The organism is Tessaracoccus lubricantis, from assembly GCF_039544535.1.
Taxonomy (GTDB): Bacteria; Actinomycetota; Actinomycetes; order Propionibacteriales; family Propionibacteriaceae; genus Arachnia; species Arachnia lubricantis.
Window position 1 is genome coordinate 1 of record NZ_BAABLV010000027.1, and the last position, 56,469, is coordinate 56,469.

Genomic DNA, 56,469 nt, shown 5'->3' on the forward strand with positions numbered 1-56,469 from the left:
GCTCCGCAACGGGACCTACTACCAGCCAAGACCAGCCGTCGCAGCTTGACAGACACCATAGGGACACCCCCCAGCGCCCCCAACCCCAGGCCCGTGACGGCGGCGAGCACCGCGGACAGCACCACGACGAGGGCCCGGGTCTGGCTGAGCGACATGACGGCAGGCTAGCCAAACCGGGTCCCGTCGGGAAGGGACACCTGTCCCGCGCGGGGCCAAGCACCCGATCGTGACCCTGCGGGACGCTTGCCGGTGGATCCGGGGACCGGCGCCACGCGACGGTAGTGGGGTCAGAGTCCACCCACGTCCCAGGAGGAGACATGGACACCGCCACCTCGCCCACCACTACCGCAACGGCCGCCCACCCCCGGCGCGGCGCGCATCTCACGGCCGCCGTCGCCGGCCTGGTCTGGCTGGCCGCCGCCTTCGGCTCCTTCACGCCGGAGGCGCCCGATGCCGCAACCGCGACCGCCGACCTGGTGCGTGCATACGCCGCCGACAGTCAGGCGGCGCTCGGCATCAACGCCCTGAGCAGCATCGTCAGCGCGGTCGCGCTGCTCGCGCTCACCGCCGCGCTCGGCCAGATCGTCGAGCGCGCGTCGCACCCCACCGCCAGCCGGTTCGTCGGGGCCGTGGGCGCGGTGGCAGCGGTGCAGCTGCTCCTGTTCGCCGGGCTGTACTCGGTATGGGTGCTGGCAGACGCCTCCCGGATGAGCGACGAGGCGGTGCTGGCGCTGCACCACATCACCCCGATCGGTGCCGCCACGCACGCGTTCGTCCTGCCGGTGACGCTGTCGATGGTGGCGGTGGTCTCGTGGCTGGCCCTCAGGGCGCGCTTCCTCAGCCGTCCCGTCGCGCTGTTGGGGCTCGCCATCGCCGCGGCGGAAGGCGTGTCCATGGCGAGCGTCGTGATCAGCAGCCCCGTCACGGACACCGCGATGTACGTGGCGATCTTCGGGTGGCTCCTGTGGCCGGTGCTGGTGGCGGCCGACCTCGCCATCAAGCTGGCCCGCCGCCGCGTCGACTGAGCAGGCTCACACCACCTGGTGCAGCCAGCGCACCGGCGAGTCCTCAGCGGCGTAGCGGAAGACGTCGAGTTCCTCGTCCCACGGCACGCCCAGCAGCCTGTCCAGTGCGTGGTTCAGGGGCTCGCCACCCAGGGCGTCGTTGGCGATGGCGTGACGCAGCCTGTCCTCGGGGACGAGGATGTCGCCGTGCACGCCCACCTGCGCGGTGAAGGCACCCAGCGACGGCGTGTAGCAGTAGCGCTGCCCGTCCGAACCCGCCGTCGGCTCCTCGGTGACCTCGAAGCGCAGGTGGCCGATCTGGGAGAGTGCCGACGACAGCACGGCGCCGGTGCCGACGTTGCCGGCCCAGGAGTGCTCGGCGCGACGGGCGCCAGGTTCCGCGGACTGCTGCGTCCAGGACAGTTCGATGCGGCGGCCGAGCGCCGATCCGAGGGCCCACTCGATGTGCGGGCACAGCGCTGCTGACGCGGAGTGGATGACGACCATCCCCTGCGCCTGGCCACTCGTGTGACGAGCGTTCATCTCGGTTGTACCTCCTGGTTGGGCTGGATTGCCTTCCCCTGCGATCAAGCCCAGCCAGGCGGTGTGAGCCCATTGTGCCCAGGTTTCCAACCGACACGCAATGCGATAGACAAGTCCCATGCGCGCGAGCCTCGATTCCGTACTGAACTACCCTGACGCCATCTCCCAGGTGCAGGTGTCCAGGAGCGGTGTGCTCTGGCTCGCCACGATCGCGGCCGAGGACGGCAGGGTCACGGTGCGGCACCGCACGTGGGACGGCGAACTCACCGATCTGACCCCCGACGCGAACGTGCGCTCACGCGCCATGGAGTACGGCGGCGGCGCCTACTCGGCCAATCGCGAGCAACTGGTCTACTGCGACGACCGCACCCGCCGGGTCTGGCTGCTCGACGAGGACGGCACCCGTCGTCCGCTGACGCCGGCGGAGTCGCCGTACGTCTACGGCGGGCTCCACCTCAGCGTCGCCAACGAATTCGTCCTGGCCGTCCGCGAGGACCACTCGGCGAAGCCCGAGCCGCGCACCGAACTCGTCACGTTGAGCCTGGAGGGCGAGCCGTCCCCCGGACGGGTCATCGCCACGGGGGCCGACTTCTACGCAGGGCCCACCGTCGTCGGCAGCCACGTCGCGTGGTACCAGTGGAACCACCCCGACATGAGCTGGGACACCGCCGAGGTGTGGCGCGCGGCGATCGGCGACTGGTGGGACGCGGAACGCCTCTACGGTGCCGACGGAGTCTCGGCCCAGTACCCCGTGGCCCTGCGCGACCTGGAGGCCTGCGCCTACGTCACCGATGAGTCGGGGTTCTGGAACTGGCGCGTCCACCACGGCAACCAGTGGACGGTCGACAGCGACTGCGCCGGGCCGACCTGGGTGCTGACCCCGCCGGTGGCCGCCGTCGTGGGCGACACCTTGCTGGCCACCGTCGAGTACGTCGACGGCAAGGGGATGCTGTCACTGTGGGATGTCGAGAGCGGCGAGGTCACGCACCCGTTGGCGGGCACCACGGACGTCGAGTCGATCGCGGCCTACCGCGACTGTCTGTACGTGGTGGCCGAGTGGGCAGACCGGCCCGCCACCCTCGTCGAGCTGCGCGCCGACGGCGGCAACCAGATCCTCGCCGGCCCGTCTGGTGTCGCCGACGAGTTCGTCGCCGCCCCCGCTGCGGTCTGGGCCGATGGGCCGGCCGGGCGTGTCCACTCCTGGCTGTACCGCCCGGAGGTGACCAACCCGCCGATGATCGTGCTGACCCACGGCGGTCCCACGGCCATGGCCAACGCGTCCTACAACGCGGCCACGCAGTTCTGGGTCTCGCGTGGGTTCGCGGTGCTCGACGTGAACTACTCGGGCTCCACGGGCTTCGGCAGACAGTACCGGGACCGCCTCCGCGGCCGCTGGGGCGAACTCGACGTGGCTGATGTCGCCGCCGCAGTCCGCGAGGTCACCGGCCAGGGGCTGGCAGACCCCGCCCGGGTCGCGATCACCGGCGGCAGCGCCGGCGGGTACACGACGCTGCGCTCGCTGACCACCACCGACGTCTACGCCGCCGGGGTCAGCCGGTACGGCATCGGCTACCTACCCACGCTCGCCACCGACACCCACAAGGCCGAATCCCGCTACCTCGACGGGCTCGTCGCCCCATGGCCCGATGGCCGTGACGTCTACGAGGAGCGCTCCCCCATCAACCACCTCGACAACCTCAGCACCCCCATGCTGGTGCTGCAGGGCCGCGACGACAAGGTCGTGCCGCCGGCGCAGGCCGAACAACTCGCCGAGGCGGTGCGGGCCAAGGGCCTCCCCCTGGCGCTGGTGATGTTCGACGGCGAGGGCCACGGCTTCCGCGGCATGGCAGCCCGCCGTCAGGCCCTGGAGGCCCAGGTGTCGTTCCTGGAGCAGGTCTTCGAGATGCGCCACAGCAGCGACGTGCCGGTACTGGAGATCGAGAACCTGGCCGTCGACGCAGGCTGATCCCGCCGGAGCCCTCGCCGGCCGAGTTCGGCCAGCCCTTCACTTCCCTGTGCCGACGCGTGGATAATCCACTCAAGGGGCAGGGGGGATCATGCTGCGACGACCGGAGGAACCACGCCGTCTGGCGGAGGTCAGGGAGAAGCGCGCCGGCGCGCGGAAGGCGGAAGGCGGCACGCCACCGGGCGCTGCGCCCGAACTGCACGCGGTGCTGCGGGACCCGGAGGTCCTGGCCACGCTGCTGGCGATGACCAGGGGCAACTGCGCCTACTGCGAACGCCCGCTCGAGGCACTCGGCACCGACGCGGCGGCAGTCACGCACCACCGGCCGCCGTGGGGCGCCATGGGCCTGGACGGCAAGGCCGACCTCGCTGCCTACGGGTGGCTCACCTATTCGTGGGAGAACCTCTTCGCCGCCTGCGCCGACTGCATCCGTACGCGCGGCACCCGCTTCCCCGTGGCAGGGCCGCGTGCCACGTCGCCCGACACGCTGGCCGACGAGGAGGCCCTGCTCCTCGACCCGCTCCTCGACGACCCGGCCGCGCACCTGCGCCACGACCCCGACGGCGCCGTGCGCCCCCTGACCGAGCGCGGACGCGTCACCATCGAACTGTTCGCGCTCAACCGGGAGGCCCTCGTCCGAGCCCGCGCCACGCACGTCGAACGCGGATGGGACGGCGACGACGACTCGTTTCCCACCCTGCGCCGCCAGGTGTCGCCGGGAGCCGACCGGTTCGCGATGGCCGCACCCCCTGCCGCCGGGCCCGAGCTGCCACCGTCCCCCAGCCAGGGCTACGACCTCAGCGCCGCCGTCGGGGCCGAGCAGGAGCAGTACTTCAGGACGGCCCAGTGGATCGAGCGCGTGGTCATCCGGAACTTCCGGCCGATCCGCGAGGTGGACATCGACTTCTCGCGGTCGACCAGCGGCCGGGGCCCCTGGACCGTCCTGCTCGGGGAGAACGGGTCGGGCAAGAGCTCGGTGCTGCACGCGCTGGCCCTCACGTTGATGGGCGGCGACCAGCGCCGCGCCCTGCGCATCGACGCCCGCAACTACCTGCGCCACGGCGCGCGCAACGGCCTGGTGCAGGTGTTCCTGTCCGGGCGCACGGAGCCGCTCGAACTGGTCTGGAGGAAGGGGGACGCCGAGTTCACCGGGCCGGAACCCGTCCCCGCCCTGCTGCTGGGGTACGGCGCCACCAGGCTCCTGCCGAGGGAGGCCCCGTCCGGCCCGGACGACCGCGTCGTGCGCGTCGACAACCTCTTCGACCCCCTGCTCCCGCTGACCGATCCCACCGCCTGGCTGCTGACGCTCGACGACACGACCTTCGACGACGTGGCGCGCGGCATCCACGCGATGCTCGCGCTCGACGCCACGTCTGGCCTGGAACGTCGCCGTGGACGGGTCGTCCTGCGGCAGGGCAGGTCGATCTCCGACCTCGCCTCGCTGAGCGACGGCTACCAATCCATGGTGGTGATGGCCTGCGACATCCTGCGCAGCGTCCTGCGGCTCTGGAGCCACAGCTCGCTGGCCGAGGGCATCGTGCTGCTCGACGAGATCGGCGCACACCTGCACCCCCGCTGGCGCCTGCGGATCGTCGGAGCCCTGCGCGACCTGCTGCCCCGCGTCCAGTTCGTCGTGACCACGCACGACCCGCTGTGCCTGCGCGGCATCGTCGACGGCGAGGTGGTGGTGGTCCGCCGCAACAACGACGGCGACGTCGTCACCCTGTCCGACCTGCCGCCCGTGACGGGGATGAGCATCGAGCAACTGCTCACGTCGGAGCACTTCGGGCTGGGCAGCACCGACGACCCGGAGGTGGCCGAGTTGTGGGAGCTGTACTACCGGCTCAAGGCCGTGCCGAAGCCCACGCCGGAGGAGGCGAAGGAACTCGAGCGGGTCCGCTCCCGGCTCGACGTCCTGGAGCAGTTGGGCACCACCGAACGGGAACGGCTGCTCCTGGCCTCCGCGGATGAGTACATCGCCGCCCGTCGACAACGGGGCGACGCCGAGGCCCCCACGACGGCCGAGGTCACCGCCCGCCTGACCGCGCTGTGGGACGAACACCTGCCCCGGAGCTGGCGATGAGGCGGGTCAGGCGCCCCAAGGCGCCACCCAGCTCGTCGGAGAAGGCCACCCTGGACGAGCGGGAGACGATCCTGCGTTACTACGAGCACTGGGACGGCAGGACGCCGTACCCCAGCGACAAGTACAAGGCCTACCGCGCCAAGGACGTCAGGCCGGCGCTCACCGAGGCCTTCTTCGGCAAGTGCGCCTACTGCGAGACCTACTACGCCTCCACCCAGCAGATGGCCATCGAGCACTACCGCCCGAAGGGCGCGGTGAAGATCGACGGCGCCCTGGTGCCGCCCGGCTACTACTGGCTGGCCAGCGAGTGGACCAACCTCCTCCCCTCGTGCACCGACTGCAACAGCGCGCGCGGGCAGGAACTCCCCGGTTCCGTGGAGCGCACCGTCGGCAAGGCCAACGCGTTCCCCCTCGCCTCGGAGGCCAGCCGCGCCAAGGCCCCGGGCGAGGAGCACCACGAGAAGCGGCTGGTGCTGCACCCGTACCTCGACTTCCCCGAAAGGCACCTGACGTTCACCTGGGGTACCGGCACCATCGAGGACGGCTGGATCTCGCCGCGACGGCGCAGCAGGAAGGGAGCCGCGACCATCGAGGTCTGCGGACTCCAGCGCCGCGGCCTGCGGCGCGCCCGGCGCGAGCGGCTGGACCTCCTGCAGGCACACCTGCGCAGCGCCCTGGACGCCCAGCGCAACGTGCAACGGCATCCGGACGACGACGAACTCGTGCAGCAACTGACGCAGCGGATCGCCGACATCAGGCAGTTCACCAACGACGAGGCACCGTATGCGGCCATGTGCCGCGAGGTGGTCGATGACTTCTTCGAGCACCAGCTCGGGATCGGATGACAGGAGAGCCATGACCGACGCCTACTCACACCCCAAGCTGACCTGCGACATCGTGATGAAGGGCGGCATCACCAGTGGGGTGATCTACCCGCGCGCGGTGGCCGAACTCGCGCGCACCTACCGGCTGAGCCAGGTGGGTGGCGCCTCGGCTGGGGCCATCGCCGCCGCGGCCGCTGCGGCCGCCGAGCTGGGGCGGCACGGCGGCGGCTTCGAGGAGCTCGACCGCATGCCAGACGACTTGGCGGCGCCCGCGCCGGGCGGCCGGTCGACCTTGGCGACCTTCTTCCAGCCGACGCGCACGGCCGCGCCGCTGTTCCGCGTCCTGTTCGGCGCGATGGAGGCCGAGGGAAGCAAGCCGGCGGCGCTCGTCGGCGGCCTGCTGCGCCACTTCCCCGTCGCGGCCCTCCTCGGCGCGCTGCCCGGCCTCGTGCTCATCGTGCTGGGATGGCTGGGCGTTGGCGTGGGCGGCGTGGCCGCGATCGTCGGCGGCGTGCTCGTCCTCCTAGTGGGCGTTGCCGTCGCCGTCGCATGGTCGGCGCTGCGCCGGTTCGGCCGGGTCGCCGACGACGGCTACGGGATGTGCACGGGCATGCCGGGGGACGGCGCTGCGCAGGGCACCGCGCTCACCCCGTGGCTGCACGCCAAGATCCAGTCGCTCGCCGGCCGGGCACCCGGGGCGCCGCCGGTGACGTTCGGCGACCTCAAGGGCTCGGGCGTGACGCTGCGCACGATGACGACGAACCTGACCAGACACCAACCCATGGCGATGCCCTGGAGCACCAGGGAGTACTTCTTCGACCCCGAGGAGTTCCGTCGGCTCTTCCCCAGCGACGTCGTCGACTGGATGGTCGAGCACCCTGCGCCAGGCGTGTCCCCCGTCGCGCAGGCCAACCTGCGGCCGTGGCCCGGCGAGGACGACCTCCCGATCATCGTGGCCACCCGGATGTCGCTGAGCTTCCCCGTGCTGATCTCGGCAGTGCGGCTCTGGGCGGTGGACTACACGCAGCCGTCCAACCAGGACGCCCCGCGCGACCAGCGTGTGGCCTCCAGCGTCTGGTTCACCGACGGCGGCCTGTGCGCCAACCTCCCCGTGCACTTCTTCGACACGCCGCTGCCCCGGCACCCGACGTTCGCCTTCAACCTCGGCCCGTTCCCTTTGGGGCGGGGCAAGTCGGCAGACCAAGGGGAGAACAGTTACCTGCCCACGAGCAACCTCGGCGGCCACCAGCGGCCATGGTTCCCACTCCCCTCCGGCGGGCTCGGCGGCTGGCTGTCCTTCGGGGCCCTCATGGTCCACACCGCCCGCGAATGGGTGGACGGGGCCCAGATGGTGATGCCCGGCTACCGCGACCGCATCGTCACGGTCCACCACGACGACTCGGAGGGTGGCATGAACCTGTCGATGCCGCCCGAGGTGGTCACCGCACTTGCCGAACGCGGACGGCTGGGCGCGGCGAAGCTGGTGCGCACGTTCGCCGGGGAACGACCCGGCGTCGTCCCGGCGAAGGGTTGGGACAACCACCGGTGGATCAGGTTCCGGACCGCGGCCGGAGGCCTCGGACGGTGGCTGGTGGCCCTGGAGCGCAACTACCGCGACACCACCTCCGGGGGCACCCCGTACGACGAACTGGCCGGCCCGGGGGCCGACGGGGACCTGCCGTCCTACCGGCCGAGCGCCGCGGACCGCGAGGTCATCAACGAACGGGCAGCGGGGATGGTGGGCCTCGCCCAGAAATGGAAGGACAACGACGCCGGAGCGAAGACCGCCCCGCGACCTGCACCGCAACTGCGGCTGGTGCCCGACGACGGCACGGCGTCCGGCCTCGACCTGGCCGAGGAGGTCACCCAGCAGTGAGCCGCGGCCTCAGGCCACGACGCGCGGGCCGAAGATCGCGGTGCCGATGCGCACGCACGTGGAGCCGTGGGCGACGGCGAGCGTGAAGTCGCCCGACATCCCCATGCTGAGCTCGTCGTAGCCCCCGCCCAGCGCATCGCGGATCCGCGCCTGCGCGTCGGTGAGCCGGGTGAAGCAGGCGGCCACCTCGGCCTCGTCGTCGCTGAACACCGCCATCGTCATCAGCCCGCGCACGTCCAGCGCCTCGAACTGCTGCAGTTGGCGGGCGAAGTCGACGGCGGCCTCCGGCGCGATGCCCGACTTCTGCGGCTCCCCCGACGTGTTGACCTGCACCAGCACAGGCAGCCGCCTGCCGAGCGCGGCGCAGCGCCGGTCGAGGTTCCGGGCCAGGGAGAGCGAGTCCAGCGACTGCAGCTCCGCCGCCAGCTCTGCCACGGGCTTGGCCTTGTTGGACTGCACGTTGCCGATGATGGCGAACCCGATGCCCTCGTCGGCGACCTCGGCGTGCTTGGCAACCATCTCCTGCACCCGGTTCTCACCGAACAGGGCGTAGCCGGCAGCGTGGGCCTCGCGGATCTGGCTGACCGGGTGGTACTTCGACACGGGGATGATCCGCACCGACGACGGGTCGCGCCCGGCGGCACGCGCCGCGTCGTCCACCTCGGCCCTGATCCGGGCGAGGTTGTCGGCGATGCTCACGGCCACCGCGCCCCCAGCGAGATGACGCCCATGGCCGCCAGCACCGCGAAGATGATGGCCAGCCCGGCGTAGCGGTCGGTGACCTCCGCGGGCACGCGTTCGGTGCCCACCGACTGCCGGATGGCGTCGTAGACCTCGTCCAGCTGCCCTGCGGATTCGGCGGCGTACTTCTTGCCGCCCGACAGCCGGGCGATCTCACTGAGTTCCCAGTGGTCCACTGCCACTCGCTGCCGCTGGCCGTCCTGCTCGACGAAGCCGTTGTCGGTGCCGAAGGCGATGGTGTAGACCGGCACGCCCTGCTCCCTCGCCTTCTCCGCCGCGCCGGCGGAGCTGCGGCCGATGTTGGTGGCGCCGTCGGAGAGCAGCACGACGGCGGCGGGGGCCACCGCGTCCGGGTCTGACGGGTCCGGCGGCACGAGCTTGAGCGCGTCGAGGCTCTTGTAGACGCCCTCACCCACGGCGGTCGAGGGCGCCAGCTGCAACGAGTCGATGGCGCGGTGCACCACGCCCCGGTCGATGGTGGGCGGCACGATGAGGTCTGCCGTCCCCGCGAACGACACCAGCGCCACGTTGAACCGCTCCGGCAGCGAGTCGACGAACGCCTTCGCCGACTCCTGCGCCGCCTGGAGGCGGTCGGGCTCAACGTCGCGGGCCTCCATGGACCACGACACGTCGATCGAGACCACGACGGTGGCCCGGTCCCGCGGCTTGTCCACGTAGTCCTTGGGGATGGCCCACGCCACGATCAACGCCGCCAGCGACAGCAGCCCGAGCAGGACGGCGCCATGGCGCTTCCAGGCGGCGTCCTTGGGCACCACGATCCTCAGCCGCGAACTCATGGGCCGGGGCTTCGACGTGCGGCCGGACAGGACCACGTACAGCACGCCGATCAGCGGGATGACCGCCAGCGCCCACAGCCGGTAGGGGGCCATGAACTCGATCATGAGGTGGGTCATCGTGGCCACCTCGCAGCCATGAACACCGCGCCCAGGGCGGCGACGATGGCGAAGCCGAGCGCGACGAACGCGTAGGTGGCGGTGATGGGCTTGGCCACGTCCTCGAAGCCGATGACCGAGCCGACGTCGCGGTAGGCGTCGGCCAGCGAGGCACGGTTGTCGGCGTCGACGGCGCGGGCCCCCGTCACGTCGGCGATCTGCTCGAGCGTCGCGGTGTCCGGGGCGACGTTCTCGCGCTGCCCGTCGACGTCGACGAAGCCGTTCTGGGTGCCGTAGGCGATCGTGAAGATCGGGATCTCCTCGGCCTTGGCCCGGCTCGCGGGCTCGGCGGGCGCGGGGCCCTCGGTGTTGGTGCCGTCCGACAGCATCACGATCATGGCGGGCGCGGGCTCCTCGCCGTCACCACCGGGCGGCGCCATGTCGACGGCGCGCAGCGCAGTGGTGATCGAGTCGCCGATGGCGGTCCCGTCGGCCAGCTCCAGGGACGTGATGGCGCGCTCGGTGGCGCCGCGGTCCGTCGTCGGCGGGATGGCGATGGTGGGGCGCCCCGACATCGCGACCACCGCCACGTTGAAGGAATCCGGCAGCCCACGGACGAACTCGACGGCGGCCTGCTTCGCCGCGTCGAGCCGGTTGGGTTCCACGTCCTCCGCCGACATCGACAGCGACACGTCCACGATCATCACGACGGTGGCCCGCTCGCGCGGCACCTTCTCCGTGCCCAACGGGTTGGCGTAGGCCAGGCCCAGCGCCACGAGCGAACACAGCGACATGGCCACGAAGACGTGCCGCGTCCACCGTCGCTGGGTTCCGACGACCCTGCCCAGCACGCCCGTGTTCGTGAAGCGCAGCGCCACCCGGCCCTTGAGCCGCAGCAGGATCAGGTACGCGATGACCAGGGCAGGGAGCAGGGCCAGGGTCCAGAGCCTCCCGGGGTTGGCGAACTCCGGGATCCAGGACCACAGCCAACTCACTTGCTCACCCCCTGCGGGGGCTGGTGCAGCATGCCGGCCACCTTGCGGTAGTGCAGCACGAAGCGGGCGATGTCGGTGACCCAGTCGCGGTCGGTGCGCAGTTGGATGTGGCCGGCCCCGGCGCGCCGCAGCGAGACCTTGATGCGTTCACGCTGCGCCCGCGTCGCCGCGTCCATGCGGCGCTTGGCCGCGTCGTCGGAGGTGTTGACGTAGCGTGCGAACGACGTCTCCGGGTCCCGGATCAACATCTCGCCGACGTCGGGGAACTCGAGCTCGTGGCGGTCGATCACCTCGATGGCCAACACCTGGTTGCGCACCGCGAGGCGCCGGATGGCGCGCTCCCACGGCGGGGGCACGTTCGGGTCGAGCTCCGCGTCGCCGGGCGTGAGGAAGTCGGAGACCACCACCCGCATGCCGCGCCGCCGCTGTGACCGGGTGAGCTGTTCGATGCCGTCCTCGAGTTCGATGGAGCCCGGCGCGTGGTCGGGCACGATCGGCTCGGTGAGCAGCTTGCGCAACAGCCCGTACAGCGCGGTGCGGCCCGAGCGGGCGGGCAGGCGCTTCACCTGGTCGGGCAGCATCATCATGCCGCCGAACCGGTCGCCCATCTTCTGCGAGAGGAAGCCGATCGTCGCGATGGCCGCGATGCCGAGGTCACGCTTGGTGATGCCCTCGGTGCCCCAGTTCATCGACGGCGTGACGTCGAGCAGGGCCCACACCTCGAGCTCGCGGTCCGCCATGGTGTCACGCACGTGCGGGACGGTGGTGCGGGCGGTCACGGCCCAGTCCATCTTGCGCACGTCGTCCTGGCCGGGGTGGTAGATGCGGGCGTCGTTGGTGTCGGTGCCGGGGCCGGGCAGCAGGCCGAGGTGGTCGCCCTGCAGGAAGCCCTCGAGTCGGCGCACGATCGTCAGCTCGAGCCTGCGCAGTGCAGCCTCGGGGGCGAGCTTGTTGAGCGGCACCGTCGGCCCGGTGGGTGGGCGCAGCACCGAGTACTCGGCCCCTTCGCCCGAGGGTGCGACCATCGGCGGCCCCTTCGGGGGGCCGTCGTAGGTGAATCCCGGCCGTGCCAAGGGATCAGCTCCGGCCGGGCTGGTGGGCGTGCGCCTGGTGGCTGGCCTGGCGCTGCTGCTCGTTCCACACCGGGGTGGGGGCGGGCACCATGGCGAGGATCCGGTCCACGACGTCGGTGGTCAGCACGTTGTCGGCGACGGCGTCGAAGCCCAGCACGATGCGGTGCGCCATCACGTCCTTGGCCACGGCCTGGACGTCGGTGGGCAGGACGTAGTCGCGGCCGTTGATGAGCGCGAGCGCACGGGCGGCGGCCACCAGGCCCAGCGTGGCACGCGGGGAGCAGCCGATCTGGATGACGCCCTCCAGGTCGGGCATGTTGAAGTCCGACGGCGTGCGCGAGGCCAGCACGAGCCGCACGATGTACTCGGCCACGAGGTTGTGGACGAACACGTTGGAGGCCATGTCCTGCAGGTGGCGGACGAGGTCGGGGTTGAGGACGCGCTCCGCGACCGGAGGGGTCACGCTCATGCGCCGCAGGATCTCGAGTTCCTCGTTGCCGCGCGGGTAGGGCACGTCCACCTTGACCAGGAAGCGGTCGCGCTGCGCCTCGGGCAGCGGGTAGACGCCCTCGGACTCGATGGGGTTCTGCGTCGCGATGACGATGAAGGGCTTCGGCGCCGGGTAGGTCACCCCGCCGATCGAGACCTGCTTCTCCGCCATCAACTCGAGCATGGCCGACTGCACCTTGGCAGGCGCGCGGTTGATCTCGTCCGCCAGGACGAAGTTGACGAAGACGGGGCCGAGTTCGATCTCGAAGCTCTCCGCCTTGGCCGAGTAGATGCGGGTGCCGACGATGTCGGAGGGCACCAGGTCGGGCGTGAACTGCACGCGGGCGAAGTCGCCGCCCACCACCGTGGCGAACGAGCGCACGGCCAGCGTCTTGGCGACGCCGGGCACGCCCTCGAGCAGGCAGTGGCCCTTGGCGAGGAGCGCCACCATCAACTGCTGGACCATGTGCTCCTGGCCGACGATGACGCGCTGCACCTGGCTGATCGCCTGCCCCAGCACCTTGGCGGCGTCTGCGACCGTCTCCGGCAGGTGGGTGACTTCGGTCGGCGTAGTGCTCACGCGTGACTCCTTCTGGACGTGGGACCCGCGCTCAACGATAGCGCCCCATGTGAAGCATGACCTGCTTGCTCGGATGTGGTTCGATGGTCCCGATGAGCGAGCACGACGAGACCGGCCCGGTCCAGGGTCCCCCTCCCCCACCTCCCGAGGTGGCGCCGGAGGACGACGTCGTGCTGGCCGCGCACCACCCCCTGCGCGACGAGGATCCGCCCAAGGTCGGCGACTTCTGGCTCGACGCCAGGCTCACCGCCACCCCTGCCGGCACCACGTTCGTCGCGCACGAGGACGGCGGCGACTCCGTCATGCTGATCCTCCTCTCCGAGGGCGCCGCGCGCGATGCCGCGGCCCGCGCCCGCTTCTCCGGTGAGGTCAACGCCATGCACATCGACACCGTCGTGGCGCGTGGCGGCGAGGACCAGGACGACGGCCGCACCGCCGTCCGGTACCGCGCCGAGGACGACGACCCCACCCTCGCGCACCTGTTGCCGCTCGCCCCGTGGGCGGCGTTGGCGTTCGACGGCTCACTCGCCGCCGTCGAGGAGGCCGACCGCGTGCTGCGCGCCATCGACCTGTCGATGGTGCCGCCGCTGAGCCGCCCGTCGGGCCCCGACTACCGCCTGCACTGGATCGACAGGACCGGCCACGGCGCCACGCGCCTGTGGCCGCTGGCGTGGCCCGGCAGGCGCGACCGCGCCTCGTGGATCACGATCCTGGTGTCGTTCCTGATCATGGCGCTGCTGTCGGCGCTGGCGCTGCTGATGGCCATCCTGGCGTTCCAGAACCAGCCCCCCGTCGACGCTCCCCCGCCCATCCCGTCGCCCGCCGAGGGTTCGGGTGAGGGGTCGGGCTCGCCGCAGCCCGCGTCGGCATCGCCGCAGTCGGGCGAGCCGCAGAGCAGCCAGCCGGCCAGCCCGAGCTCACCCGGCAGCGACGGCGGCCCCTACAGCGACTCCCCGTCGATGGACGTGCCGGGCGACGGCGAGTCCGGCCCGGGCGGTCCCAGCATCAACCCGAAGCTCTGACGGGCGGCACCGTGTCCGAGCGGCCACAGTCGGCGTTCTCCCAGGCCCTGGAACACCTCTCGCCCGGGTACTTCGCCCTGGTGATGGGCACGGGCATCGTCTCGATCGGCCTCCACGAGGTCGGCATGGAACCCCTGTCGCTGGTGCTGCTCGGCATTGCCGCCGTTTCCTACGTCGTGCTGTGGGTGCTCTACGTCTGGCGGGCCATCACGCATCGGGCGGCCATGCTGCGCGACCTGCGCGGGCCGGAGATGGCCTTCGCCTACTTCACCGTCGTGGCGGGCACCGACGTGCTGGCCGTCCGCCTGATCGCCGGCGGGTACGCAGCCGTCGCGGTGCCGCTGGTGCTGTTCGCCGCGCTGCTGTGGTTCATCTTCGGGTACGTGCTCCCGTGGCAGGTGCTGATGACGCGCGACGGCAAGCCCATCCTGGCCAGGACGAACGGCACGTGGTTCATCTGGGCGGTGGCCAGCCAGTCGCTGGCGATCGGGATGACGCGCATCATGCCGTACTTCCCGGACGGCCGGGCCCTCGTCGGCATCCTGGCCGTGCTGTCCTGGTCGGTGGGCGTGGCGCTCTACGGCGGCATCGCCATCCTCGTGCTGCTGCGCATCGTGCACTTCGGCATCACGCCGCGCGAGTTCGAGCCGCCCTACTGGGTGGCGATGGGCGCCATGGCCATCGCGGTGGTGGCCGGCAGCAACATCGTGGCGATGGACTCGACGCCGATGGTGGACGCCACGCGCACCCTGATCGCCGGCACGATCGCCATCTTCTGGAGCTTCTGCCTGTGGCTCATCCCGGTGCTGGTGGGCGCGGGCGTGTGGCGCCACTTCGTGCACAAGGTGCCGCTGGTCTATGTCCCGACGTTCTGGTCCATCGTGTTCCCCGTGGGCATGTTCGCCGTTGCGTCGATCAACCTGGGCCGCGTGGACCGGCTCCCGCTCGTCGAGGCGCTGGGCACCGTCTTCCTGTACGTGGCCCTCGGGGTGTGGGCCCTGGTGTTCATCGGCATGATGCGGCGCGTCGTGGCCGTGCTGCGCGCGACTGGCTATCCTTCTTCCGCGAGGGGCGTTAGCTCAGCCGGTTAGAGCAGCGGACTCATAATCCGCCCGTCGCGGGTTCAAGCCCCGCACGCCCCACCATCACCCCAGCGCTGCGGCGAGGTCGCGCAGCCAGGCCGCCACGCCGTCGGGGCCTTCTGCCAGGACGTCGGCCTGCTGGGCCATCAACGGCTGTTCAGCCGAACCGCTGACCACCGCGCACGTCGTGAGCCCGCCGGCGCGGAGTTCGCGGAGCACGTCGAAGGCGGGCAGGTCGCCCAGGTCGTCGCCGCACATCGCAACGACGGTGGCGCCCGTCTCCTCGACGAGCGCCCGCAGCGCGTCGCCCTTGGTCAGTGACGAGGCCCGGAGTTCGAGCACGTTGCGGCCGGGCTCCAGGACGAGCCCGTAGCGCTCGGAGACCCCTGCCAGCAGCGGCTTGAGCTGCCGGAACGCGCCGTCGGGGTCGGCGCTGCGCCGGGTGTGGACGCCCAGCGCGCGACCCTTGTCCTCCAGCACCACGCCGTCGATGGGGCACTCGGCGATGATCCGCTCCACCTCGGGCCGGGCGGCTGCCACGTTCTCCGGCACCGACGGCGGGGTCTCCTCCCCCGTGGACGCGTCCCAGCGTTCCGCGCCGTACTGGCCCAGCACGATGAGGTTGTCGAGGCCTTGGCGTTCAGCGAGCCGACCGAGTCGCCGTACGACGGCCACCCCGCGTCCGGTGATGATGGCGACGTGGCCCAAGGCGTTGCCCAGGTCCGCCAAGGCATCGGCGGCGCCGTCGTGCATCCGGGAGTCCTCGGGATCGTCGACGATGGGCGCCAGCGTGCCGTCGAAGTCGAGCGCGAGCAGCACCCGCGAAGGGTCCGCAGCGGCGGCGGACAGGAAGGTGTGGGCGTGGTCGGTCACGGCGTTCCAGCTCATGCCCCCTACCTTGCCATGTCGGGGTTCTGCCGACGTCTGACCGCGTGTGGCAAGCGCAGTCGCTAGGGTGGGACCCGACCTAGGAGGAAAAATGTCCGAGCGCGCACGCTTTGTCGTGGTCGCCAACCGGCTCCCCGTCGACCGCATCACCGCCGATGACGGCAGTGTGGACTGGCGCACTTCACCAGGTGGTCTCGTCACGGCCCTCGAGCCCGTGATGCGACGCATGGGTGGGGCCTGGGTGGGCTGGCACGGCGCATCGAACGAGACGGTGGAGCCCTTCGAGCACGACGGCTACTCCGTCATCCCCGTGCCCCTGAGCGGCGACGAGTACGAGGAGTACTACGAGGGCTTCTCCAACGCGACGCTGTGGCCGCTGTACCACGACACCGTCGCCTTCCCGGAGTTCCACCGGGAGTGGTGGGACGCCTACGTCACGGTCAACCGCCGCTTCGCCGAGGCCACCGCCGACGTCGCCGACGACGGCGCCACCGTCTGGGTCCAGGACTACCAGCTGCAGCTGGTGCCCAAGCTGCTGCGCGAGATGCGGCCCGACCTGCGGATCGGCTTCTTCCTGCACATCCCGTTCCCGCCCACCGAGCTGTTCCAGCAGCTGCCGTGGCGCAGCGACATCCTCGAGGGGCTGCTCGGCGCCGACCTCGTCGGCTTCCAGGTGCCCGGCGGCGCGCAGAACTTCCTGCGCCTGGTGCGGCAGCGCACCCGTCACCGTGTCGAACGGGACCGCGTGCACGTGTCCGGTTCGCACGTGTGTACGGCGCGCGCCTACCCGATCTCCATCGACACCCATGGCTTCGAGGAGCTCGCCCAGAGCCCCGAGGTGATCGCGGAATCCGAATCGCTGCTGGAGGAGCTCGGCCACCCGAAGCAGATCTTCCTGGGCGTGGACCGGCTGGACTACACCAAGGGCCTGCGCCAGCGCATCCGCGCGATGGGCGAGCTGTTCGAGGAGGGCAAGCTCGACCCGGCGGACACCGTGTTCCTGCAGGTGGCCACGCCGTCGCGTGAGCGGGTGGAGGAGTACAAGCGCCTGCGCGACGACATCGACCTGCTCGTCGGCCGGATCAACTCCGAGGTGGGCGGCGTGGGCCGCCCCGCCATCTCGTACCTCCACGCAGGCTTCCCGCGGGCGACCATGGCCGCGATGTACCGCATCGCCGACGTCATGGTGGTCACTCCCCTGCGCGACGGGATGAACCTCGTGGCCAAGGAGTACGTGGCGTGCCGACCGGACACCAACGGCGCCCTCGTGCTCAGCGAGTTCGCCGGCGCCGCCCAGGAACTGAAGCAGGCCTACCTGGTCAACCCGTATGACCTCAACGGCATGAAGGACGTGCTGATGCAGGCGGCCACGGATTCGCCGCGGGAGCGCCAGCGCCGCATGCGGGCCCTGAAGAAGCAGGTGCGAGGCAGCACCATCGAGCACTGGGCCGACAACTTCCTCGGCGACCTCCAGGGCTGATTTCGCATCGCCGGGCGATTCTTGTGGAAACTATCGCGCGGGCGTTCAGTTTTGTCGGGAGCCCACTTTAGAGTGGGAACCATGACGGAGATGGTGCCCACGAAGCTGGTCGAAGCGCTCGAGGGCGCTCGGCATGCCCGTGCGGCGCGCAGGTCTGCGGAGATAGCGGAGGTCGTCGCCGTCGCACGCGCGGCCGAGGTGTGCGGCGTCTCCCCAGAGGACGTCACCGAGGCGATGACGGACCAGATCATCGGCGAGCGGATGATCCAGGCAGGTGCGGAGGGCACGCCGTACGTCTCCGAGTTCCTCGCGCTGGAGTTGGGTGCGGTGCTGGAGGCGTCCCCGGAGGCCGCGTTCGACCAGCTGGCCACGGTCCTCAACGTGCAGCACCGTCACCCCGTCCTCTGGGAGGCCTTCCTGACCGGCCGCATCCGTTGGGGCCACGCTGCGCGGGTCGCCTCGGAGTGCCGCATGCTCACCGTCGAGGCCGCAGCAGAGGTGGACCGCAAGTGCGCCCACTCGTTGGCCCAATGGCCCATCTCCCGGGTCATGTACCACCTCAAGGCCTGGATCATCGCGGCAGACCCCGCGTTGGCCGCGAAGAAGAAGATCCTGGCCGAGAGCAAGCGGCAGGTGGAGATCTCGCAGTTCACCAACGCCGAGTGCCAGGTGTGGGGGCGGCTCTCGGCGCAGGACGGGGTCGCGCTGGACCATGCGCTCGACCAGATCGCCGCCACCCTTCCGGCCCAGTCGTTGCCGGAAGGGCTGGCCCCGCACGAACTGACGAGCCACGAGCGCGCCAGCTTCGATCGCAACATGCGCCGGTCGAAGGCGCTCGGCATGCTCGCGCGGCGGGCCGTGGGCCAGGAGGAACTGCCGCAGGCCCAGGTCATCGTCCGGATCAACGCCGATGACCCGGCCCTCCACACCCACGACGGAGGAATCAGCGCCTCGGGCGCCGCTCACGTGCAGGGATGGGGCGAGCTGCTCACCTCGGTGCTGCCGGAGTTCCTCGCCGGGTCGAAGGTCACGGTCCGGCCGGTCCTGGTGCCCAGCGAGCTGCCAGCCGCTGATCAGCATGACCCCTCGGCGTTGATGCGGCTCGCGGTCTGCGAGCGCAACCCCGTCGAGGCCTTCCCCTACGGCACCCGACGGTCCAGCGCCTGTCAGCTCGACCACACGGACCGCTTCGTCACCCCCGGGCCACCCGGGCAGACCCATGCCGGCAATCTCGGCCCCTTGGGCGTCGCTGCGCACCGGTCCAAGACCCACGGAGACTTCCACGCCTGCCAGCCGTCCGCCGGCTGGTTCCACTGGTTCACCCGGGCCGGTTACGAGTTCCTGGTGGGGCCCTCCGGCACCCAACTGCTGAGCACGCCGTCGGTGACGCGGCCACCGGGCTGGACGGAGCCCCCGGAAAGGGCGCCCGATCCCCCGCCCGATGACCCGGCGTGGGACATTCCGCCGCGCCCGGAGGCGTTGGCGTGGACGCTGCACGTCCTCACCCTCCCGCCGTTCGCGGCGGCGGGCTGACGGGCGCTAGTTCAGCGTCTCGAACTTGCGCGCCCACGCGGAGCGGATGGGGTTCGCGTCCGCCACGAGGGCGTCGAAGCGCCGGTCGGCGATGTTGGCCACCTCGCCGACGGCCTTGTGGAGCTCTCGCTCCGGCGAGGCCTCGACGCGCACCCAGCTCTGCTCGACGACCGAGTCCAGCGTCGTGGTGGCGTTCAACGCCACCACCAGCGGCAGGCCGAACTTCTCCTGGTAGGCGCGCGAGACCGCCATGAGCCCCTCACGGTCGTGGTCGTCCATCCGGTCCGCGGCCAGCGAGCCGGTCTCGGTGAAGGCGACGACGTCGGCCGGCGTATGGCCCGGGTCCTCGTCGAGGAGCAGGTCGGCGATGTCGCGGTACTGGATGATGAGCTGACGCTGTTGCGCCTCGGTTCCGCTCATCAGGGAGTTCTGGAAGGCGGCCCGCAGTTCGCCCGACGAGGCGAACGGACGCGACTCGTATGCCGCGCGGATCGGCCACGTCTCGCCCGGGTAGAGGCCTGCGAAGGTCTCGACGAAGCGCTCTTCGTCCATCGCGTTGATCCGGTCGAGGCTGAGGGGGTCGCGGCCGGAGGTGGCGACGTCGGGGCCACGACGGCGGCCCACGTGGAAGAACAACAGGTTGAGGATGATCGCGGTGATGGCACCGATCGTCACACCGGAGCCGAAGAAGATCTGAAGCCAGCTCGGCACCGCCTGGGCGATGCCCGGCTGGAGGGTCACGAGCATCGCGAGCGCCAGCGACGTGGAGACGATGACCTGGTTGCGGTTGTCGTGGAGGTCGGCCTTGCCGAGCGTCTGGATGCCGACGAACGCCACGTTGGCGAACATCGCCAGCGACGCGCCGCCGAGGACGGGGCCGGGGATGGCCGCGACGATGGCACCCGCCTTGGGCAGCAGGCCGAGGATGATCATGAAGGCGCCCGCCATGGCCACCACCCAGCGGGACTTCACGCGGGTGAGGCGCACGAGGCCGACGTTCTGCGCGAAGCAGGTGTAGGGGAACGAGTTGAGCACGCCGCCGATGGCGGTGGACAGGCCGTCTGCGCGGAGCGCCCCGGCGATGTGCTGCGGGGTGATGCGCTTGCCCACGACCTCACCGGTGGCGAACACGTCACCGGTGGTCTCGACGGCGGTGATGGCCATGACGATCAGCATCGAGACGATCGCGGCGAACGTGAACTTCGGCCAGCCGAACCAGAACGGCGTGGTCACGCCGACCCAGGAGGCATCCGCCACCTGCGTGAAGGACGCGTCGCCCAGCATGAGCGCCACCGCAGTGCCCAGGACGAGGCCGATCAGGACTGCGATGGTGGCCATGAAGCCCTTGAAGAACCGCTGCATGAGCACGATCACGCCGAGCGTGGCGAGGGCGTAGGCCAGGTTGCGGGCCAGTTCGGTACCTTCTGCGGTCACGCCGGTGGCGCCTCGCACGATGTCGCCGGCGGAGACGCCGATGAGCGTGGTACCCATCACCGTCAGCAGCGTGCCCGTGACCACCGGCGGGAAGAAGCGGATGAGGCGCGAGAAGTACGGCGCGATGAAGAACGTCGCCAGGCCCGCCACGATGATCGAGCCGTAGATCTCCGGCAGGCCCTCACGCCCGCCCCCAGCGGCCAGGCCGATGGCGATGATCGGCGACACCGCCGTGAACGTCACGCCCTGGATGAGCGGCAGGCGCACGCCCACCTTCCAGAATCCGACGGACTGGATGATCGTCGCGATGCCACAGGTGAACAGGTCGGCGTTGATCAGGTGGATGAGGTCCTGCGTCGAGAGGTCGAGGGCACCGGCGATGACGATCGGCACGATGACCGCGCCGGCGTAGAACGCGAGGACGTGCTGCAGGCCCAGGACGGTCAGCTTGGGCACCGGGGGCACCTGGTCGACGGGATGGACGCGGCGCTCGAGCGTGGCGGCGGACATGGGCGGCTCCTGTCACGTGGGTGGGCAGCGCACAAGCTACACCCGTCGCCGCCCGCTTAGCCATCCATGGGCAACCCCTGTCCACCTCGATTCGCCAAGGCGCGCAACCATCTGCTAACGTTCTACCTCGCGTGGTCATCACTGGCCACCGGTCCCTGGTAGCTCAATTGGCAGAGCATCTGACTGTTAATCAGAGGGTTACTGGTTCGAGTCCAGTCCGGGGAGCCACATTGAATGGGCATCTGACAAGCGCAGATGCCCATTCGTCTTGTGCGGAATAGGCGCGGGCGGCCCGAGGTTGTCAAGGGTGACGTCGAGGAGGGCCCATGAACAGCGATCGCGCCGCCACCAACAAGCAGAACGTGCTCGCGTTCTACGACCTCATGTTCAACCAGTCCCGACCTGCTGATGCGATCGCGCGCTACGTCGGCGACGAGTACATCCAGCACAACCCACACGTCGGTGACGGCCCAGGGGCATTCGTCGAGTACTTCGAGCGCATGGCCGCCGAATACCCCGGCAAGAGGGTCGAGTTCATCCGGGCCGTCGCCGAGGACGACTACGTCGTGCTCCACTGCCGTCAGACATGGCCGGGGGATCACACCTACGCCGGCATGGACATCTTCCGTCTGGACCACGACGGCAAGATCGTCGAACATTGGGACGTCCTCCAGATCGTTCCCGACCACTCGGAGAATCCCAACACGATGTTCTGAGCGCCCCCGGTCACGACGACGGCGTCTCATCGTGCGGCATGCCCACCGGCTTCGACTCGGGCGAGCTGCGCTGCCGCAGGAAAACGGCGAAGATGGCCATCGAGCCCACCGCCAGCAACTCGGACTGCCAGTTCTGCAGCGTGCGGTTCCAGAACTCCGGCTGCAGCAGGTAGTCGCCAAGACTGAGCGGGTCCAGCAGGTCACGCATCCGCTCCTCGTTGTACGCGACCCTGCCGGCCACTGCCTGCGCGGCCCAGGACAGGACGAAGATCGTGAACATCACGAGGGTCAGCGACACCGAGTAGACACCGGTGCGCCAGCCGCCGACCTTCGCCGACTCCGGCGAGTCCGGCTGGGCGAACTCCCCCACCATCTCCTTGGCGTCATCCTCGGACCCCGCCTCCTCGGGCGGCTTCGACTCGGACGAGCCCCGCTGCACCAACCAGACGGTGAGCAGGATGTAGAGCGTGAACTGCAGGTACTCCGACTGCCAGTTCTCCGCCACGTCGACGGCGAACGTCGACGATGTCACGTAGCGCCACAGCCCGATCTCGGCCAGGCCGGCCGTGCGGGCCTCCAGGTTGTACTGCGCCACGCCGGCGAACGCCTGGCCGATGAGGGCGAGCAGCAGCAGGACGCCGAAGCCGATCGACAACGAGTTGTCCCGCAAGGCTGAGGGAAGTCTCGGATCCTTCATCGCGACACCGCCCCGATCACGAACACCGCGGCCAACCCGGCCACGATGAACACCATGTAGGTCCAGAAGATCACCTTGGAGACGGTCATGACTCCACCTCACAGTCGTAGGGCTGGGCCGGGTCCTCGTCCTCGCGTTGGCAGCCGGCCGCTGTGACCAACCACCCCTCGGGGAACCGGGCGAGGAAGATCGTCTGGTCCGCCAATCTCACCTGCGCGCTCTCGACGGCGACCTCCGCCCCCTCGACGTCTCCGCCGGCCGGCAGGCCGACCTCCTGGAGGGCGGTGGCGCAGTCCGTGCCGGATTCCTTCTCGAGCTTCTTGCGCGTCTTGGGGGCGAGCAGCGCACATGCCTCGGCCGGTTCGGCGGCGACGAAGGCCCGGCCGGCGTCGGCTGCCTGGGCCTCCCGCGCATCCGCCGAGCAGGCGGTCAGCGCCAGTGCGGCGACGCCCAGCGCCGCGATCAATTTCCATGCCACGGGAGAACCTCCTCGACACGACGGTGGACGCAGGGGTACGTCCGCCTGAGACAACCGACCCTAGTTCCGCTCATCGCCCACGAATAACACCCCTGTGGGCCATCCCTTAGGCTTCGGTGCCATGGCCAAGAAGCAGCACGGCGGCACCGGAACGCCCGCCACCACCGCCCTGGACGGGGCGAAGGTCCCCTACTCGGTCCACGCCTACGACCACGACCCGACGTCGACCTCGTACGGCCTCGAGGCCGCGGAGGCCCTGGGCAGGCCCGTCGAGGAGGTGTTCAAGACGCTGCTCGTGGACACCGGCACCGGGCTCGCCGTCGGCGTCGTCCCCGTCCACCTCCAGCTTGATCTGAAGGCGCTCGCCACGGCCCTCGGCGTCAAGCGCCTCACCATGGCCACCCCCGCCGCGGCCGAACGCTCGAGCGGCATGGTGGTGGGCGGCATCTCACCGCTCGGTCAGCGCAAGGCCCTCCCCACGGTGCTCGACGCCTCCATGCAGGGCAGGCCCACCGTGCTCGTCAGTGGCGGGAGGCGAGGCCTCGACGTCGAGCTCTCCCCCGACGACCTCGCCCGCCTCACCCGCGCCACCTTCGCACCCATCGCGCGCTGACACCCGACCGCTACCCTGCTCCCATGGCCTGGTCAGACATCCTCCCGTTCATGGGCGTCGCCATCCGCTGCGGCGACCTCTCGCTCACCGCGATGACGCCCGACGACATCCCGGGGCTGCTGGCCGCTGCGGGCCGCGGCATCGTGCCCGACGGATCGGGCTACCCGTTCATCACGGACTGGGCTCTGCTGCCCCGGGCCGAACGCGAGGCCAGTTCCACGCAGTTCTACTTCTCCAGTTGGGCAGCGGCCAGCCCCGAGCGACTCGAGCTGATGATGGTGGTCCGCGAGGGCGACACCATCATGGGCGCCCAAGACCTCCGTGTCGCCGACTTCGCCGTGCGCCGCACCGGCTTCACGGGCTCGTGGCTCGCCCGCGACTTCCACGGCCGCGGCATCGGCACCCGGATGCGGCAGCTGGTCTGCGCCTTCGCGTTCGACGAACTGGGCGCCCTGGAGATGCGGACTGAGGCCTACGCCGACAACCCGGCGTCGAACCGCGTCAGCCAGAAGACCGGCTACGTCGAGTTCGACCGCGCCCGGGTCAACCGGCTGGGCGAGCCCGCCGTCGAGGTGCGTTACCGCCTCACCGCAGATCAGCTGACCCGCCCGGCCGAGCCCATCACCTTCGACGGCGGGCCGGCGCTCCGCCGCTACCTCGGCGTCACCGGGGGTCAGAGCGCGATGAGCCGCTCGTAGTCCTCGCGCAGGTCACCGGGGGGAACGGCGTTCCACACCACGGCCATCTTCCGGTCCTCGCCGAAGCCCAGCACGTAGCTGCCGTGGTCGACCTCGTAGCCGCCCGAGGGCAGCTGCTTGCCCTCGGTGATGTCGATGCCGAGGCTCATGGCTGCCGGCTTGATCAGCTCCAGGTCCCCCGTCAGGCCGATGAACGACTCGTCGACGCGGCGGAGGTACTCCTTCAGCGCCTCGGGGGTGTCACGGGCCGGGTCCGTCGTGACGACCACCAGCGTGACGTCGTCGACGAGGTCCTCCGGCAGCCGGCGCTTGGCCGTGGCCATGTCGGCCATGATCCCGGGGCACACGTCGGGGCAGTTGGTGTAGCCGAAGAACAGCGCCACGGCCTTCGTGGTGACATCGCGGGCCAGGTTGAACGGCTTGCCGTCCTGGTCCGTCAACGTCACGTCGGGCAACGCAGCGCCGCCGCCGGAGAGGAACGTGCCGTGCCAGTCACCGGCAGGGGCGACCTCGGCCGCCGGCTCATCGGCCTGCGGCGTGCAGGCCGAGAGCAGGACGACGGCGCCGGCACCCAACAGCGCCCGGCGCCCGATCACAGGCGGGCCCGCTCGACGCCGTCTGCGAGGTCGTCTGCCAGCGCACGCAGCTTCAGCAGGTCTCCGTGCATGTCGAGGCCATCGGACTCCATGCACCTGACCAGCGCCGAGCCGACGATCACCAGGTCTGCGAAGCTGCCGATCTCGGCCGCCTGCTCCCCCGTGCTGACGCCCAGCCCGATGCCCACTGGCAGCGACGGGTCCACGGCGCGGGCCCGCTGGACGATGACCGGGGCAGCGTCGGAGGTCTGGCTCCGCGCACCGGTGACGCCCATCACCGACGAGGCGTAGACCCACCCGCGGCAGGCCTCCATGGTCAGCGCGATGCGCTCGTCGGTCGACGACGGCGCGATCAGGAAGATCCGGTCCACCTGGTGGGCGTCAGAGGCCTCGAACCACTCGGGGCAGTCATCCGGCGGCAGGTCGGGCGTGATCACGCCCGCGCCACCGGCCGACGCCAGGTCTCGGGCAAAGGCGTCGACTCCGTAGGCCTCGATGAGGTTCCAGTACGTCATCACCATGGGCGTGGCGCCGGCGGAGGCCACGGCCTCCACCGCGAGGAACGCGTCCCGGGTGCGGACGCCCCGCGCGCGGGCCTTGGTGGTGGCGTGCTGGATGACCAGGCCGTCCATCAACGGGTCCGAGTACGGGATGCCGATCTCGACGATGTCCGCGCCGCGCCCCTGCGTGCCCTCCACGAGGGCCTTCACCACCGACAACGAATCGGCCACCGTGGGGTAGCCCACCGGGTAGTACGCCACCAGGGCGGGACGGCCGTCGTCGAGGCACCGGGCGACGGTGGCGCCGGACTTGCCCAGGCGCTTCGGGTCTGTGAACTGGGTCATTCGAAGGCTCCCACCGTGACGTCTGGCCGGCCGGACAGGCCGAAGTACTCGAAGGCGGTGGCCACATCCTTGTCGCCGCGCCCGGAGAGGCACACGAGGATCGACGGCGTGGCGCCGGGATCCTTCTCCGCCAACTGCCGGCCCAACCTCAGGGCACCGGCCAGTGCGTGTGCCGATTCGATGGCGGGGATGATGCCCTCGGTGCGCGTCAGCAACTTGAACGCCTCCATGGCCTCGGCGTCGGTCACCGGTTCGTACACCGCGCGGCCCGACTCCGCCAGGTAGGCGTGTTCCGGGCCGACGCCCGGGTAGTCGAGACCGGCCGAGATGGAGTGCGACTCGATGGTCTGGCCCTCGTCGTCCTGCAGGACGAACGTGCGTGCCCCGTGCAACACCCCGGCGCTGCCGGCAGTGATGGTGGCCGCGTGGCGGCCGGTGTCGATCCCGTCGCCCTCGGCCTCGAAGCCGTACAGGCCCACGCCCTCGTCGCCGATGAACTCGTAGAACATGCCGATGGCGTTCGAGCCGCCACCGACGCAGGCAGCCACGTAGTCCGGCAGGCCACCGTGCTCGTCGAGCATCTGCTGGCGTGCCTCGACCGAGATGACCCGCTGCAGCTCACGCACCAGGTAGGGGAAGGGGTGGGGCCCGCCGACGGTGCCGATGAGGTAGTGCGTGCTGTCCACCGTCGTGACCCAGTCGCGCATGGCCTCGTTCATGGCATCCTTCAGCGTGCGCGAGCCCGCGGCCACGGCATGGACCTCCGCCCCGAGCAGCTGCATGCGGGCGACGTTGAGCGCCTGACGCTGCGTGTCGACCTCGCCCATGTAGACGCGGCATTCCAGGCCGAGCAGCGCGGCCGCGGTGGCCGTGGCCACGCCGTGCTGGCCGGCGCCGGTCTCGGCGATGACGCGGGTCTTGCCCATCCGCTTGGTCAGCAGCGCTTGGCCGAGCACGTTGTTGATCTTGTGGGCGCCGGTGTGGTTGAGGTCCTCGCGCTTGAGCAGGATGCGGGCGTTGCCGGCATGCCGGGAGAACTTCTCCGCCACCGTGATGGGGGTGGGGCGGCCCGCGTAGTCGCGCTGCAGCTTGGCGAGTTCCGCGTGGAACTGGGGGTCCGCCCAGGCCTCGTCGAAGGCAGCGACCAGTTCGTTCAGTGCGGCCTGCAGCGCTTCGGGCACGAAGCGGCCACCGAAGCGGCCGAAGTGCCCCCGGGAATCGGGAAGGCTCATGAGTGGGTTGCCCTTTCTGCGGCAGCCATGAAGCTGCCGATGGCGCGGGTGGGGTCGCCGTGCTTGACCAGCGCCTCGCCCACGAGGATGACATCGGCGCCCTCGGCGGCCACCCGCGCGACGTCGTCGGTGGTGAGGATGCCCGATTCGGCCACCTTCACGGCGGAGTCGCCGATGCGTTCCGCGAGGCCACCGAAGGTGGCGAGGTCGACGTCGAGGGTCTTGAGGTTGCGGTTGTTGACGCCGACGAGTTCGGCCCCGACGGCGAGCGCCCGGTCCACCTCCTCGGCGGTGTGGGTCTCGACCAGCGCGGTCATCCCCAGGTCGGCGGTGAGGGCCAGGAACCGGGTGAGTTCGTCGTCGGTCAACGCGGCGACGATCAGCAGCACGAGGTCTGCCCCATGGGCGCGCGCCTCGTGGAACTGGTACTCCTCGACCATGAAGTCCTTGCGCAACAGCGGCACGTCGACCCGGGCGCGCACGGCGTCGAGGTCTGCCAGGGTGCCGTTGAAGCGGTGCTTCTCGGTCAGCACGGAGATGGCGGCGGCGCCGCCCTCGGCGTACGAGGCGGCCAGGGACGCCGGGTCCGTGATGTTTGCGAGTTCACCCTTCGACGGCGACTTGCGCTTGACCTCGGAGATCACCGCGAGTTCCGGCGCACGGAAGCGGGGCATGGGGTCCAGGGCAGGTGCCGCCGCCTGGGCGGCGCGGATGACGTCGTCGATGGGGGTGCGCGCCTTGCGCTCCTCGAGGTCTCGCCGGGCGCCGGCGATGATGTCGTCGAGGACCGTCACGGCTGACCCAGGCCCATTGCCTTCATGATCATGGTGGTCAGTGCCCCGACGAGGATGAAGGCGGCACCGACGATGACCCAGAGCCAAGCCGGACCGAGCATCGCCGCGACGGCCGCGATGGTGAAACCCACGGCGGTGACGACGGACCCGGCCCAGGCGGCGGGGCTCCGCCCGTGGTGGTAGTACTTCGGGGTACGTGCCATGAGCGCGGCCTTTCTGTCACAACGACGGGGTTCAGCCCCCGAGCCTACCCCTTATCCGTCGGGTCGGCACCGTCGTCCATCGCCTTCCACAGGTCCTCCGGCGCCTCCGAGGTGGCCGCCTCCTTCCGGCGCCGCGGCTTCCAGAACCAGAAGAGCAGCGCACCGGAGACCAGCACCCCGATGATCGGCCAGATGACCTCGCTCATGCCGTGGCCATGGCCTCTGCGCGCCCGATGGCGGCGATGACGGCGCGGGCCTTGTGCGAGCACTCGGCGTCCTCCGTCTCCGGCACCGAATCCGCGACCACGCCGGCGCCGGCCTGCACGTGGGCCACGCCGTCGGCCAGCACCGCGGTGCGGATCGCGATGGCGACGTCGGAGTTGCCGGCGAAGTCGAAGTAGCCCACCACTCCCCCGTACAGCCCGCGCCGGGAGACCTCGAGGCGGTCGATGATCTCCATCGCCCGCACCTTGGGGGCGCCGGAGAGGGTGCCGGCCGGGAAGCAGGCCAGGGTGGCGTCGAGGGCGGTGTGGTGGGCGTCGATGCGCCCGGAGACGGCGGCTTCGAGGTGCATGATGTGGCTGTAGCGGCGCACGTTCATGAATTCGTGCACCGTGACCGAGCCCGGCTCGCAGATGCGGCCGAGGTCGTTGCGGCCGAGGTCCACCAGCATGAGGTGCTCGGCCTTCTCCTTGGGGTCGGCGAGCAGTTCCTCGGCCAGGGCGCGGTCCTCGTCGGCCGTCTTCCCGCGCGGGCGGGAGCCCGCGATCGGGCGCGTGGTGGCCACCCCGTCCTGGACGGTGACCAGGGCCTCCGGGCTGGAGCCCACGATGTCGAAGCCGGGCAGCCGCATCAGGTACAGGTACGGGCTGGGGTTGGTGAGCCGCAGCGCGCGGTACACCTCGAACGCGTCGGCCCGGGTCGGGATGTCGAAGCGCTGCGACACGACGATCTGGAACGCCTCGCCTGCGCGGATCTCCTCCTTGACGTCCTCGACCATCTTGCAGAACTCCTCGGAGGTGCGCTGCCGCTGCACCTCGGGCGTGTGGGGCTCCCCCTCCTGGCACACCAGGGCGACACGCGGCTGGCGGAGCTGCTCGGCCATCGCCTCGACGGCGGCCACGGCGTCGTAGTAGGCGCGCTCGGCGCCCTCGGGCGTGCCGTCGTAGTTGATGGCGTTGGCGATCAGCCACAGCTCACCGCGGTGGTGGTCGAGCACCGCCACCTCGGAGCTGAGCATCATCACCAGTTCCGGCACCTGCAGTTCGTCGACGGTGGTGTCGGGCAGGTGCTCGAGCCGCCGCACGACGTCGTAGCCGAGGTAGCCCACCATGCCGGCGTGGAACGGCGGCAGCCCGGGCGTGGCGGGCGTGGCCAGTTCCCTCAGCGTTTCGCGCAGCACGACGAGCGGGTCGCCGTCGGCAGGGATGCCCACCAGCTCGCGGCCGATCCAGGTTGCCTGGCCGCCCCGCTCGGTCAGCGTCGCCGCGGAGCGGACGCCGACGAACGAGTAGCGCGACCACACCCCGGCCTCGGCGGACTCGAACAGGAAGGTGCCCTCCCGCGCGCCGCAGAGGGCCTGGTAGAGGGCGACGGGAGTGAGGTCGTCGGCGAGCAGGCGGGCGTGGACGCTGATGACACGACGCTGGTCGGCGAGTTCGATGAACTCCTCGAGAGTGGGAGAGACGATCACAGCACGTCCTGGGCGGTCAGGGGGGTGAAGAAGCAGGTGCGGTTGCCGGTGTGGCAGGCGGCGCCGGTCTGGCGCACGGTGAGCAGGATGGTGTCGCCGTCGCAGTCGACGGCGACGCTCTCGACGGCCTGGTGGTGGCCGGAGGTCTCCCCCTTGACCCAGTGTTCCTGCCGCGACCTCGACCAGTACGTGGCCTTGCCGGTGGTGAGGGTGCGCCGCAGCGCCTCCTCGTTCATCCAGGCCATCATCAGGACCTCGTGGGTCTCGGCGTCCTGGGCGATCGCGGGCACGAGCCCGTCGGCGTTGTAGGTGACAGTCGGCATGGGCATCATTGTGCCGCACCTGTCCGAAGGCCCTCCTAGACTGCCCACATGAAGTTCGTCCAGCGCCAGCGCGCAGCCCTCGCAGACCTGCTCGAAGAACTCGGCCCCTTCGCGCCCACCAAGTGCGAAGGGTGGCAGACGCAGGACCTCGCCGCGCACCTCTACGTCCGGGAGCGCCGCCTCGACGCGCTGCCCGGCATCGCGTCGGAGTTCTTCTCCGGCCACACCGAGCGGATCCAGAACCTCGAACTGCACCGCCAGGGCTACCTGCCACTGGTGCAGGCCTTCAGGGAGCCGGGCTGGATCATGCGCCCGGTCGACGACCTGGTCAACGCATCGGAGATCTTCATCCACCACGAGGACGTGTTGCGCGCCAACGGCCGCGCCCAGACCCTCACCGCCAAGGAACAGCAACACCTGTGGCCGCTGGTCAAGGTGCTCGCGCGGCGGGCGCAGCTGCGCCACGGCGGCCGCCTGCTGCTGACGCGCACCGACACGGGGGCCGAACACCCCTTCGGGCAGGGCAACCGCACCGTGCACCTGACGGGCCTGCCGTCGGAACTGCTCCTGCATCTCAGCAGGCGCGAGGCCGACGTCGAGATCACGGGCGAGAGGGCCTCAGTCGAGGCCTGGCGCGCCGCGATCACCCCACTGTGAGCCTCAGGCCAGCAGCAGGCGTCTCAGCGTGTCGCGCATGGCGTCCCGGATCTCGTCGCCGCTCCATCCCCGCGCCGTGCCCAGCGCGAGGTAGACCTCGGGGCCGAAGACGGTCAACGTGATGTCGGTGGCCCGCTCCACGCCGAGGCCCTCGCGCAGCGCCCCGAGTTCGCCGAGCCACCGGGCGAAACGCGCGTAGTCGCGGTGCCGCCACTGCTCGTGGAAGGCGTAGACCTCGGCCACCTCGGAATCCACGAGCGCGCCCACCCGGGCGACGTCCATCAGCGGCGCGGCCACCATGAGGATGTCGTGGCCGACGTCGACGAACGCGTCGATCAACTCCTCCCCGCTGGTGACCCCGGGCTCGTCCCGGTCCCAGGCGAGGTGGCCCTGGCGCTCAGCCCCGTGGCGGATCGCCTCGTCGATGGTGGTCACGATCAGTTGGCTGAGCACCTTCGGCTTCGTGCCGAAGAAGTAGGAGACGGTCTGCACCGCGAACCCGGAGCGCTCGGCGATGTCGGCCATGGTGGCGCCGTGGTAGCCGGACTCGATGAACGACGCACGGGCTGCCTCCAGCACCCGGCGGCGCGACGCCTCCGCCTGCTGCTTGCGCGTGAGCCTCGCTTCCCCTGTCATGCGGGGAAACCTACTCCGCGCCCAACCGTTCGAGGATCAGTGCGCGCACCTTGGCCGCATCGGCCTGCCCGCGCATGGCCTTCATGATCTGGCCGATCAGCGCGCCCGCCGCCTGCACCTTGCCGCCGCGGATGCGTTCCGCGACGTCGGGGTTGGCGGCGATGACCTCGTCGACGGCGGCGCCCAGCGCCCCCTCGTCGGAGACGACAGCGAGCCCGCGCCGCTCGACGACCTCCGCAGGCTCACCCTCACCGGCCAGCACGCCGTCGATGACCTGCCGGGCAAGCTGATCGTTGACCTTGCCGTCGTCGACGAGCGCCTGGACGCCGGCGACCTGGGCGGGAGTGATCGCCAGGTCCTCGAGTTCCACGCCCGCCTCGTTCGCGCGCCTGGCCAGGTCTGAGACCCACCACTTGCGCGCCGCCGCAGGCGTGGCGCCGGCCGCCACCGTCTCCTCGACCAGGCCGAGCGCACCCGCGTTGACGATGCCGCCGAAGTCGATGTCGGTGAAGCCCCATTCGCCCTGGAGGCGCCGACGGTGCTCCGCGGGCGGCTCGGGCAGCGTGGCCCGCAGCTCCTCGACCCAGGCGCGTGACGGCGCGATGGGCATCAGGTCGGGCTCCGCGAAGTAGCGGTAGTCCTCCGCGTCCGACTTCACCCTTCCGCCGGAGGTGGTGGCGTCGGCCTCGTGCCAGTGGCGCGTCTCCTGGACCACGGCGGCGCCGGAGTCGAGCACCGCTGCCTGACGGGTCATCTCGTAGCGGACCGCCCGCTCGATGGAGCGCAGCGAGTTCACGTTCTTGGTCTCGGTGCGGGTGCCGAGCGTGCTGCTGCCGACGGGCGCCAGCGACACGTTGGCGTCGCAGCGCAGCGAGCCCTGCTCCATGCGCACGTCGGAGACGCCCAGCGCCTTCAGCAGGTCGCGCAGCTGCGCGACGTAGGCTCGCGCCACCTGCGGCGCCTTCTCCCCCGCCCCGAGGATGGGCCGGGTCACGATCTCGATGAGCGGCACGCCGGCGCGGTTGTAGTCGATGAGGGAGTAGTCGGCGCCGTGGATCCGGCCGGAGGTGCCCACGTGGGTGGCCTTGCCCGCGTCCTCCTCCATGTGCGCGCGCTCGATCTCGACGCGGAACGTCTCGCCGTCGACCTCGACGTCCACCCAGCCGTCGAAGGCGATGGGCTCGTCGTACTGCGAGGTCTGGAAGTTCTTCGTCATGTCCGGGTAGAAGTAGTTCTTCCGGGCCATGCGGCACCACTCGGCGATCTGGCAGTTGAGCGCCAGGCCGATCCGGATGGCGGATTCGACCGCCTTGCCGTTGATCACCGGCAGCGAGCCGGGCAGGCCCAGGCACACGGGGCACACGTGCGTGTTGGGCTCGCCGCCGAACTCGTTGGGGCAGCCGCAGAACATCTTGGTGCGGGTGTTGAGCTCGACGTGGGTCTCGAGGCCCAGCGCCGGCTCGTAGCGGGTCAGCAGGTCACCGTAGTCGGCCACGTCCGTCATCAGAAAACCGCCTTCGATCCCTCGAGCTGAGTCATTTCGCGCCAGATCGGGCCGCCCGTCCTCGCCTCGAGCGCACGTTCCAGGACGGCGCCCACGCGGTAGACCCGCGCGTCCTCCATGGGGGGCGCCATCACCTGAAGACCGGTGGGGAGCCCGTTGCTCAGGCCCGACGGGAACGAGCCCGACGCGTTGCCCGCCATGTTCGACGGGATGGTGCACAGGTCCGCCATGTACATGCTCATCGGGTCCTGCATGCGTTCGCCCACCTTGAACGCCGTGGTGGGCGTCGTGGGCGAGACCAGCACGTCGACGGCCTCGAACGCCCGGTCGAAGTCCGCCTGGATGAGCGTGCGGACCTTCTGGGCCGAGCCGTAGTAGGCGTCGTAGTAACCGGCCGACAGCGCGTAGGTGCCGATGATGATGCGGCGCTTGCCCTCGCGGCCGAACCCTGCCTCCCGGGTGAGGTTCATGACCTCCTCGGCCGAACGGGTGCCGTCGTCGCCCGCACGCAGGCCGTAGCGCATGCCGTCGAAGCGCGCGAGGTTGGAACTCAGCTCGGCCGGCTGGATGAGGTAGTAGGCGGGCAGCGCGTAGCTGAACGCGGGGCACGACACCTCGACGACCTCTGCCCCGGCCTCACGCAGGAGCTCGACGGCCTCCTCGAAGCGGGCCAGCACGCCCTCCTCGTAGCCCTCGCCCCGGAACTCGGCGACGACGCCGACCCGCATGCCGGACAGGTCGGTGGCACGGGCCGCCCCCACCAGGTCGGGCACTGGCCGGTCGATCGACGCCGAATCCCTGGGGTCGTGGCCGGCGATGACCTCGTGCAGCAGCGCCGCGTCCTCCGCGGTGCGGGTACAGGGGCCGGGCTGGTCGAGGCTGGAGGCCATGGCCACCAGCCCGTAACGCGACGAGCCGCCATAGGTGGCCTTGACCCCGACGGTGCCGGTCACCGCGCCAGGCTGGCGGATGGACCCGCCCGTGTCGGAGCCGACGGCCAGCGGCACCATGAACGCCGCCACGGCCGCGGCCGAACCTCCGCCGGACCCGCCGGGCACGCGCTCGGCGTCCCACGGGTTGCGGCTGGGCCCGAAGGCGGAGGTTTCCGTCGAGGAGCCCATCGCGAACTCGTCCATGTTGGTCTTGCCGATGATGACCAGGCCCGCCTCACGCAGGCGCGTCACCACGGTGGCGTCGTACGGGGGCACCCAGCCCTCGAGCATGCGGGAGCCGCAGGTGGTCGGGAAGTCGGTGGTGCAGTAGTTGTCCTTGACGCCGATCGGCACGCCGGCCAAGGGGCCGAGCTCCTCACCGGCGGCGCGTCGGGCGTCGACGGCGCGGGCCTGGGCCAGGGCGTGCTCGGGGTCGACGGCGAGGAAGGCGTTGACGATGGGGTTGAGGGCCTCGATCTGCTCGAGGCAGGCGCGGGTGAGCTCCTCGGAGGTGAGCTCACCGGCGGCCATGAGGCGGCCCAGTTCGGCGGCGGACTTCGTGATCATGCTCAGTCCTCGCTCAGGATCTGGGGGACGCGGAACCGGCCGTCCTCGCGGTCGGGGGCACCGGAGAGCGCCTGGTCCTGCGTCAGGCCGGGGACCACCACGTCGTCGCGGAAGACGTTGGTCATCTCGATCGCGTGGGTCGCGGTCGGCACGTCGGGGCCGGCGACCTCGGACACGCGGCGAACGGATTCCAGGATGACGTCCAGCTCGGGGGCGAGCTCCGCGCACTCCTGCTCACTGAGCTGGATGCGGGCCAGAGCGCCGAGCCGGGCCACGTCGTCGGCGGTGAGACCCACGTCGATACTCCCTCGGTAGTGCGGTGCGCCGCAGTCAGCGGCCTGCCCCATCTTAGGGCCAGCCGCGCGGTGTCACCCGCCGGTGAGGATCAGGTAGAACATGCGGCCCAGGAAGAACAGGCCCACGCCGATCGCCACGGTGATGATCGGCACGATGATGCGCTGGAACTTCTTCCACCGGGTGCCGGGCACGCCGCGCGGGCCCCACGCGCCGCGCGCGGGCTGGACCCGCATGGGCGTGTGGCCGTCGAGGTTCAGGTTGGAGAACATGCGCACCACCCCAGCTTAGGGCGTGGGCCCCGCAGCTCAGCCGCGCGCCAGTTCCTCTTCCACGTGCGAGGCCGCCCGGGACAGCGCCTCCAGCTGCGGCACGACGTCGTCCTGCCGCCATCCAGCCATCCCGCAGGCGGTGCCGAGCACCAGGTGGTCACCGGCTTCCGCCTGGATCGTCCTCAGCACCCTCAGCGCCTCGCGCACGAGTTCGTCGACGCCCTGCCGCCGGGCCGACGACGTGTCGACGACGCCGAGCACCAACGTGCGCCGCTCGTCGGCCCACTGGGCCAACTCATCCAGGTCTGCCAGCCGCGAGTCCACCGCCACCCCGTCGAAGCCGGCGCGCCGGGCCAGGTCGAGCCACGGGCCGGGCGCGCAGTTGTGCAACAGGGCACCGTCGGAGATCGGCCGCAGCGCCTCCACGGCCTCCGCAGCGTCGACCCCCCGGTGCTTGCCGAACCCGCTGGCCGTCGGGATCTCCCCGGCGACGACGGCGAGCAGCGCCGGCTCGTCCACCTGCAGGACGACGGTGGCCCCCGGCAGTCGCCTGGCGAGCTCGGCGCGCAGCCCGGCGATGCCCTCGGCAAGGGCCTGGGCCACCTCGCGGCGAGCACCGTGGTCTGCCAGCAGCCTGTCGCCGGCCGGCCGCTCGACCGACGCGGCAAGCGTCCACGGCCCTGCGACGGCGACCTTCAGCGCACCCTCGAAGCCCTGGAGGAGTTCCTCGGCGTCGTCGAGGTCGTGGCGCCATTGCGCCCGGGCGCGCCGGTGCTCCGCCTCGGAGTGCTGCGTGAGCCGCCAGCCCGCGGGCTGGAGGTCGAAGGCGAGGCCCTCGACGAGGCCGAGCGCGCGACCCACCATCGCGGAGGCGACCCCGCGGGCCGGTAGTTCGGGCAGGGGCAACAGGTCGGGCAGCGCCTCGGCCATCGCGGTGAGGGCGCCGCGGAAGTCGGCACCGGGCAGCGACCCGGCGGCCGTGACGCGCATCAGCGCGCCTCGGCGATGACGGCCGAGCCGACGACGCGGTCGGCGTCGTATACCACCACCGTCTGGCCGGGCGCGACGCCGGAGGCCGGGTCGTCGAGCACCACGCTGAGTTCGCCGTCGGCCAACGCGATGGTCGCATCCTGCGGCACGCCGTGCGCGCGGTACTGTGCCTGCCCGCGCCAGGGCCCCTCGACGGGCGACCCGGTCCACGTCGGCCTGATGCCCCGCAGCGTCCGTACGGCGAGGTCGCCGCGGGCGCCGACCACCACGGTGTTGCTCACCGGCTCGATGCTCAGGACGTAGCGCGGCTCGCCCGTGGGCGGCGGCACGCGCAGGTCCAGGCCCTTGCGCTGGCCGACGGTGTAGCGGTGGTGTCCCCGATGCTCGCCGAGGACCTGGCCGTCGGAGTCGACGATGGGGCCCGGGCGGTCGTCGAGGTACCGCGACAGGAACCCCTGGGTGTCGCCGTCGGCGATGAAGCAGATGTCGTGGCTGTCGGGCTTCTTCGCCACGCCGAACCCCAGCGCCGCCGCTTCCTGCCGCACGACCGGCTTCTCCACGTCGTGCAGCGGGAACAGGCAGCGGCTCAGCTGCCCCTGGTCGAGCATGCCCAGCACGTAGGACTGGTCCTTGGCCGCATCTGCGGCGCGGTGCAGCGACACCGAGCCGTCGTCGTGTCTGCGCAGGTCGGCGTAGTGGCCCGTGGCCACTGCGTCGAAGCCCAGTGCGACGCCCCGGTCCAGGACGGCGGCGAACTTGATCTTCTCGTTGCAGCGCAGGCACGGGTTGGGCGTGCGGCCGGCGCGGTACTCGGCGATGAAGTCCTCCACGACGGCCTCGTGGAACTCCTCTGCGAAGTCCCACACGTAGAACGGGATGTCGAGCTTGTCGGCCACGCGGCGGGCGTCGTGCGAGTCCTCCAGGGAGCAGCAGCCCCGCGCGCCCGACCGGTAGGACGCGGGGTTCTTCGACAGCGCCAGGTGCACCCCGGTGACGTCGTGGCCGTCAGCCACGAGGCGCGCGGCGGCGACGGCGGAGTCCACTCCGCCGGACATGGCTACCAGAACCCGCATGGGCCTCCCCTTCGTGATCGGCCACCAATTCTAGGCGCTGGTGATCGTGGCAAGAAGCAGCGCCGCTGGGCCGGCCGGTTCCGGCCGCCCCAACCAGACGGCGTGCAGCGCGCGCTCGATGCCGCCGCCCGTGATCGGGACGGCGAGCAGGCGGCCCGCCACGAGCCCGCTCAGCACCGCGTGGATCGACAACACGGCGGGGCCGAGACCGGCTGCCACGGCCGCCACCACCGCGCCGTTGCTGGGCAGTTCCACCAGTGGCCGCGCGCGGTCGCCGGGGACCGCCTGGTCGAGGAAGGACCTGGTGCCGGAGCCGGGCTCGCGCTCCACCAGCGGGGTGGCGGCCAGTTCCTCGACGGTGACTCCCCCGCGCCGCTCCGCCCACGGGTGGTCCGGCGCGACCACCACCACCAGGCGGTCGGTGCCGATGCGCTGGCGGTGCATGTCGGGCGGCACCAGGGGCCCCTCGACGAATCCGAGGCCGGCCCTGCCGTGGCGTACGTCGTCGATCACGTCCGCGGAGTTGTGGATCACCATCCGGGCACCGACCTCCGGGTGCTCGCGCCGCAGCGTCGCCAGCCACCCGGGCGCGAGGTACTCGGCGATGGTCATGCTGGCCGCCACCACCAGCTCGCGGTCCTCGCTGCGCAGGGCAGCGACCCCCTGCATCAGCCGGTCCACGCAACGCACCACGTCGCGCGCCCATTCGACGGCGAGTTCGCCGTCGCGGGTCACGCTGGAACCGGCGGCGCTTCGGGCGACCAGCGCCAGGCCCAGGCGTTGTTCCAGCCCTGCGAGGGTACGGCTCGCATTGGACTGTGCCATCCCCACGGCCCGGGCGCCGGCGCCCAGGCCGCCCTCGTCCGCCACGGCCACCAACAGGCGCAGCGCCGCGATGCTCGGTTCCCCGGGTCCACTCATATCGCGATCATATGCCCACATGCCCGAAGCGGGTTACCACCCGGCCGCCCCGGCTCGCGACACTCGACGCGTGAGCAACGTCACCACCGCACCGCCAAGCACCGTCAGCCCGGCCACCATCCGCCGATCCACGATCCCCGGCCTCGTCGCCTCGTTCGCGGCCGCGGGTCTCGCCGTCGCCGTCGGCCAGGTGGTCCACGCCCTGAGCCCGCTCCTCCTGGCGATCATCCTCGGCGCACTGTGGCGCAACCTCGTGGGCCAGCCCGCCTCCTGGGGGCCGGGGGTGGCGGTTGCGGGCAAGCGGGTCCTGCGCCTCGGCATCGTGCTGCTGGGCCTGCAGGTCTCACTCGTCGAGGTGGTGGGGCTGGGCCCCTGGACGCTGTTGCTGGTGGCCGCCGCCGTCGGCGTGACGTTCGCCAGCACTCAGGTGATCGGGCGTTGGTTGGGCGTGCCCGCCGCGCAGCGCACCCTGATCGGCGCCGGATTCTCGATCTGCGGGGCCGCCGCCGTCGTCGGGGTCGAGCCCGTGGTGGACGGCGACGAGAACGACACCGCCACTGCGGTGGCCCTCGTCGTCGTGTTCGGCACGCTCCTGATCCCCCTGCTGCCGCTGCTGGTGGCGGCGCTCGACCTGGGCGCGCAGGCGGGCGGCATGTGGGTGGGCGCCTCGACGCACGAGGTGGCTCAGGTCGTGGCGGCGGCGGGCCTCATCGGTGCCGAGGCGCTGCCCGTCGCGGTCACCGTCAAGCTGGCCCGCGTGCTGTGCCTGGCACCGATGGTGGCCCTGCTGGCGGTGGCCAACCGCCGCCGTGCGGTCGCTGCGGCCGGCGCCGGTCAGCACCCCACGCAGCTCCCCCCGGTGATCCCGTTGTTCATCGCGGGGTTCCTCGCCGCGATGCTCGTGCGCACCGCGGGCATCCTCCCCGACGCCCTGCTGGCCGCGTCCGCCGTGCTGCAGAAGCTGCTGCTCGCCGCCGCGATGTTCGCGCTGGGGCTGGGCGTGCACGTGAAATCCATGCTGAGCGTCGGCGGGAAGCCGTTCGTCCTCGCCGGCGCCGCCACCACCATCATCCTCATGATCGGGCTCGCCGGGGCAGTGCTGCTGGCCTAGGAGGCCCTAGAAGGCGGCGCGCGCCTGCGCCAGCGCCTCCGGGAGCACGCGGCAGAGCTCGTCGACGTCGGCCTCGGTCGTGGACCAGCCGACGGAGAAGCGCAGCGACTGGGTGGCCTCGTCGGGCGTGCGGCCCATCGCGAGCAGCACGTCGCTGGGCTGGTGGACGCCGGCCCTGCAGGCGGACCCGACGGAGGCGTGCACGCCCCGCTGGTCGAGCAGGAAGAGGAGATCGTCGGCCCTGATGCCGTCGAACGTGACGTTGACGATGTGGGGCGCGCCGTCGTCGCGGCTGTTCAACCGGCCACCCGCCGCCACCGCCGCGCCGCCGATGCGGCGGCTCAGGCCACGTAGGCGCTGCGCCTCGAGCTCGAGGGAGTCGACGGCGAGCGTCGCGGCGCGGGCGAACGCCGCGGCCAGCACCACCGGCACCGTCCCCGAGCGCACCTGGCGCTCCTGGCCGCCGCCCAGGCCGGTGGCGCGGGGCACGACCTCGCGCCGTGCCAGCAGCGCCCCCACCCCCACGGGGCCACCGATCTTGTGCGCCGACAGCGACATCATGTCCAGCCCGCTCGCCGCGAAGTCCACCGGGAGGTGCCCCAAGGCCTGCACCGCGTCCGAATGCGTCCATGCGCCGACGCGCGCGGCGAGCTCACGGATCCGGTCCACCGGCTGCACGATGCCGGTCTCGTTGTTGACGGCCATCACCGACACCAGGCCGACGTGCTCGTCGATCGCCTCAGCCGCGGCGGCAACGTCCGCCACCCCGTCAGCGGTCACCGGGATGGCCTCGGCGCCCCACTCCACCGCGCCCAGCACCGCCGGGTGCTCCACGGCCGTGACCAGGCAGCGAGCGCGCCCGTCGTCGCGGCGGCGCGCCCAGCCACCCAGGACCGCGATGCTGTCGGCCTCCGAGCCACCTGAGGTGAAGATGACCTCGGTGGGATGCGCCCCCACCGCCGCCGCCAGTTCCTCGCGCGCCTCCTCGAGCACGCCGCGCGCCCGCTGGCCGGGGCGATGCAGCGACGCCGGGTTGCCGACGAGAGCCCCCAACTCCGAAAACACCGTTATGATGTCCCCGCGCATGGGCGAGGACGCGGCATGGTCGAGGTAGACGGACATGGTTCCAGCCTACGGCGTGTCCGTTGGGCCGAGACGCGCCGACGATTTACCTGGTACCCGCATTCACTGGCACAATGGGGCGCCGTTCCGCCCCAATGAAAGACATCATGTTCCCGCACCCGGCACCTGACACCAGCTCCCTCGGCGCCCGGCTCACCGACGCCGGCGCGCGGTTCGGGCTGTGGGCACCCCGGGCGACGGCCGTCGAACTCGTGCTGGTCGACCACCTGGGGCAACAGCGCAACCACCACATGGGCCCCGACGACCACGGCGTCTGGACGGCAGAGATCGACGGCGTGCGCGCCGGCCAGGCCTACGGCTTCCGCGTGCACGGCCCCTGGGACCCGAGCGCGGGCAGCCGGTTCAACCCGGCCCGCCTGCTGCTGGACCCCTACGCCCGCGCCATCAGTGGCGGCGTCGACTTCCGCGGGCCCATCCTCGACCACGTGCCGGGCGACCCGTTCACCATGTCGACCAGCGACTCCTACGGCGCAGTGCCGCTCTCGGTGGTGGTGGCGGACACGCCGCCGCCCACGCCGATCGCCCGCCGACGGCCCATGTCCGAGACGATCATCTACGAGACGCACCTGCGCGGCTTCACGAAGATGCACCCCAGCGTGCCCGAGCACCTGCGCGGGTCCTACCTCGGCATGGCGGACCCGGCCGTCCTCGAGTACCTCACCGACCTCGGCGTCACCGCAGTGGAGTTCCTGCCGCTGCACCACTTCGTCTCCGAGCCGTTCATCGTGGCGAAGGGCCTGCGCAACTACTGGGGCTACAACACGCTGGGCTTCTTCGCGCCGCACGCGTTCTACGCGCCCCGGGGCACCGTCGGCGACCAGGTCACGCACTTCAAGCAGATGGTCACCGCGCTGCACGGGGCGGGCATCGAGGTGCTGCTGGACGTGGTCTACAACCACACCGGTGAGGGCGGCCACCAGGGGCCGACGCTGTCGATGCGCGGCATCGACCACGACGCCTACTACCGGCTGACCAACGACCTGCGCAACGACTACGACGTGACCGGCACCGGCAACTCGGTCGACACCGCCCACCCGATGGTGCGCCAGCTGGTGCTGGACTCGATGCGTTACTGGGTCACGGAGATGGGCGTCGACGGTTTCCGATTCGACCTCGCCACGACGATGATCCGCGACGAGAACCACCACGTCGACCAGGACCACGCCTTCAAGCACCTCCTGGCGGCAGATCCCACGTTCGACGACATCAAGATCATCGCCGAACCGTGGGACGTGGGGCCCTACGGCTACCAGGTGGGCGCGTTCGGTCCGGGCTGGCACGAGTGGAACGACCGCTTCCGCGACCACGTCCGTGACTACTGGCGCGGCGCCGTGCACGGCGTGCAGGAACTCGCCACGCGGCTGGCGGGCTCGCCCGACCTGTTCGACCAGCCCGGCCGCAGCCCCCAGTCGTCGATCAACTTCGTCACGGCCCACGACGGCTTCACGATGCTCGACCTCGTCAGCTACGACGTCAAGCACAACCTCGACAACGGCGAGGCCAACCGCGACGGCAGCGACAACAACCGCTCCTGGAACCACGGGTGGGAGGGCGAGACCACCGACCCCGCGATCAATGCGCTGCGCCGCCGCCAGGTCCTCAACCTGATGGCCACGCAACTGCTGGCGGCCGGCACCCCGATGCTGACCGCCGGTGACGAGTTCGGCCGCACGCAGAAGGGCAACAACAACGCCTACTGCCAGGACTCGCCCATCTCGTGGGTGAACTGGGACATCTCGCCGGAGTGGAAGGCGGTGCGCGACCGCATCCGCGACCTCATCGCGATCCGCCAGCGGCACTGCGCCTTCCGGCCCACGGACTACGCCTACCACACCGAGATCATCAACGAGCACGGCGAGAACCTGCAGCGCGTGGACCTCACCTGGATGGACGGCCGCTACGGCGAGATGGGCCAGGACGCCTGGCACGACGGCGGCCGCCGGCTGCTCGGCATGTACGTCTCGAACGACCACGAGGGCTTCCTCACCTGGTTCAACTCCGACCCGGAACCGCAGCGCATCGTGCTGCCCACCATGCCGTGGGGCAACGGCTACGAGGTGATCTGGCACTCGGGCGACGACGGCGAACTGCCGGAGGGGGAACTCCCCGCGCTGGGCGAGTTCGACATCCCGGGACGCACCGTCGCCCTCATGCGCGTCAGCGTGCCGACCAACTCGAAGGAGCTGCTCGCGCTGCAGGCCGAGGCCGAGCCGTCGTCCTATGACCTCATTCCGGGCGGCACCTCCAACAGCTAGGCTGGCGGCGTGACTGAGGACCTCTCGCCCCGTGTAAGCAAGCGCATCGTCCGGACCGACGGCGGCCTCGGCCGCATCCCGGTCACCGGCGTCACCCCAGTTCTCGAAGGCGGGGCCTACCCCGTCAAGGCCGTGGTGCACGAACGCATCCTGATCCAGGCCAACGTGTTCCGCGAGGGCCACGACGCGGTCAACGCGTCGGTCATCCTGACCTCGCCCGGCGGCACCCAGCGCCGCGTCGACATGAAGCAGGTCGAGCCCATGGGCCTGGACATCTGGCAGGCACACGTCCGCATGGCGGCGGAGGGCGACTGGAGCTTCCGGATCGAGGGCTGGTCGGACCCGTGGGGCACGTGGCGTCACGCGGCGGAGAAGAAGCTGCCGGTGGGCGTCGACGTCGAGCTGGTCTGCATGGAGGGCCGCGCCCTCCTCGAACGGGCCGCCCAGCACGCCGACCAGCTCCGCGTCGCGGGCGCCGCCCATCTGCTGCGCGGCGCGGCCGAGACCATCACGCCCGACACGGAGGTCGACGAGATCCTCGAGCTGGTCACCTCGGGGCCGATCCAGCGCGCGATGGCGCGGTTCGGCCCGCGCGAGCTGGTCTCCCCCACGCCCGACTACCCCATCCGGGTCGAGCGACGCCGCGCGCTGTACTCGTCGTGGTACGAGTTCTTCCCCCGCTCGCAGGGCGCGTGGGTCGACGAGCACGGCACCTGGCACTCCGGCACGTTCGACTCCTCGCACGAGCGCTTGGAGGCCGCTGCGGCCATGGGCTTCCACATCGTGTACCTGCCCCCCATCCACCCCATCGGCAGCGCCTTCCGCAAGGGCAAGAACAACTCGCTCACCCCCGGCCCGCAGGACCCGGGCTCACCGTGGGCGATCGGCTCCGCCGACGGTGGCCACGACGCGATCCACCCCGACCTCGGCGACTTCGACGACTTCGACCGGTTCGTCGCCAAGGCCCGCTCGCTCGGCCTGGAGGTCGCCCTCGACCTGGCGCTGCAGGCCTCGCCGGACCACCCGTGGGTCGAGGAGCACCCGGAGTGGTTCACCACCCGGATGGACGGCACCATCGCCTACGCGGAGAACCCGCCCAAGAAGTACCAGGACATCTACCCGATCAACTTCGACCTCGACCCGGTGGGCATCTACCACGAGGTGCTGCGGATCGTGCGCTTCTGGATCGACCGCGGGGTCTCCGTCTTCCGCGTCGACAACCCCCACACGAAGCCGGTGGAGTTCTGGGACTGGCTGATGAGCCGCGTCTACGAGACCAACCCCGAGGTGATCTTCCTCGCCGAGGCGTTCACGAAGCCGCAGATGATGGCTGCGCTCGGCAAGGTCGGCTTCCAGCAGAGCTACACGTACTTCACCTGGCGCAACGCCAAGTGGGAGCTCGAGGAGTACCTCACCGAACTGTCGCAGGAGATGGCGTCCTACTACCGGCCCAACTTCTTCGTCAACACCCCCGACATCAATCCGTTCTACCTCCAGTCGGGCAATCCCGCCGCGTTCTCCATCCGCGCCATCCTGGGCGCGACGCTGTCGCCCACCTGGGGCGTCTACTCCGGCTACGAGCTGTTCGAGCACCAGCCGCTCGCGCCGGGCAAGGAGGAATACCTCGACTCCGAGAAGTACGAGTACCGCCCCCGCAACTTCAACGCCGAGCCGAACCTCAACCTGCTCCTGGGTCGCCTCAACGAGATCCGCGAACAGCACCCGGCCCTGCAACAGCTGCGCGACATCCACTTCCACCACGCCGCCCACGACCAGGTCATCGCCTACTCCAAGCACGACGCGGACGACGTGGTCCTCGTGGTGTGCTCGCTGGACCAGGACAACACCGTCGAATCCCCGGTGATGCTGGACTTCGACGCGCTGGGCTTCCCCGGCCGCGCCACCGTCGCCGTCCACGACCTGTTGACCGGCCAGGAGTACCAGTGGGGCCGGGAGGCGTACGTGCGCCTCTACCCGGGCCAGCCGGCCCACGTCTTCCACGTGACGGCAGAATGAACGACTCGGTCGAACGGCTCTGGCAACTGGCGCTGACGCAACGCTGGTTCTCCGGGCGCGACGGCAGGCCGGTCGACGTCGAGTTCGGCAGCTGGCTGCCCTCGGCCGACGCCGAGGTGCGGCTGCGTCCTGCGGTGCTCGTGGTGGCCTACGACGACGGGCACCACGAGCGCTTCCTCATCCCGCTGCTGTACCGGGGCGACGACGAGCCCATCGACGCGTGCGACGACGGCGCGGTGCTGCTGGACCTGCTGCGTGCCGGCGCGCCGGGCTTCGAGCGCCTCCGCGACGTGCCCGAGGGCCTGCCCGCGCGGCGCTACACCGGCGAGCAATCCAACACGAGCATCTTCTACGGCAGCCAACTGCTGGCGAAGGTGTTCCGCCGGCTGGAGGCGGGCGTCAACGCCGACGTGGAGGTGCACCGGGCGCTCGCCGGCAGCGGGGTCGTCGCCGAGCTCTACGGCTCGTGGCGCGTCGACGGCACTGACTACGCCGTGTTCCTCGAGGCCCTGACCAACCCGGAGGACGGCTACGTGCTGGCCTCGCAGTACGCGTCAGAGGGCCGCAGCTTCGCCGGGCACGCGGAGGCGCTCGGCGTGGCACTGTCCACCGTCCACCACCGGCTGGCCGAGCACTTCCCCACCTCCAGCATCGACGGGGACCGCCTCGCCGACGACTTCCGACGGCGCTTCGCCGCCGTCGCCCGCGAGGTGCCGGCCGTCGAGCGCTACTCGGGGCAGGCGGAGGCCGTGTTCCGGCAGGTGGCCGGGCACGCGGTGCCGACGCAGCGGGTACACGGTGACTGCCACCTGGGTCAGGTCCTGCTCAGCGACGGGCGCTGGATCTACGTCGACTTCGAGGGCGAACCGCTCAAGTCGATCGAGGAACGCAGGCTGCCCGACTCGCCGTTGCGCGACGTCGCGGGCATGCTGCGCTCCTTCGCCTACGCGGCGGCCGCCGGCAGCGCGGACGACCACTGGCTGGCCCAGTGCCGGTCGGCGTTCCTGCGCGGCTACGGGCAGGAAGCCGACCGGACCCTGGTGGCGGCCTACGAGATCGACAAGGCCGCATACGAGGTCACGTACGAGGCGCGCTACCGCCCCCACCTGCTCGGCGTGCCGTTGGGCTACCTCGACACGCTGGGCTGAACCGCGCCCGCGGCCACCAACCTGTGGCGCACCAGCACGGCCCGCAGCAACTGGTCGAAGCGGGTGCGGTCGAGGGCCGGCGCCCCCTGGAGCGGACGAATCCCGCCACCCCTGCTCAGCCGGGCCTTGACCGTGTGGATACCCACCACCTGATGTGCGGCGATCTGTTCATAGGTGAGGCCGCAGATCTCGCGAAGCGCCAGTGCTTCACGAATCACCACGGGCAACCCGTCCAACGCCACCCGCAGCCGCAGCTCCCCGGCATCGGTGCACACCGGCACGGGCAACGCCGCCTGCCTGGGCGGCTCCGGGCTGCGCTGGCGGTGCCAGGCCACCGCGCGGGCGGTCCCGGCTGCCACCAGGCTCAGCCATTGCCCGAACGGCATCGAGCCGCCGTAGTCGGCCATGGCCCTCCTCGCGTTCCCGAAGGTGTGCGCCAAGGCGTCCATGGCGTCGCGCGGATCGTTGGTGATGCGCAGGCACACCGACCACAGCGTGTGGCGGTGTGGCTCCAGCAGAGAAGCGAAGGCCCGGTCGTCGCCGGCACGGGCCGCATCGACTGCGAGGGACCTCGCCGCGATGTCACCTACTGATGTGATCGTCATGTCGTCTCCCCCAATCAACGGTGACCTGAGCACATCCTTGTCAGGGGGCTTAAGGGATTCTTAAAGTTTCCTTCCCGGTCCGGCCGCGAAACGCGCTCCGACGTGCGACGATGTGCCCGTGGAGCGGGGTTGCCGGATTCGACTGCTCGGCCCGGTGCGGGTCCTGGGCGCCGATGGTGCTGGCCCCGCACTGACGGGGACCCGGCAGCGCGTGCTCCTCGCCGCCCTCGCGTTGCGGCCCGGCAGGCCCGTCCCGGTACCCGACCTCGTGGCCGCGGTGTGGGGGGGACGACCCACCCGACAGCGTGCACAACGCGCTCCAGGTCCACATCTCCGGCCTGCGCAAGATCCTCGACGCCGTCGGCATCGGCATCGTCCGGGAGGGCGCCACCTACACCCTGGGCTGCAGCATCAGTGACGTCGACGCCGGGCTGTTCGAGGCGTTGGTCACCCGGGCCCAGTCGCTGCTGCGCAGCGCCGATCCCGACCAGGCCCTCGACGTGCTGGAAAGGGCGCTCTCGCTGGCCTCCGGCCCGCTCCTGGCCGGACTGGACCTCACGCCGGCGCTGGACCAGGCCCGCCGCGCCATCGCCGAACGGCTGCTCGCCGCCCGGCGCGACCAGGTCATCGCACTGTTCCGCAGCGGACGCGCCGACCGGGCCGTCGAGGAGGCCCGCGCCCTCGTCGCCGACGACCCGCTCGACGAGGCCTCCTGGTCGAGGCTGATGGCCGCGCAGTACCACGCCGGGCAGCCACACGCGGCGCTGGAGACCTACCAGCAGGCGCGCCGCACGTTGCTCGACGAGTTGGGCGTCGAGCCGTCCCCGCAGCTGGCCGCGCTCCAGCGCGACGTCCTCAACCATCGGCTCCCCTCGCCCGTCACCCAGCCCACGGCGCGCGGGGCCGTCGTGCCGCCGACCGAGCTCCTCGGGCGCGACGACCTCATCGACCGCGTGCTGCAGGCCGTCGACTCCCACCGCCTCGTCACGCTGCACGGGCTGGGCGGCATCGGCAAGTCGGCGCTGTGCGGGGCGGTCGTCGAGCGGCTCGGGGCCGCGTCGCGTCGTGTCGCCGCCACCGAGTTCATGCGGGTGTCGAGCCCGCACCACGCGCTGGAATCCTGGTGTCGGGCCCTGCAGCTGAGTTCCGACGGCGACCCCGCCGCCGTGCTGGCCGCCGCGGGGCCCTGCGTGCTGGTGGCTGACAACGCCGAGGAGTTCGAGGGTTTCGCCGACCTCGCCACTGACCTGCTCCAGCGGGCGCCCGAGGCGACGCTGCTGGTGACGGCTCGGCAACCGGTCGGACTGCCCCCCGAGTTGGCGATCGCCGAGCCACCCCTGCCGATGGACTCCGACGATTCGTCACCCGCCGAGCGCCTCTTCGTCCGGCACTGCCGCAGGATGCGGCCCGACATCGACCTCGACGGCGCCGAGGAGGACATCCGGGAACTGTGCCGGTTGAGCGGCGGCCTCCCACTGGCGATCGAACTGCTGGCGGCGAGGGTGCGCGTGTCGACACCGGCCAGGCTCGTCGAACAGCTGCGCCGCTCCCCGGGCACCCTCGCCACCTTCACGGCGAACCGCGACCCCCGGCGCAGCATCCCCGACGTCGTGGCGTGGGCGGTGTCGAACTGCTCGCCCGAGGCCCAACTCCTGCTCGGGGCCATGGCGGAGGCGGCGGGCCTGGTGAGCGGACGCCTCGTGGACGCGTTGAGCCGCCACCCCGACGCCCTGGTGGAACTGGTGGACGCCGGCCTGGTCACCGGCCCGACGCACTCGGACCACTTCCTCGTCCTGCCGCCGGTGGCGCAGGCGTTGGGCGGCTCCGACGAGGCTGCCCGCGACGCGCTGCTCGACGCCGTGACCGACCTCGTGCGGCCACCCGACGGCGCCCAACCGTCGGTCCAGGCCCTCGTCGACGACGAGCCCGCGGTGCTGCGCGCCGTGGCGATCTCCTGCGACATGGGACACCCCGGCGTGCTGCTGCCCTGGCTCGAGCCGTTCTGGCTGGCCACCGCCCGCATCCCGGAGGGCGTCCGCGTGCTGCGCGGCGCGCTTGCCTCCGCACATCCCGACGACGCCGTCGCCCTGCGCATCGCGCTCGGTGGCCTGCTCGTCCTGACCGGGGAGGCGGACCCGCCTGCGCTCGAGGCCGCGCTGCGGGCGGCGGAGGCCACCCCCTGGTACCACAGCCGGCTGGTGGTCGACGGGTGGTGCACCCTGGGCTGCCTGCACGCCGCCGCGTTGCACGTCGAGGAGGCGGCCCGCTGCGCGGGCCAGGCCATGCGGGCGGCCGAGCCGGACCCCGTCCTCGAGGCGCTGGCGCTGGGCTGCGAGGTGGCCACGGCCGACGCGGAGGGCGACCCGGCCAGGGCCGTCGAGTTGGGCTTCCGCGCCGTCGCGACGCTGCGCCGCTCGGGCGAGCCCCGGGACCTGGTCGTGGCGCTCGGCCGGCTCGTCGAGCCCCTCGTGCGGCTGGGGCGGCTGGCCCAGGCGCGCGTCAACGTCGACGAGATGCTGGAGCTGTCCGCGCGTCACCCCATGGGGACGGCGGCGGTGCACGTCGCCGCCGATGCCGCCGTCGTCGAACTGGCCGAGGGACAGCCCGCAGCCGCGCTCGGCATGGCCACCACCGTGCTGAGCCGACTCGACGAGGTGGGCTGCCACACGGGCCACGAGGTCGTGGCCATGCGTTGCCTCGCGCTGGCCCACCAGCAGCTGGGCCACGCCGACTACGCCGCGCGCTTCCTGGGGGCGGCCGAGGAGGTCGCCCGACGCTCTGGCCGCCACCCGGAGGAGCCCTGGGCACCGGTGTTCGAACCCATGCTCCGGGCCCTGCTCGAGGCGCCCGACTTCGACAGCAACCACCTCATCGGGGCCGCGGACCCCGACGGGCTCGTCCAGCGGTGGCTCGCCTTCGTGAGCGAGGCCTGAACCGGGCCGGCCGAGGGTACCGTCCACCTGCGCCGCACCCATGGGCACGATAGATTGACGCACACGGCTGCATGAAGGAGCAATGACATGACGCACGACCAGTTCGGCGGACTGACCGGGTGGGACTTCGAGGGTTTCCACAACGGCGGCGACACAGAGCTGTGGCGGCGGCTCGGCAGCAAGGTCGTCACGGTCCACCACCCTGAGCGGGGCGAGGTCACGGGCGTCCGCTTCGCCGTGTGGGCGCCCAACGCGCGCTCCGTGCAGGTCATCGGCGACTTCAACTGGTGGACGGGCGACTCGCTCCACCTGGTGCCCGGCTCAGGCGTGTGGGCCACCTTCATCGAGGGGCTCGGCGAGGGCACGTTGTACAAGTTCCGGATCGAGACGGCAGACGGGCAGTGGCTGGAGAAGGTCGATCCCATGGCCAAGTTCTCCGAGCAGGCCCCCGCCAACGCGTCGATCGTCTACGAGTCGAAGTACATCTGGTCCGATGACGAGTGGGTCGCCAGACGACGCCAGGCCAAGGCCCATGCCGAGCCGATGAGCATCTACGAGGTCCACCTCGGCGGCTGGCGCAAGGGCAAGAGCTACCTCGACCTGGCCGAGGAACTGGTCAGCTACGTCAAGTGGCAGGGGTACACGCACGTCGAGTTCATGCCGGTCGCGGAGCACCCGTTCGAGCCCAGCTGGGGCTACCAGGTCACCGGCTACTTCTCCCCCACCTCCCGCTTCGGCAAGCCCGACGACCTGCGCTACCTCATCGACCGCCTCCACCAGGCGGGCATCGGCGTGATCATGGACTGGGTGCCGGGCCACTTCCCCAAGGACGACTGGGCGCTTGGCCGCTTCGACGGCACCGCGCTCTACGAGCATGCCGACCCCCGTCAGGGCGAGCACCAGGACTGGGGCACCTACATCTTCAACTACGGCCGCAACGAGGTGAAGAGCTTCCTGGTGTCCAACGCCCTGTACTGGATCCAGGAGTTCCACGTCGACGGCCTGCGCGTCGACGCCGTCGCCTCGATGCTGTACCTCGACTACTCGCGCGAGGAGGGTCAGTGGGTGCCCAACGAGCACGGCGGCCGGGAGAACCTCGAGGCCATCGACTTCCTGCGCTACGTCAACCGGCACCTGTACGAACGCGAACCCGGCGTGCTGATGATCGCGGAGGAGTCCACCAGCTTCCCGGGCGTCACCAAGCCGGTGCACCAGGGCGGCCTCGGCTTCGGGTTCAAGTGGAACATGGGCTGGATGAACGACTCGCTGCGCTACCTGCAGCTCGACCCCGTGTACCGCCAGTACGAGCACAACCTGCTGACGTTCGCGATGGTCTACCAGTACTCGGAGAACTTCATCCTGCCGATCAGCCACGACGAGGTCGTGCACGGCAAGGGGTCGATGATCAACAAGGTGCCGCAGGACGACTGGCGCAAGTTCGCCACGCTGCGCGCGTTCTACTCCTTCATGTGGTCCTTCCCGGGCAAGCAGCTGCTGTTCATGGGGTGCGAGTTCGGCCAGCGTCCCGAGTTCAACGAGTCCGTCTCGCTGGAGTGGTGGGTCAGCGAGCTGTGGGGCCACGGCGGGCTGCAGCGCCTCTTCCGCGACCTCAACCTCACCTACCGCGCCAACCCCGCGCTCTACGAACTGGACAACGAACCGGAGGGCTTCAGCTGGATCAACGCAGACGACGGCGGCCACAACGCGCTGAGCTGGGTGCGCCACGACACCCACGGCAACCACGTCGCCTGCGTCACGAACTTCTCCCCTGAGCCGCTCGAGGACTACGAGATCGGCCTGCCGGCAGGCGGCTCGTGGGAGGAGATCCTCAACACCGACGCGCCGATCTACGACGGCTCCGGCGAGTACGGCAACCTCGGCGAGGTGCACGCCGTCGACGAGCCGTGGGGCCACTGGCCGGCGCGCGCCAACGTCACCGTGCCCCCGCTGGGCTCGGTGTGGCTGCGCAGGGCCTCGGGTCAGTGAGCGACTTCAGGGTCTCCGTCGACATCAGCGGCGGCGTCGGCACGCTCCGCTGGGAGGAGCAGGCCGTCGACGTCGACACGCTGCAGCGGGCCATCTCGCTGGCGTCCGACGACGCGATCCTGGCGCACGACCTGCGCCGACTCCAGGTCGAGCTGCCGGAATGGGACACTGCGGCGCGCGTGGCGCTCCACCGCGCCGGGTTCCGCCTGGAGGGCAGGCTCCGCTCGGCGATCGAGCCGGAGCAGGGCGTCTACCGCGACATCCTCGTCTACGCCCGGCTCGCCGTCGACACCGTCTACGGCGAGATCGGGTTCTCCGGCGTCCTCGACTCGATCCTGCCGACCAAGCGGTTGATCTCGCACGCACTGTTCCGCGATGCGGAGGGCCGCGTGCTGCTCCTGGAGACCTCGTACAAGAAGGACTGGGAACTGCCCGGGGGCGTCGTCGAGCGCGGGGAGTCGCCGAAGCTGGGCGGCGAACGCGAATGCCTCGAGGAACTGGGCATCGAGGTGCGCTTCGGCCAGCCGCTGCTCGTCGACTGGATGCCGCCCTACCTGGGGTGGTCGGACGCAGTGGAGTTCGTCTTCGACGGCGGCGTCCTGGACGACGACACCGTCTCGCGGCTGGGCACCGACGACCGCGAGATCGTGGCCATCCACTGGGTGGCCCCGGAGGACCTCGACCACCACGTCATCGAACTGTCGGCGCGGCGCATCCGCCTCATGCTCGACGGCTACACCGGCCTCACGGAGAACGGCTACCCCGTCAGCGCTCCCTGAGCGTGACGCCGAACAGCTGCGCGGTCGCCCGCGCGGACGGCTCGCCCGCGTCCGGGTCCGCCCCGGCGTCCAGCAGTGCCGCCACCACGTCGTCGGCCTGCTTGAACACCGCGCCCGCCAACGGCGACTGGCCCCTGTCGTTCAACGCGTCGGGGTTCGCGCCCCTGGCCACCAGCGCGCGCACGGTGTCCGCGTGCCCGTGGTAGGCCGCCAGCATCAGCAGCGTGTTTCCGTCGGCGTCGGTGAGGTCGACGGGGGCGCCGGCGTCGACATAGGCGCCCAGCCGCTGCGTCTCACCCTGCCGGGCCTGGTCGAACAGCCAGTGGGCCAGCTCGGTGGGGTCGGAGCCGTCGGGGATTTCGCTCATGGTCGAACCCTAGCCGCGCCTATGCTGAAGAAGTGCCCCAGTCCGCATTTGCCCTTCCCACGTCCACGTACCGCGTCCAACTGAACGCGGGCTTCTCGTTCGACGACGCGGCCCGGCACGTGCCGTACCTGGCCTCGCTCGGCGTGACCCACCTGTTCTGCTCACCGATCCTCCAGGCGGTGCCCGGCTCGCTGCACGGCTACGACGTGGTGGACCATGCGCGCATCTCGGAGGACTGCGGCGGCGAGGAGGCCTTCCGCCGCCTCGTGGCCACCGCGCACGGCAATGACCTGGGCATCATCGTCGACGTGGTGCCCAACCACATGGCGGTACCCACGCCGCTGTGGCGCAACCGTGCCCTGTGGGACGTGCTGCGCTCGGGGGCGGAGTCCGAGTACGCCGGGTGGTTCGACATCGACCTGACGCGCTCGCGCGCCATCCTCATGCCCGTCCTCGGTCGCCGGATCGGCGACGAACTGGCAGACGGGACGATCCGCCTCGAGACGCGCGAGTCCCACGACGGCAGCGAGCCCGTCGTCGTCTACCACGACCACGTCTTCCCTGTGCGCCCGGGCACCGAGCGCCTCCCGCTGGTCGACCTGCTGGAACAGCAGTGGTACCGCCTCGCGTACTGGAAGGTGGGCAACGAGGAACTCAACTACCGCCGCTTCTTCGACGTCGACACGCTCGCCGCCATCCGCGTGGAGGACCCCGCCGTGTTCGAGGCCAGCCACGCCAAGCTCCTCCAGCTGTTCGACGAGGGGCTCATCGACGGCTTCCGCATCGACCACCCCGACGGGCTGGCCACCCCACGCGGGTACCTGCAGATGCTGCACCGCGCCACCGGCGGCTGCTGGGTCGTCGTCGAGAAGATCCTCGAACCGCACGAGCAGCTCCCCTCGGGGTCCCGCTGTGCAGGCACCACCGGCTACGACGCGCTGCTACGGGTGGCGGGTTTGTTCCACGACCCCACGCAGCTGCCCCGGCTCAACGACATCTGGGAGCGCGTGGCCGACACCTCCGAGGGGTGGTTCGGGCAGGTCCTGCAGCACGCCAAGGAGGAACTGGTCAGCTCAATCCTGTTCGCCGAGGTCAACCGCCTGACGTCGATCGCCGTGGCCATCTGCGACTCGGACCTGCGGCTGCACGACCACACCCGGCGCGCCATCGACCGCGCCATCCGCCGGCTCCTGATCCACATGGACCGCTACCGCGCCTACCTCGAGCCCGGGCTGCCCGCCAGTGACGCCGAGTCCGCGGTGGTGCGCGACGCCGCCGACCGGGCGCGCCCCGAGCTCGACGAGGACGAGCAGGCCACGCTCGACCTCATCGTGTCGCTGGTCTGCGGCCAGGACCCCACCGGCGACGGCGGCGGCGCCGAGACGTTGCCCCCCGTCACCACGCACCCGGTCACCACGGAGCTGCCCGACAGCCCACCGGACGTGCCGGCGTTGCGTGCCGAGTTCATGATCCGCTTCGCGCAGACGTGCGGGCCCGTCATGGCCAAGGCCAAGGAGGACACCGCTTTCTACCGGTGGAACCGGTTCGTCGGGGTCAACGAGGTGGGCAGCGAGCCGACGATCGTCGGCATCTCGCCCGACGCCTTCCACGACTTCAGCGAGACGCTGGCCACCGATTGGCCCGCCACCATGACCACGCTGTCGACGCACGACACCAAGCGGTCCGAGGACGTCCGCGCCAGGCTCGCCGCGCTGCTCGAGCACGCCAGGGCGTGGGAGACGTGCCTGACCGAGTTGCGTTCGGCCACGGAGGACGTGCGCTCGCCGCTGGTCGACGGGGCGACCGAGTTGTTGGTGTGGCAGACCCTGGCCGCCGTGCGCCCCATCACCGAGGAGCGGCTCGACGGCTACCTCACCAAGGCCATGCGTGAGGCCAAGCGGCACACGACGTGGACCTCGCCGGACGAGGCCTACGAGGCCGCCGTCCGCGACCTCGCCCACGCGGGCCTGGCGGACCAGCGGTGCCGCGCCGCCTGGGCGGCCTTCGACGAGGTGACCGGGCCCACGGTGCGCACCAACGTGCTGGGCGCGAAGCTGATCCAGCTCGCGATGCCGGGCGTGCCCGACGTCTACCAGGGCTGCGAGGTCGTCGACCTGTCGCTGGTCGACCCCGACAACCGCCGCTCCGTGGACCTGGGGGCGCGCGCCGCGTTGCTCACGAAGCTCGACCGCTCCGAGGCCCCGCCGTCGCTGGACGCGGAGAAGCTGCTGGTCACCAGCCGGACGCTGCGGGTGCGGCGCTCGCATGCCGACGCCTTCCGCGGGCCGGGCTCCACCTACGCGCCCGTGGCGACCACCACGGGGCACGCCGTCGCCTTCGCCCGCGGCACCGAGCGGTTCGGGGTCGTCGCGGTGGCAGCGGCCACGCGCCTGCCGTCGGTGCTGGCGGAGCGCGGCGGCTGGGGTGAGCACCAGATCATCCTCCCCGAGGGCAGGTACCGGTGCGCGCTCTCCGGCTTGGAGTTCGACGGCGGCGCCCAGCCGCTGGCCCAGGTGCTGGCCGAGCTCCCCGTCGCCCTCCTCGTGGCAGTGACCTCGTGACCCGCGCACAGGTGTGGGCGCCGACCCCCGGTACCGTCGAGCTCCACCTGGGCACCGCACGGCACCCGATGCACCCGGATCCGGCCCGCCCGGGGTGGTGGGTCTCCGACGTCGAGCTGCGGCATGGCGACAGGTACGGCTTCGTCCTCGACGGCCAGGGGCCCTTCCCCGACCCGCGGACGCTCAGCCAGCCCGACGGCGTGCACGGGCTCAGCCGCTGGGTGGAAGGGCCGTTCCCGGCCGGGCGCAGCGGCGCGGGCGGGCGCGGATTCCCGATCCTCGGCCGCGTCCTCTACGAGCTGCACGTCGGGACGTTCACCGACGAGGGCACGCTCGACGCCGCCATCGATCGCCTCGACCACCTGGTCGACCTCGGCGTGGACGCCGTCGAACTGATGCCGCTGGCGTCCTTCGCCGGCGACCGCGGCTGGGGCTACGACGGCGTCGCGCCCTGGTCGGTCCACGCCGCCTACGGCGACCAGGAGGCGCTCGTCCGCTTCGTCGACGCCGCCCACGAGCGCGGGCTGGGCGTGGTGCTCGACGTGGTGCACAACCACCTCGGCCCCGAGGGCAACCACCTGGCGAAGTTCGGGCCGTACTTCACGGACCGGCACACCACGCCCTGGGGCGACGCGGTCAACCTCGACGACGTAAGCGCCGACGAGGTGCGCGCCTACTTCATCGGCTCGGCCCGGTACTTCCTGGTCGACGTCGGCGTCGACGGCCTCCGGCTCGATGCCGTGCACGCACTCAAGGACGACTCGCCGCGCCACTTCCTCGCGGAGCTGTCCGACGGCGTCGCGCAATGGGAGCGCGAGACCGGCCGGACGATGACGCTGATCGCAGAGTCCGACCTGAACCGCGCCGAGATGGTGTCGCCGGTGGGCAGCTCGCCGGGGGCCATGGGCATGGACGCCCAGTGGGCCGACGACGTCCACCACGCACTCCACGCCTACTTCAGCGGCGAGACGCAGGGCTACTACGTCGACTACGGCTCGGCCGAAGCGCTCGCCAAGGCGCTCACCCGCGTCTTCGTCCGCGACGGCGGCGTGTCGCAGTTCCGAGGCGTGCCCTGGGGCGCGCCGGTGGACCCGGAGTCGCCGCACTACGACGGACACTCGTTCGTCGTGTGCCTCCAGAACCACGACCAGGTGGGCAACCGCGCCACCGGCGACCGGTTCCACATGCACGCCGGCCACGCAGCCCAGGCGGCCGCCGCCGCGTTGTACCTGCTGGGCCCGTCCACGCCCATGCTGTTCATGGGCGAGGAATGGGCGGCGTCCAGCCCGTTCCCCTTCTTCAGCGACCTGGGCCCGGAGCTGGCGCCGTTCGTCACGGAGGGCCGCGCCAGGGAGTTCCGGGACATGGGCTGGTCGGACCCCACGCCCGACCCGCAGGCCGAGGAGACGTTCACCAGCGCGAAGCTCCGGTGGGACGAGCGCACGGACGCGGAGCATGGGCGAATGCTCGAGTGGTACCGCACGCTGCTGCGCCTGCGCCGCGAGCACCCCGAACTGCGCAGCCCTGACCTGGCCGGGGTCGAGGTCGAGATCCTCGACGACGGCGGCATGCTCATGCGGCGAGGGCCGTTCACCGTCGAGGTGGGCCGCACGCCGTGGAGCGGCTCAGACCTCCTCTGGCGCGAGACGGGCCCTGCGCATCGGCCATAGGATTGCCGCATGACTGATGCGAACTTCACGCGCCCTGGCGCCGTCGACCTCTCCGCCCTCGCCGAAGCCGGCCAGACCGCAGCAGGCGGCTACGTGACCGCGGTCACGGAAGCGGGCTTCAACGACCTCGCCGCGAAGTCCGTCC

The 56,469-nt window shown here is 71.0% G+C and carries 52 protein-coding genes and 2 tRNA genes (1 of these 54 only partly in view); 25 read left to right on the forward strand and 29 right to left on the reverse strand.

All coding sequences use genetic code 11. The features are described from left to right. Window positions 1-317: 317 nt before the first annotated feature. A complete protein-coding gene (locus tag ABEA30_RS08710) occupies window positions 318-1,025 on the forward strand; it encodes a hypothetical protein (protein ID WP_345581937.1) in 708 nt (235 codons plus the stop codon). 6 nt (window positions 1,026-1,031) lie between these two features. Here the strand turns inward: ABEA30_RS08710 and ABEA30_RS08715 are convergent, their stop codons facing one another. Continuing rightward, on the reverse strand, window positions 1,032-1,547 hold the full coding sequence (locus tag ABEA30_RS08715; protein WP_345581939.1) for a DUF3145 domain-containing protein: 516 nt from the start codon (window positions 1,545-1,547) through the stop codon (window positions 1,032-1,034). A gap of 118 nt (window positions 1,548-1,665) precedes the next feature. On the opposite strand from ABEA30_RS08715, the gene ABEA30_RS08720 reads away from it, so the two are divergent. From ABEA30_RS08720 to ABEA30_RS08735, 4 genes are all read left to right on the forward strand, one after another. Continuing rightward, window positions 1,666-3,513, forward strand: a complete 1,848-nt coding sequence (locus tag ABEA30_RS08720; protein ID WP_345581941.1) for an alpha/beta hydrolase family protein — start codon at window positions 1,666-1,668, stop codon at window positions 3,511-3,513. Between the two features lie 91 nt (window positions 3,514-3,604). Further along, the gene (locus ABEA30_RS08725; RefSeq protein ID WP_345581943.1) at window positions 3,605-5,596 is read left to right on the forward strand and encodes an AAA family ATPase; all 1,992 of its coding nucleotides are present in this window, start codon (window positions 3,605-3,607) and stop codon (window positions 5,594-5,596) included. Then, window positions 5,593-6,441: an HNH endonuclease family protein gene (locus ABEA30_RS08730; protein ID WP_345581945.1), complete on the forward strand. Its 849-nt coding sequence runs from the start codon at window positions 5,593-5,595 to the stop codon at window positions 6,439-6,441. The genes ABEA30_RS08725 and ABEA30_RS08730 overlap by 4 nt, the downstream gene beginning before the upstream one ends. Before the next feature lie 10 nt (window positions 6,442-6,451). Then, on the forward strand, window positions 6,452-8,296 hold the full coding sequence (locus ABEA30_RS08735) for a patatin-like phospholipase family protein (protein WP_345581947.1): 1,845 nt from the start codon (window positions 6,452-6,454) through the stop codon (window positions 8,294-8,296). Window positions 8,297-8,305: 9 nt separating this feature from the next. Here the strand turns inward: ABEA30_RS08735 and ABEA30_RS08740 are convergent, their stop codons facing one another. From ABEA30_RS08740 to ABEA30_RS08760, 5 genes are read right to left on the reverse strand one after another with little or no spacing between them, the layout of a single operon-like run. Then, window positions 8,306-8,995 (reverse strand): YggS family pyridoxal phosphate-dependent enzyme, encoded by a 690-nt coding sequence (locus tag ABEA30_RS08740; protein ID WP_345581949.1) that lies wholly within the window; start codon window positions 8,993-8,995, stop codon window positions 8,306-8,308. Beyond that, window positions 8,992-9,960, reverse strand: coding sequence for a VWA domain-containing protein (locus tag ABEA30_RS08745; RefSeq protein ID WP_345581951.1), 969 nt, complete (start codon window positions 9,958-9,960; stop codon window positions 8,992-8,994). The genes ABEA30_RS08740 and ABEA30_RS08745 overlap by 4 nt, the downstream gene beginning before the upstream one ends. Next, a complete protein-coding gene (locus ABEA30_RS08750) occupies window positions 9,948-10,925 on the reverse strand; it encodes a VWA domain-containing protein (RefSeq protein ID WP_345581953.1) in 978 nt (325 codons plus the stop codon). The genes ABEA30_RS08745 and ABEA30_RS08750 overlap by 13 nt, the downstream gene beginning before the upstream one ends. Next, window positions 10,922-11,950: a DUF58 domain-containing protein gene (locus ABEA30_RS08755; RefSeq protein ID WP_345581955.1), complete on the reverse strand. Its 1,029-nt coding sequence runs from the start codon at window positions 11,948-11,950 to the stop codon at window positions 10,922-10,924. The genes ABEA30_RS08750 and ABEA30_RS08755 overlap by 4 nt, the downstream gene beginning before the upstream one ends. 52 nt (window positions 11,951-12,002) lie before the next feature. After that, the gene (locus ABEA30_RS08760) at window positions 12,003-13,067 is read right to left on the reverse strand and encodes an AAA family ATPase (RefSeq protein WP_345581957.1); all 1,065 of its coding nucleotides are present in this window, start codon (window positions 13,065-13,067) and stop codon (window positions 12,003-12,005) included. A 92-nt stretch (window positions 13,068-13,159) separates the two neighbouring features. On the opposite strand from ABEA30_RS08760, the gene ABEA30_RS08765 reads away from it, so the two are divergent. From ABEA30_RS08765 to ABEA30_RS08775, 3 genes are all read left to right on the forward strand, one after another. Beyond that, the gene (locus ABEA30_RS08765; protein WP_345581959.1) at window positions 13,160-14,089 is read left to right on the forward strand and encodes a hypothetical protein; all 930 of its coding nucleotides are present in this window, start codon (window positions 13,160-13,162) and stop codon (window positions 14,087-14,089) included. Between the two features lie 11 nt (window positions 14,090-14,100). After that, window positions 14,101-15,180 (forward strand): tellurite resistance/C4-dicarboxylate transporter family protein, encoded by a 1,080-nt coding sequence (locus ABEA30_RS08770; RefSeq protein WP_345581961.1) that lies wholly within the window; start codon window positions 14,101-14,103, stop codon window positions 15,178-15,180. Continuing rightward, window positions 15,158-15,234, forward strand: a tRNA-Ile gene (locus ABEA30_RS08775). The genes ABEA30_RS08770 and ABEA30_RS08775 overlap by 23 nt, the downstream gene beginning before the upstream one ends. On the opposite strand, the gene otsB is transcribed toward ABEA30_RS08775, so the two are convergent. After that, window positions 15,235-16,059, reverse strand: coding sequence for a trehalose-phosphatase (gene otsB / locus ABEA30_RS08780; RefSeq protein ID WP_345581963.1), 825 nt, complete (start codon window positions 16,057-16,059; stop codon window positions 15,235-15,237). Window positions 16,060-16,150: 91 nt separating this feature from the next. Between otsB and ABEA30_RS08785 the strand changes: the two genes are divergently transcribed. Then, complete coding sequence (locus tag ABEA30_RS08785) at window positions 16,151-17,539, forward strand: alpha,alpha-trehalose-phosphate synthase (UDP-forming) (RefSeq protein ID WP_345581965.1); 1,389 nt, start codon at window positions 16,151-16,153, stop codon at window positions 17,537-17,539. Window positions 17,540-17,620: 81 nt separating this feature from the next. After that, window positions 17,621-19,072: a DUF222 domain-containing protein gene (locus tag ABEA30_RS08790; protein WP_345581967.1), complete on the forward strand. Its 1,452-nt coding sequence runs from the start codon at window positions 17,621-17,623 to the stop codon at window positions 19,070-19,072. 6 nt (window positions 19,073-19,078) lie between these two features. Here the strand turns inward: ABEA30_RS08790 and ABEA30_RS08795 are convergent, their stop codons facing one another. Further along, window positions 19,079-21,016, reverse strand: a complete 1,938-nt coding sequence (locus ABEA30_RS08795; RefSeq protein ID WP_345581969.1) for a solute carrier family 23 protein — start codon at window positions 21,014-21,016, stop codon at window positions 19,079-19,081. A gap of 152 nt (window positions 21,017-21,168) precedes the next feature. On the opposite strand from ABEA30_RS08795, the gene ABEA30_RS08800 reads away from it, so the two are divergent. Further along, window positions 21,169-21,244 (forward strand) — tRNA-Asn (locus ABEA30_RS08800). Window positions 21,245-21,342: 98 nt separating this feature from the next. Beyond that, entirely contained in the window at window positions 21,343-21,732 is a 390-nt protein-coding gene (locus tag ABEA30_RS08805) for a nuclear transport factor 2 family protein (RefSeq protein ID WP_345581971.1), read from the forward strand. 10 nt (window positions 21,733-21,742) lie between these two features. On the opposite strand, the gene ABEA30_RS08810 is transcribed toward ABEA30_RS08805, so the two are convergent. Together ABEA30_RS08810 and ABEA30_RS08815 are read right to left on the reverse strand one after the other, a co-directional pair. Further along, entirely contained in the window at window positions 21,743-22,402 is a 660-nt protein-coding gene (locus ABEA30_RS08810) for a DUF6766 family protein (RefSeq protein ID WP_345581973.1), read from the reverse strand. A gap of 112 nt (window positions 22,403-22,514) precedes the next feature. Further along, complete coding sequence (locus ABEA30_RS08815; RefSeq protein WP_345581975.1) at window positions 22,515-22,907, reverse strand: hypothetical protein; 393 nt, start codon at window positions 22,905-22,907, stop codon at window positions 22,515-22,517. 121 nt (window positions 22,908-23,028) lie between these two features. Here ABEA30_RS08815 and ybaK point away from each other — a divergent pair, with 121 nt between their 5' ends. Beyond that, a complete protein-coding gene (gene ybaK, locus ABEA30_RS08820) occupies window positions 23,029-23,520 on the forward strand; it encodes a Cys-tRNA(Pro) deacylase (RefSeq protein WP_345581977.1) in 492 nt (163 codons plus the stop codon). Between the two features lie 23 nt (window positions 23,521-23,543). Continuing rightward, window positions 23,544-24,218, forward strand: a complete 675-nt coding sequence (locus ABEA30_RS08825) for a GNAT family N-acetyltransferase (protein ID WP_345581979.1) — start codon at window positions 23,544-23,546, stop codon at window positions 24,216-24,218. Here ABEA30_RS08825 and ABEA30_RS08830 read toward each other — a convergent pair. The 8 genes from ABEA30_RS08830 to hisI are packed head-to-tail and all read right to left on the reverse strand — an operon-like array spanning window position 24,194 to window position 29,904. Beyond that, complete coding sequence (locus ABEA30_RS08830) at window positions 24,194-24,814, reverse strand: SCO family protein (RefSeq protein ID WP_345581981.1); 621 nt, start codon at window positions 24,812-24,814, stop codon at window positions 24,194-24,196. The two genes, ABEA30_RS08825 and ABEA30_RS08830, sit on opposite strands and share 25 nt — an antisense overlap. Then, window positions 24,811-25,659 (reverse strand): tryptophan synthase subunit alpha, encoded by an 849-nt coding sequence (trpA, locus tag ABEA30_RS08835; RefSeq protein WP_345581983.1) that lies wholly within the window; start codon window positions 25,657-25,659, stop codon window positions 24,811-24,813. Before trpA ends, ABEA30_RS08830 begins: the two co-directional genes overlap by 4 nt. Then, entirely contained in the window at window positions 25,656-26,891 is a 1,236-nt protein-coding gene (gene trpB, locus ABEA30_RS08840; RefSeq protein WP_345581985.1) for a tryptophan synthase subunit beta, read from the reverse strand. The genes trpA and trpB overlap by 4 nt, the downstream gene beginning before the upstream one ends. Beyond that, window positions 26,888-27,685: an indole-3-glycerol phosphate synthase TrpC gene (trpC, locus tag ABEA30_RS08845; protein WP_345581987.1), complete on the reverse strand. Its 798-nt coding sequence runs from the start codon at window positions 27,683-27,685 to the stop codon at window positions 26,888-26,890. The genes trpB and trpC overlap by 4 nt, the downstream gene beginning before the upstream one ends. Then, entirely contained in the window at window positions 27,682-27,888 is a 207-nt protein-coding gene (locus tag ABEA30_RS08850) for an HGxxPAAW family protein (RefSeq protein WP_345581989.1), read from the reverse strand. The genes trpC and ABEA30_RS08850 overlap by 4 nt, the downstream gene beginning before the upstream one ends. A gap of 44 nt (window positions 27,889-27,932) precedes the next feature. Beyond that, window positions 27,933-28,094, reverse strand: a complete 162-nt coding sequence (locus tag ABEA30_RS08855) for a hypothetical protein (protein ID WP_345581991.1) — start codon at window positions 28,092-28,094, stop codon at window positions 27,933-27,935. Beyond that, on the reverse strand, window positions 28,091-29,581 hold the full coding sequence (locus ABEA30_RS08860; RefSeq protein WP_345581993.1) for an anthranilate synthase component I: 1,491 nt from the start codon (window positions 29,579-29,581) through the stop codon (window positions 28,091-28,093). The genes ABEA30_RS08855 and ABEA30_RS08860 overlap by 4 nt, the downstream gene beginning before the upstream one ends. Further along, window positions 29,578-29,904 carry a phosphoribosyl-AMP cyclohydrolase gene (hisI, locus tag ABEA30_RS08865; RefSeq protein WP_345581995.1) on the reverse strand — a complete coding sequence of 109 codons (327 nt, stop codon included), beginning with the start codon at window positions 29,902-29,904 and terminating at the stop codon, window positions 29,578-29,580. Before hisI ends, ABEA30_RS08860 begins: the two co-directional genes overlap by 4 nt. A 48-nt stretch (window positions 29,905-29,952) precedes the next feature. Between hisI and ABEA30_RS08870 the strand changes: the two genes are divergently transcribed. Continuing rightward, entirely contained in the window at window positions 29,953-30,561 is a 609-nt protein-coding gene (locus tag ABEA30_RS08870; RefSeq protein WP_345581997.1) for a TIGR03085 family metal-binding protein, read from the forward strand. Window positions 30,562-30,564: 3 nt separating this feature from the next. Here ABEA30_RS08870 and ABEA30_RS08875 read toward each other — a convergent pair whose 3' ends face one another. The 8 genes from ABEA30_RS08875 to ABEA30_RS08910 all read right to left on the reverse strand — a co-directional run bounded on the left by ABEA30_RS08875 (window position 30,565) and on the right by ABEA30_RS08910 (window position 37,750). Further along, window positions 30,565-31,197, reverse strand: a complete 633-nt coding sequence (locus tag ABEA30_RS08875; RefSeq protein WP_345581999.1) for a TetR/AcrR family transcriptional regulator — start codon at window positions 31,195-31,197, stop codon at window positions 30,565-30,567. A 10-nt stretch (window positions 31,198-31,207) separates the two neighbouring features. Continuing rightward, window positions 31,208-32,701, reverse strand: a complete 1,494-nt coding sequence (gene gatB / locus ABEA30_RS08880; protein ID WP_345582001.1) for an Asp-tRNA(Asn)/Glu-tRNA(Gln) amidotransferase subunit GatB — start codon at window positions 32,699-32,701, stop codon at window positions 31,208-31,210. Further along, window positions 32,701-34,200, reverse strand: coding sequence for an Asp-tRNA(Asn)/Glu-tRNA(Gln) amidotransferase subunit GatA (gene gatA / locus ABEA30_RS08885; protein ID WP_345582003.1), 1,500 nt, complete (start codon window positions 34,198-34,200; stop codon window positions 32,701-32,703). Before gatA ends, gatB begins: the two co-directional genes overlap by 1 nt. Before the next feature lie 2 nt (window positions 34,201-34,202). Then, a complete protein-coding gene (gatC, locus tag ABEA30_RS08890; protein WP_425584624.1) occupies window positions 34,203-34,496 on the reverse strand; it encodes an Asp-tRNA(Asn)/Glu-tRNA(Gln) amidotransferase subunit GatC in 294 nt (97 codons plus the stop codon). 72 nt (window positions 34,497-34,568) lie between these two features. Next, window positions 34,569-34,772, reverse strand: a complete 204-nt coding sequence (locus ABEA30_RS08895; RefSeq protein WP_345582007.1) for a hypothetical protein — start codon at window positions 34,770-34,772, stop codon at window positions 34,569-34,571. A gap of 30 nt (window positions 34,773-34,802) precedes the next feature. Beyond that, entirely contained in the window at window positions 34,803-35,756 is a 954-nt protein-coding gene (locus ABEA30_RS08900) for a uroporphyrinogen decarboxylase family protein (RefSeq protein WP_345582009.1), read from the reverse strand. Continuing rightward, window positions 35,756-36,829 (reverse strand): tRNA 2-thiouridine(34) synthase MnmA, encoded by a 1,074-nt coding sequence (mnmA, locus tag ABEA30_RS08905; protein WP_345582011.1) that lies wholly within the window; start codon window positions 36,827-36,829, stop codon window positions 35,756-35,758. The genes ABEA30_RS08900 and mnmA overlap by 1 nt, the downstream gene beginning before the upstream one ends. A gap of 30 nt (window positions 36,830-36,859) precedes the next feature. After that, window positions 36,860-37,750: a LysR family transcriptional regulator gene (locus tag ABEA30_RS08910; RefSeq protein WP_345582013.1), complete on the reverse strand. Its 891-nt coding sequence runs from the start codon at window positions 37,748-37,750 to the stop codon at window positions 36,860-36,862. A 70-nt stretch (window positions 37,751-37,820) separates the two neighbouring features. Here ABEA30_RS08910 and ABEA30_RS08915 point away from each other — a divergent pair, with 70 nt between their 5' ends. Then, entirely contained in the window at window positions 37,821-38,861 is a 1,041-nt protein-coding gene (locus tag ABEA30_RS08915) for a YeiH family protein (RefSeq protein ID WP_345582015.1), read from the forward strand. A gap of 6 nt (window positions 38,862-38,867) precedes the next feature. On the opposite strand, the gene ABEA30_RS08920 is transcribed toward ABEA30_RS08915, so the two are convergent. Then, entirely contained in the window at window positions 38,868-39,983 is a 1,116-nt protein-coding gene (locus ABEA30_RS08920; RefSeq protein WP_345582017.1) for a cysteine desulfurase family protein, read from the reverse strand. A gap of 107 nt (window positions 39,984-40,090) precedes the next feature. Between ABEA30_RS08920 and glgX the strand changes: the two genes are divergently transcribed. The 3 genes from glgX to ABEA30_RS08935 are packed head-to-tail and all read left to right on the forward strand — an operon-like array spanning window position 40,091 to window position 45,423. Further along, window positions 40,091-42,259, forward strand: a complete 2,169-nt coding sequence (glgX, locus tag ABEA30_RS08925; RefSeq protein WP_345582019.1) for a glycogen debranching protein GlgX — start codon at window positions 40,091-40,093, stop codon at window positions 42,257-42,259. A 9-nt stretch (window positions 42,260-42,268) separates the two neighbouring features. Next, a complete protein-coding gene (locus ABEA30_RS08930; protein WP_345582021.1) occupies window positions 42,269-44,275 on the forward strand; it encodes an alpha-1,4-glucan--maltose-1-phosphate maltosyltransferase in 2,007 nt (668 codons plus the stop codon). After that, window positions 44,272-45,423 (forward strand): phosphotransferase, encoded by a 1,152-nt coding sequence (locus ABEA30_RS08935; protein WP_345582023.1) that lies wholly within the window; start codon window positions 44,272-44,274, stop codon window positions 45,421-45,423. The genes ABEA30_RS08930 and ABEA30_RS08935 overlap by 4 nt, the downstream gene beginning before the upstream one ends. On the opposite strand, the gene ABEA30_RS08940 is transcribed toward ABEA30_RS08935, so the two are convergent. Then, window positions 45,402-46,028 carry an RNA polymerase sigma factor gene (locus ABEA30_RS08940; RefSeq protein WP_345582025.1) on the reverse strand — a complete coding sequence of 209 codons (627 nt, stop codon included), beginning with the start codon at window positions 46,026-46,028 and terminating at the stop codon, window positions 45,402-45,404. The two genes, ABEA30_RS08935 and ABEA30_RS08940, sit on opposite strands and share 22 nt — an antisense overlap. Before the next feature lie 305 nt (window positions 46,029-46,333). Here ABEA30_RS08940 and ABEA30_RS08945 point away from each other — a divergent pair, with 305 nt between their 5' ends. From ABEA30_RS08945 to ABEA30_RS08955, 3 genes are all read left to right on the forward strand, one after another. Next, the gene (locus tag ABEA30_RS08945) at window positions 46,334-48,961 is read left to right on the forward strand and encodes an AfsR/SARP family transcriptional regulator (RefSeq protein WP_345582027.1); all 2,628 of its coding nucleotides are present in this window, start codon (window positions 46,334-46,336) and stop codon (window positions 48,959-48,961) included. A gap of 87 nt (window positions 48,962-49,048) precedes the next feature. Further along, window positions 49,049-50,947 carry a 1,4-alpha-glucan branching protein GlgB gene (gene glgB, locus ABEA30_RS08950; protein WP_345582029.1) on the forward strand — a complete coding sequence of 633 codons (1,899 nt, stop codon included), beginning with the start codon at window positions 49,049-49,051 and terminating at the stop codon, window positions 50,945-50,947. Further along, window positions 50,944-51,726, forward strand: coding sequence for an NUDIX hydrolase (locus ABEA30_RS08955; protein ID WP_345582031.1), 783 nt, complete (start codon window positions 50,944-50,946; stop codon window positions 51,724-51,726). The genes glgB and ABEA30_RS08955 overlap by 4 nt, the downstream gene beginning before the upstream one ends. On the opposite strand, the gene ABEA30_RS08960 is transcribed toward ABEA30_RS08955, so the two are convergent. After that, entirely contained in the window at window positions 51,713-52,093 is a 381-nt protein-coding gene (locus ABEA30_RS08960; protein ID WP_345582033.1) for an ankyrin repeat domain-containing protein, read from the reverse strand. The genes ABEA30_RS08955 and ABEA30_RS08960 overlap by 14 nt on opposite strands. A gap of 32 nt (window positions 52,094-52,125) precedes the next feature. On the opposite strand from ABEA30_RS08960, the gene treY reads away from it, so the two are divergent. The 3 genes in view from treY to ABEA30_RS08975 are tightly spaced (at most 9 nt apart) and all read left to right on the forward strand, a layout consistent with a single transcriptional unit that may run on beyond the window. Continuing rightward, window positions 52,126-54,654: a malto-oligosyltrehalose synthase gene (gene treY, locus ABEA30_RS08965; protein ID WP_345582035.1), complete on the forward strand. Its 2,529-nt coding sequence runs from the start codon at window positions 52,126-52,128 to the stop codon at window positions 54,652-54,654. Further along, window positions 54,651-56,324 carry a malto-oligosyltrehalose trehalohydrolase gene (gene treZ / locus ABEA30_RS08970; RefSeq protein ID WP_345582037.1) on the forward strand — a complete coding sequence of 558 codons (1,674 nt, stop codon included), beginning with the start codon at window positions 54,651-54,653 and terminating at the stop codon, window positions 56,322-56,324. The genes treY and treZ overlap by 4 nt, the downstream gene beginning before the upstream one ends. A gap of 9 nt (window positions 56,325-56,333) precedes the next feature. Next, on the forward strand, window positions 56,334-56,469 hold the 5' portion of the coding sequence (locus tag ABEA30_RS08975) for a tetratricopeptide repeat protein (RefSeq protein ID WP_345582039.1). It continues 776 nt past the right edge of the window; the window shows 136 of its 912 coding nt (coding positions 1-136); it begins with the start codon at window positions 56,334-56,336; its stop codon lies beyond the right edge, outside the window.

What these genes read in the sequence shown, in the direction of transcription:
- ABEA30_RS08730 (WP_345581945.1), top strand. Translation starts at nt 5,593, where the DNA reads ATGAGGCGGGTCAGGCGCCCCAAGGCGCCACCCAGCTCGTCGGAGAAG.
- ABEA30_RS08935 (WP_345582023.1), top strand. Translation starts at nt 44,272, where the DNA reads ATGAACGACTCGGTCGAACGGCTCTGGCAACTGGCGCTGACGCAACGC.
- ABEA30_RS08755 (WP_345581955.1), bottom strand. Translation starts at nt 11,950, where the DNA reads ATGGTCGCACCCTCGGGCGAAGGGGCCGAGTACTCGGTGCTGCGCCCA.
- glgX (WP_345582019.1), top strand. Translation starts at nt 40,091, where the DNA reads ATGTTCCCGCACCCGGCACCTGACACCAGCTCCCTCGGCGCCCGGCTC.
- otsB (WP_345581963.1), bottom strand. Translation starts at nt 16,059, where the DNA reads ATGAGCTGGAACGCCGTGACCGACCACGCCCACACCTTCCTGTCCGCC.
- ybaK (WP_345581977.1), top strand. Translation starts at nt 23,029, where the DNA reads ATGGCCAAGAAGCAGCACGGCGGCACCGGAACGCCCGCCACCACCGCC.
- ABEA30_RS08725 (WP_345581943.1), top strand. Translation starts at nt 3,605, where the DNA reads ATGCTGCGACGACCGGAGGAACCACGCCGTCTGGCGGAGGTCAGGGAG.
- ABEA30_RS08795 (WP_345581969.1), bottom strand. Translation starts at nt 21,016, where the DNA reads ATGTCCGCCGCCACGCTCGAGCGCCGCGTCCATCCCGTCGACCAGGTG.
- ABEA30_RS08960 (WP_345582033.1), bottom strand. Translation starts at nt 52,093, where the DNA reads ATGAGCGAAATCCCCGACGGCTCCGACCCCACCGAGCTGGCCCACTGG.
- ABEA30_RS08875 (WP_345581999.1), bottom strand. Translation starts at nt 31,197, where the DNA reads ATGACAGGGGAAGCGAGGCTCACGCGCAAGCAGCAGGCGGAGGCGTCG.
- gatB (WP_345582001.1), bottom strand. Translation starts at nt 32,701, where the DNA reads ATGACGGACGTGGCCGACTACGGTGACCTGCTGACCCGCTACGAGCCG.
- ABEA30_RS08900 (WP_345582009.1), bottom strand. Translation starts at nt 35,756, where the DNA reads ATGCGCGTCACGGCCGCCGGGTCGCTGCCCGGTGCCGACTTCCGCGGC.
- ABEA30_RS08720 (WP_345581941.1), top strand. Translation starts at nt 1,666, where the DNA reads ATGCGCGCGAGCCTCGATTCCGTACTGAACTACCCTGACGCCATCTCC.
- ABEA30_RS08715 (WP_345581939.1), bottom strand. Translation starts at nt 1,547, where the DNA reads ATGAACGCTCGTCACACGAGTGGCCAGGCGCAGGGGATGGTCGTCATC.
- gatA (WP_345582003.1), bottom strand. Translation starts at nt 34,200, where the DNA reads ATGATCACGAAGTCCGCCGCCGAACTGGGCCGCCTCATGGCCGCCGGT.
- ABEA30_RS08870 (WP_345581997.1), top strand. Translation starts at nt 29,953, where the DNA reads ATGAAGTTCGTCCAGCGCCAGCGCGCAGCCCTCGCAGACCTGCTCGAA.
- trpB (WP_345581985.1), bottom strand. Translation starts at nt 26,891, where the DNA reads ATGAGCCTTCCCGATTCCCGGGGGCACTTCGGCCGCTTCGGTGGCCGC.
- mnmA (WP_345582011.1), bottom strand. Translation starts at nt 36,829, where the DNA reads ATGCGGGTTCTGGTAGCCATGTCCGGCGGAGTGGACTCCGCCGTCGCC.
- hisI (WP_345581995.1), bottom strand. Translation starts at nt 29,904, where the DNA reads ATGCCGACTGTCACCTACAACGCCGACGGGCTCGTGCCCGCGATCGCC.
- ABEA30_RS08910 (WP_345582013.1), bottom strand. Translation starts at nt 37,750, where the DNA reads ATGAGTGGACCCGGGGAACCGAGCATCGCGGCGCTGCGCCTGTTGGTG.
- ABEA30_RS08940 (WP_345582025.1), bottom strand. Translation starts at nt 46,028, where the DNA reads ATGACGATCACATCAGTAGGTGACATCGCGGCGAGGTCCCTCGCAGTC.
- ABEA30_RS08855 (WP_345581991.1), bottom strand. Translation starts at nt 28,094, where the DNA reads ATGAGCGAGGTCATCTGGCCGATCATCGGGGTGCTGGTCTCCGGTGCG.
- ABEA30_RS08790 (WP_345581967.1), top strand. Translation starts at nt 17,621, where the DNA reads ATGACGGAGATGGTGCCCACGAAGCTGGTCGAAGCGCTCGAGGGCGCT.
- ABEA30_RS08785 (WP_345581965.1), top strand. Translation starts at nt 16,151, where the DNA reads ATGTCCGAGCGCGCACGCTTTGTCGTGGTCGCCAACCGGCTCCCCGTC.
- ABEA30_RS08920 (WP_345582017.1), bottom strand. Translation starts at nt 39,983, where the DNA reads ATGTCCGTCTACCTCGACCATGCCGCGTCCTCGCCCATGCGCGGGGAC.
- ABEA30_RS08805 (WP_345581971.1), top strand. Translation starts at nt 21,343, where the DNA reads ATGAACAGCGATCGCGCCGCCACCAACAAGCAGAACGTGCTCGCGTTC.
- ABEA30_RS08735 (WP_345581947.1), top strand. Translation starts at nt 6,452, where the DNA reads ATGACCGACGCCTACTCACACCCCAAGCTGACCTGCGACATCGTGATG.
- trpA (WP_345581983.1), bottom strand. Translation starts at nt 25,659, where the DNA reads ATGACCCAGTTCACAGACCCGAAGCGCCTGGGCAAGTCCGGCGCCACC.
- ABEA30_RS08710 (WP_345581937.1), top strand. Translation starts at nt 318, where the DNA reads ATGGACACCGCCACCTCGCCCACCACTACCGCAACGGCCGCCCACCCC.
- ABEA30_RS08850 (WP_345581989.1), bottom strand. Translation starts at nt 27,888, where the DNA reads ATGGCACGTACCCCGAAGTACTACCACCACGGGCGGAGCCCCGCCGCC.
- ABEA30_RS08765 (WP_345581959.1), top strand. Translation starts at nt 13,160, where the DNA reads ATGAGCGAGCACGACGAGACCGGCCCGGTCCAGGGTCCCCCTCCCCCA.
- ABEA30_RS08825 (WP_345581979.1), top strand. Translation starts at nt 23,544, where the DNA reads ATGGCCTGGTCAGACATCCTCCCGTTCATGGGCGTCGCCATCCGCTGC.
- glgB (WP_345582029.1), top strand. Translation starts at nt 49,049, where the DNA reads ATGACGCACGACCAGTTCGGCGGACTGACCGGGTGGGACTTCGAGGGT.